This is a genomic window from Ruegeria sp. B11, assembly GCF_056539785.1.
Genome location: NZ_JBQFVO010000004.1, coordinates 1 through 55,887 on the forward strand (window position 1 = coordinate 1; position 55,887 = coordinate 55,887).

Below are 55,887 nucleotides of genomic sequence, written 5' to 3' on the forward strand. Positions count from 1 at the left end.
CTTGAAGACATTCTGCGTGTAGACGAAGCAACTGGTTACCGACTTCAGGAAGGGTTGGTCGACGCTCTTTTGGATCGGTACTTGCCAAAAATTTGAAGCAGATTTCATCCTTAAACTGCTAGCAAAAAGACGCCAGTTTAACGTCCGCTTAGTGCTGTGAACGGTCTTAGAAGCGAAGAAGGCGAAGGGTTGTGGTGCCGATCTTATTCAGCACTGCTGGACGTCAAAACTTGATGCCACCGGGGATTGCTATCGCCTCGGTTACTACAACGGGATATGCAGGCATACTTATGGGGCCAGCATTGATTGGTTTCATATCTGGGGCATCACACTGGCGACGGCATTCTTGATTCTTGCGCTGCTTTTGGTATCAGTTCCGATTTTCGCGAGACTGGTGGCAAAAGTCTGAACCCAGCATAGGCAACAGCCGCGATATGTTTCGTCAGTATCTACTTAACGTCTCCAGTATCATATTCCGCGTATTGATGTCGTTGTGGAAAATCCTATCGGCGAGAAACTCGGACGGAAACTCAGGCCATGTCCTGCGCATTTCAGCAACGAGCCGTCTTGCTTCTTCTGAATTTCCCAACTGATCGTGCGCAACGGCTTGGAACAAGAGCGAAGGAGCACTTACTGGCGCTCCAGCAGCTGGCGCTCCCTGAAAAGCTTCAACAACATTTTCGTAGTTCCCGAGCATAAGTTGCGAGACGCCCCAGATGTTTCTCGCACCAAACCTCCCGGATCCTGATTTGGGTCTATCCGGGTTGCTAACCTCGGCGGCAAATTCCGGGGCGTTAGCCAAGATGGCGGTGATACCTGCAAGGTCGAGAATATGGCCATCATTCGGCGTCAGTTCGACCGACATCCTTGCGTATTTCAATGCCTCGTTTGGCTGGTCTTTGACAGCCAGCACCCAACCGTTTGCGCTGTTTGCCCAGGCGTCGGCCGGGGACAATTGAAGCGCTTTTTCAGACATTTCTGAAGCTTGATTGGAGAAATCATCCCTTTGTGATTCATCCGGCGACAACACCGCCAGGATCGCCAGGACCTGCGCTGATCCGGCATAGCCGTCGGACAGAGCCGGGTCGAGTTCCATCGCGTGCTGGAACATTCCCAGTGCTATCTGCTGACGTTTGACATCAAAAACGGGAAAAAACATGCCTCGGGCTTGGTCTGCAATGTTGGCCGCCTGGAGTCTCGTCAATGATTGTTCACCAAGCGCCACACGTTCTGCTTTCTCGATGGATCGAGTTGTCGGCACAACCTCCCTGTTATCCTGGCTCATCCAGATGCCAAACACAGCGACTAATGCAACAACACCTAGTCCAGCAGGCAGCAGTTGCCGCGAACGCCAACGGCCAACTGGATTGTCGCTCTTCAGTTCACTTGATGTACGGTCTTCGATTGTAGATTCGTATGAAAACCGCGGCTTGTATCCGCCGGGATCAACAAAAATGCGAACCCCGTTGCCGTCCCAGTGATCTTCGTAGAACTGATGTAAAAGGCGACGCAGTCGCCTAGCCTCAACGCGAACCAGGTTTTGACCACCAGTACCATCTATGCGCCGCCCATAGACCTCAACAGCGATAGCTTTGCCTCTAATCTGAGCGCTTCGACCAGATAGAGTTTCCTCGACTATATAGGTGAGAAACTGCGTGAGTCGGGGTGAAGCTTGAAACCCGTCGCTTGATACAATTCGACTCAGAGCTTCCCGGATGAGTTCCGAAGAAGGTTGGCCAACTTGTTGATTTATTGGCAAATCATTTGATTTGTTCAATGTCAACTCACCCCCAACTCACGGTGACTCACTTGGCCTTTATGGTCAACCGCACTCATCTTGATTTGAGAATAGATAGTGGGCGTCGGGATTTTTCCAGTGACGGTGAACCTGATTGAAGAAATTCCGGAACTTTCCGATGTGCTGTCGGGGCGCATCGAAACGGATGCACTACTCGGCGAGGTCATCAAGGACCTGAAGAAAGCATCTGCGTTTTCGAAAGACGCATCGATCACGGCCTCAGAGCGCGCCGAATGGGCCCACATCAAATCTGAACTCATCAACGAGCTTCGCCGGATGTTGAAGCGCAACCTGTGAGATACTCTAACTGAGGACCAATCCATGACCAAGGAAGACAATAGAAAAGACCAGGACGACAAACAGGTTCAGGCGTCAGATCAAATTGAAGACCCGTCGCGGCGGAGTGTTCTAAAGGGCTTGGCCACTGGAGCGGCTGCCACAGGGGCGGCTGGGTTTGCGGCAGGAACTGCCGAGGCCCACGAAGGAGACGGCCCTCTAGGAGAAACACTCAAGAACCCATATGGTGGTCGACCCGCAGGTGGCATATCATTGCCGGAGTACTTCCGTCCGACGAAGTACATGACGGGTTCAAATGCGAACTATTTCCCACTGAGTGAGGAATTAGGGCCAGATGAGATGCGCATCTCATTCTGCGGCTCAACACCATATCCGCCGCGCGAAGATCAGGCGGGTACTTGTATCATGGTGGAGTTGGGGAATGGAAAACGGTTCTTCTTCGACTTTGGGTCCGGTTGTGTCCGCAACATCATTGCGATGCAAGTGCCTGGGCAGTTGATCAACGACATCTTCATCTCTCACCTGCATGTCGACCATTATGCCGACATTCCGTATATTTACCCCTTCCGTGCCTGGTCGGGTGGCTACACGCCACTACGCATCCATGGGCCGTCAGGTCGAACGCCCGAGCTTGGCACAGCCGGAATGGTCAAAGGCATGCAACAGATGCTCAAATGGCATCTGGAGGCCTTTGATGTTTTCCCGATTGGAGACGGCTACGAGATCGAAGTCAATGAATTCGATTTCCGCCAAGAAGGTGGTATTGTTTATGACGAAGACGGTGTGACTGTTCGGTCTTGGCCGCGAAGTCATGCCAAGGACGGTGCGGTTGGTTATCGGCTCGATTGGAATGGTCTGAGCTTTGTATGGACCGGCGATGGTCGCCCGGATGAGCTTTCACGAAAATACGGCGAAGGCGTTGATGTCTTTGTAACCGAAATGTCGGGGCAGGATATTGGTCAGTTGATGACCTACAAATACGGTATCCCACAAGATCTCTTTAACTACACTATCGATACGCATCACACCTCCCACTATGCCGTGGGTAAGCTCTTTGCTGACACAAGACCGCGTTTGGGAATGGTGACACACTATACCCAGGATGAAGACATCGACGCTGAAATGCTGGCTGGTATTCGCGCCCACTACGACGGTCTGTTCCAATGGGGTCTCGATGTAGCCGTTGTGAACGTGACCAAGGATGCAATCTGGTACAGGAAAGCTGCTCTGCCCGGAAAATCCGGTACTGTGCCACCATTTCGTGAACTGGCTGCGGCGGCCGAGGCCGGGCGTATTGAGCTTCCGGATGAAATCACATTACCGAACCCAAGACTCACCCGCGCAGACCAGCAAGACCAGAAGTATCGAGATATGGAGATCGATCCACGCGAATACTACCCAACTGACGTTTTCCGAGCACCCGGCGGAGACTGGCCGCAGGACTTTACCATCAAAGTTTCGGATGTAATCGGCTCGCGTGATGAAGACTGAGAGGAGATCGAACAATGATTGAATTTGGTTCGACTTCTGCGATCCCTGTTACGATCCTTACCGGCTTTCTTGGAGCCGGTAAGACGACACTTTTGAACCGGATCCTTACCGGCAATCACGGATTACGAGTGGCAGTCCTGGTGAATGACTTTGGATCAATAAACGTAGATGCCGACTTGGTGGTTGGCCTCGAAGATGATGTGATGAGTTTGGCTAATGGGTGCGTTTGCTGCTCGATACGAGATGATCTGATTGAAACGGTAGAAGCTGTTCTGGCTCGGCCTGAGAAACCAGAATACATCGTCCTTGAAGCAAGCGGAGTGTCGGACCCATCGTCAATCGCGATGACGTTTACGGATCAACGGTTCCGGGACATGATCCGCTTGGACAGCATTATGTGTCTTGTCGATGCGGAACAGCTATTTGCTGCGCCAGAACAAATGGAATTGAAGCTTCGTCAAATTGCGTTCTCGGACATGGTTATTTTGAACAAGGTTGATCTTGTCGACAGGGCCACAGTTCAGAAGGTGCACGACTGGCTTGGCTCTCGCTTCCGTCGCTATCGTCTTGTCGAAGCTGTAAACGCAGACGTCCCTCTGGACATACTTCTTTCAGTCGGTCGCTTTGCCGCCGAACAGCTCGAAACAGAAATACCCGATCATCACGAACATGGGCCAGATTGTGCTTGCCACCACTCTGATCACTCAGACAGCTTCTCAACAACTATGATGAAAGCTGAACGCCCAATAAGCCTGTCTTCCCTCCGGAGTGCAATTCGGAAGCTTCCGGGCGACGTTTATCGCCTCAAGGGTTTTGTTTTCAGCGAGGAGGATCCAGATCATCGCATTCTTGTTCAGGTGGTTGGAAAACGAATGGACATCGCACGGGATGGTGCTTGGGGTGACCGCAAACCCGAAACAAGGCTTGTCGCAATAGGCGCACCGGGGGCGCTCTCCGAGGATGTGCTTTCGGACACGCTTATGGAGACAGTCTGAAAGCCAGTTTCGACCAAGTATTTTGGCTATAAGTCAACCAGGTTGGATAATTTCATCCAGTTCGGCGGTGGCGGACTGTGAGTGGGCCATTGACGTCATTGCCAATCTGGCGATCTCAAGTGCAAGCCACCCATGAGGAAACGGCCAGTTGAAAGGAGACCGCCTATGAAACTAAGGTTGTTACGCTGCTCCATACTTGCCGGGGTTGGTGTCCTTTCTGGTACTGCGTGGGCAGAGTCCCAGGAAGAAGAACTAGCAAAGCAACTTGCCAACCCCGTGGCCGCTCTGATTAGTGTGCCATTCCAGCTGAACTATGATCAGAATTTGGGTGCCGACAGAAACGGTTCGCGTTGGATATTGAATGTACAGCCGGTTGTACCCTTTAATCTTACGGACGATTGGAACGTCATATCCCGAACAATTCTCCCAATCGCCTCCATAGATGGTGGCATACCGGGTTCTGGATCCGAGACTGGGCTAGGAGATACTGTTCAAAGCTTATTTCTTTCGCCCAAAAAACCAAGTGCGGGCGGTTGGATCTGGGGGGCTGGACCCGTTTTTCTGCTGCCAACGTCGACAGATAACAGCTTAGGTCTCGGAGCGTGGGGTGCAGGAGTTACCGGCGTGGCACTCAAACAGCAGGGTCCGTGGACATATGGTGGCCTGACAAATCACATCTGGGACATTGATGGTGATACCGACATCAGCCAGACGTTCTTACAGCCATTTATTTCCTACACAAATTCGAACGCGTGGACGTTCACTATTAACACTGAGTCCACCTACGATTGGGAAAACAAACAATGGTCTGTGCCAATCAACGGTGTTGTCACCAAAGTTACCCAACTCGGGGATCAACTTATCAGCGTAGGCGGGGGGATACGCTATTCGGCCGACGGCCCCGATATTGGGCCCGAAGGTTGGGGCGCGAGACTTGTGGTTACTTTTTTGTTTCCCAAATAGTTGAGTTTTTCCTCAAAGAATATCTCTTACCGGATGGCGGCATTGCGCCAACGAAAGCGAAGGCGGTTTGGTCCGCGTCTCGGAAGTTTTCATGCTCGGATTTGAATTACCGCTTTGGGCCGCGACTAACCTATCGAAGCGACTTTAGCGAACGCGCCGTCGGCGGATGGTTTTGTCTGACCGAGTCGAAAAATACTGTTTTCAAATAGCGTTGTGAATGTCAGGGATTGGGTGCTACAGATCTGGTCCAATTCCGAATAGATGATCGACGTAATCCGCGGGTGTTGCCTGCCCCGGACCAACCGGGGCAAGGGAGTATCCGTCTAGTGGCTACGCCAGTTCGGGCTAAAATCAAGCTGCCGCGATCTGGCGAGCCTTTTCGACCATGACCTCCGCCTGGCGGATCGAGGCATAGTCGATCAGACGACCATCCAGAGACACCGCACCTTTACCTGCGGTCTCGGCCTCGGCCATAGCAACAAGGATACGCTGCGCCTTGGTGACTTCGGCATCGCTGGGTGACATGACCTCGTTCGCCAGAGCGATCTGGCTGGGATGGATGGCCCATTTGCCTTCGCAGCCCAACACCGCCGCCCTTTTGGCAGCTGCCTTATAGCCTTCAGGATCATGGAAATCACCGAACGGACCATCAATCGGACGCAGACCGTTGGCACGGGCGGCGACAACCATACGGGCGAGCGCGTAGTGCCACATATCGCCCCAATGGGTCGCGCGCGCAGCATCGCCATCCGGGTCGGTCAGAACCGAATAGTCGGGGTTCACACCACCGATGATCGTGGTCCGCGCGCGGGTCGAGGCTGCATAGTCCGCCACACCGAAGTGCAGGCTCTCATTGCGGTTCGAGGCCGCCGCGATTTCGCTGACATTCTGCATGCCCAGAGCGGTCTCGATGATGTGCTCGAACCCGATGCGTTTCTTGTAACCCATCGCGTCTTCGATCTGCGTGACCATCATATCGACGGCATAGACATCTGCTGCTGTGCCGACCTTGGGGATCATGATCAGGTCCAGCCGCGCACCGGCTTGTTCGACTACATCCACAACGTCGCGATACATGTAATGCGTATCCAGCCCGTTGATGCGCACCGACATTGTCTTGCTGCCCCAGTCGATATCGTTCAGGGCTTGAATGATGTTTTTGCGGGCCTGCTCTTTTTCATCCGGGGCTACCGCGTCTTCGAGATCAAGGAAGATCACGTCCACATCCGAGTTCGCGGCTTTTTCGAACATGCCGGGCTGGCTGCCCGGCACGGCGAGTTCGCTGCGGTTCAGGCGCGCGGAGGCCTGTTCGATGGCATAAAAGCTCATGGGTTTTGCTCCTTTGAAGAAGGGTGCGTCAGATCACGCGGTCACGGGGTGGGCGACCAGCGAAGAAGTCGCCCAGATTGTCCAGCACGCGAAAGCCCATGGCTTCGCGTGATTCTTTTGTTGCGCTGCCCAGATGCGGCAGCATCACCAAGTTGTCGCATTGCAACAGGTCAGGGTTGATGCGCGGCTCGCCGTCGAAAACATCCAGCGCAGCGCCTCCGATCGTGTCGAACATCAGCGACTGTGCCAAAGCGCGCTCGTCCACCACCTCACCGCGCGCGGTGTTGATCAGGAAGGCGTCGGGTTTCATCAGGTCCAGCCTGCGCCCGTTGATCAGGTGCCGGTTCGCGGCCCCGCCGGGGCAGTGCAGCGAGACAAAGTCGCAATGCGGCAGCAGATCATCCACCGTTTCGACTTGGGTCGCATCGAACTGCTTCAGCACGTCGGGCGACACGGCGCTGCGGTTCTGGACAAGAATTTTCATGCCAAACCCGTGATGGGCGCGACGGGCCATTTCCTGACCGATGCGGCCAAAGCCGATGATGCCCAGCGTCTTGCCGCTGACCTTGGTGCCGACCAAATGGGTCGGACGCCAGCCGGTCCAGCCGCCTGCGCGCAGCTCGCGCTCGCCCTCACCGGCGCGACGGGCGACCATCAGAAGCAGGGTCATGCCCAGATCGGCGGTGCATTCAGACAGAACATCGGGCGTGTTGGTGACCGTCATACCCAGATCACGGGCCGCCGGTTCACAGATATGACTGTACCCGACGCCGTAATTGGCCAAAATCTTGGTCTGAGCTGCGGTCACGTCCAGCGCCTCGGCGCTAAGCGTGTCGGTGACGGTGGGCAGAACCGCGTCGTATGTCTTCAACGCGTCGCGGAGTTCAGCCGGGGACATCGGATTGTCCCCGGTATTCAGCACGGCGTTGTAGTTTTCGGCCAGTTGCGCCTCGACGGCGGCAGGCCAGCGACGGGTGACAAGGACCGAAGGTTTGACCATCACGCAGCCTTTCCCATGACACGGGCGATAGTCTCGCCGATCACCGCGGGGTTTTCAGCAACCGTCACACCAGCCGCTGACAGGATTTCCACCTTCTCGCTGGCGCTTTCGCCAAAGGCCGAGATGATTGCACCAGCATGGCCCATGGTCCGGCCCTTGGGCGCGGTCAGACCTGCGACATAGGCCACAACAGGCTTGGTGACGTGGTCACGGATGTATTCTGCCGCCTCGGCTTCCTGAGGGCCGCCGATCTCGCCGATCATGGCGATGACCTCGGTGTCTTCGTCCTGTTCGAACCGCTCAAGGATATCGCGGAAGGACGAGCCGTTGATCGGATCACCGCCGATGCCGACGCTGGTCGAGACACCGATGCCGCGCTCTTTCAACTGCGCTGCGGCCTCGTAACCCAGCGTGCCCGAGCGTCCGATGATCCCCACAGTGCCCGGCAGATAGATATGGCCCGGCATGATGCCCAGCAGCGCCTTACCGGGGCTGATGGTACCGGCACAGTTCGGACCGGTCAGCACCATGCGCTTGTCCTTAGGATAGCGGTACATGTAGCGTTTTACGCGGATCATGTCCTGCGCGGGGATACCGTCGGTGATGCAGACGCAATAGCGAATACCGGCATCTGCGGCCTCCATGATCGAATCCGCCGCGAACGGAGGGGGCACGAAGACAAGGCTAGCCTCGGCGCCAGTGACCTCAACCGCCTGTTTGACGGTGTCGAATACGGGTACGCCTTCGACGGCCTCTCCGCCTTTGCCGGGAACAACGCCGCCAACGACGTTGGTGCCATATTGCACCATATCCTTGGTATGCAGGCGCGCCATGCGTCCGGTGATGCCCTGAACGATAACGCGGGTGTCGCGGTCCAGAAGAATGCTCATTACACAGCCCTCATCTTGGTGTTTTGGGACAGATCGTTGCGCCATGCACCCACAGCGCGTTCAGCGGCTTCCATAAGGGTTGTCGCGCGGATGATTGGCAGGCCCGATTTGGCCAGGATTTTCTGACCTTCCTCGACATTGGTGCCCGCCAGACGCACGATGACCGGCAGGTCGATTTCCAACTCGCGCAGCGCCTGTACTACGCCCTCGGCCACCCAGTCACAGCGGTTGATGCCTGCGAAGATATTAACCAGCACCGCCTGAACGTTGTCATCGGACAGTACCAGTCGGAACGCCTTGGCCACCCGCTCGGGCGAGGCACCGCCACCGATGTCCAGAAAGTTCGCAGGTTCACCCCCAGCCAGCTTGATGGTGTCCATCGTGGCCATGGCCAAACCGGCACCGTTCACGATACAGCCGATATTGCCGTCCAGTCCGACATAAGACAGTCCGCGATCCGCCGCGCGGCTTTCGCGCGGGTCTTCCTGACTTTTGTCGCGCAATTCAGCAACCTGCGGATGGCGAAACAGGGCATTGTCGTCAAAGCTCATCTTCGCGTCCAATGCCAGCACTCGGTCGTCACCAGTGATGACCAGCGGGTTGATCTCGACCATAGTCGCGTCCAGCTCGCTGAACGCAGCATAGCAACCCTGCAGGGTACGGACCATGTGCTGAGTTAGGCGAGGTTCCAGCCCCAGATTAAATGCTATTTCGCGGGCCTGAAACTCCTGCAGTCCAACGGCAGGTTCAACGATTGAGCGGACGATACTGTCGGGGCGCTCAGCTGAGATTTCTTCGATCTCCATCCCACCTTCCGAAGAGGCCACGATCATCACCCGCTGACTGGACCGATCCAGCACAAAGCCCAGATAAATCTCGCGATCAATCGGTACGGCGGCCTCCACATAGACGCGGTAGATGCCTTTGCCCTCGGGGCCGGTCTGGTGCGTCACCAGCTTGCGGCCAAACATCTCGTCACAAGCCTCGTATATTTCGCTTTCCGAGTTGCACAGCTTTACACCACCGGCCTTTCCACGCCCGCCGGCATGGACTTGCGCCTTAATGACCCACTTGTCACCACCCAACTCACGCGCGCGATATGCCGCTTGCTCGGGGCTGTAGGCCAAAGCCCCCGAAGGGACCTCGACGCCGAAATTCGAAAGAAGTTCTTTCGCCTGATATTCATGGATATCCATCTGCATTCCCTCCCGTTATGCAGCGATAGATGTGCCGTAGCGACTTTCCAAAAGTGCTTCGATGGCTTCGAAATCAACCGAGCCGCCCATCTCGCGGATGGCCTGGGCGAACAGCCTGACGATGCGACTGACCGATTGGTGGGTTAGCTGGTTCAGGATGCCGATACGGACTTGAACCGGGGCGCTGAGCGTCGGCCAGATGCCAAAGCCACGGGCGCGGCAGTTCTGTACCAACTCCATCTCACGACCCGCCAGCTCTGCGGGCAGGTTCAGCACCACAAGGCTGGGCATGTCCGATGTGACCTGGCAACCCATCGCGGTGACGGCGTCGCGCAGGACGGCCTCATGCGTGCGATAGGAATGCGCACGTTTGGCCAATCCCTCCTGCAGAGTCAGGCGTAGCGATTCATGGAAGGCGGCGATCGCATAGCCCGAGTGGGTACGGTGATAGGTGCCCTTTTCCACGTCTTGCCCGTCAACGATGCCCCAGTGGCGTGCTTCGAAAATCGGGTTGTGGACGTATGTATAGGCGCCGGAGGCCTTCAGCGCGTCGATATAGGCGTCGGTGAAGCTGACCGGCGCATAGGTCAGCGGTAGGCAGCACAGCCCTTTTTGCGGGCACGAGGCCCATCCCGCGACACCCGGATAGTCATCGATGCGGAAATCCGCAATACCCAACGACGATACGGCATCGATCAAACCCATCACATCGTGGCGTTCACAGGCATCCGAGAAGCCACGCAGGTCGTTGACCCGACCCGACCCGGTTTCCCAATGCGCCATGAAGGCCCACTTCGGTTTGTGCGTGGCCAACACCTCTTCGACCATCTCGCCTGTGACGGGCTGGCCGTGGGGAATTTCAATAACGGCGACACTCGCGGCTTGTGGGTCCAGAGGGTTGGTCGCGTGCTCTTCCGGTGTTGCAGCCTTGATCCGCAGAGTCATCGCATCGATGCCCGAGAAGGTGCCATTGGTGAAGGCCACAACCTTGTCACCCGGCATCACCGCCGAGAACATGGTGTCCAGCCCACTCCATCCGGTGCCAGCAACCGCGAAGGTATGGGTGTTGGCGGTGCCCCAGATCAGACGCAGCATGTGCTTGCATTCGATCATGCCACGCAGCACGTCGCTCTGCATGTGGTCGGCAACGCCGGCGCTGGCAAACGCCTGCAAAACACGTGCGTCGGTGTTTCCCGGTCCTGGGCCAGCGGCCAGCGTCTCGGGGATGTCGAGCGTTGGATAAATCTGAAACGTCATGTGCTCCTCCTGTGCGTCGGGCGTGTTCGATACCGCCGATCGCCTTGACCCAGAGGAAAACTGAAACTTGCGCCGGGGCACAACGTAACTTACTACAGCTTTAGCATATCTTGTTAGGTGGGTATTAACCTACCCATTTTGGTAAATATGCCAATGTATACTGAAAGCATTCCCACCAAAATGGGTAGGTTTAGATAAAATCAGACGGGAAAACAATGTCCGACACATCTCAACGCCCCATTGATGTCATGCTGGCCAACAACAACCCTTTGGTGCTGTCGGCCATGTCCGAGATCTTCGAGCGCGACCCGCGATTCTCTCTGGTGGCCACTTCAGCGACCGCCGAGGGATTTCTGGGCACAGTGATGCGGGTGCCGGTTCAGGTGGGGATTGTGTCCTGGGAACTTCCTGCTTTGGGCGCGGCAAAACTGATTGAGGTTCTGCGCGAACAGACCAACGCGCCACGCTTTGTGGTCTATGGGGACGAGGCTGGGGACGTACCGCGTCAGGCTATGCAGGCCGGGGCCGCAGGGTTCGCGCCGCGTTCGGGCGAGGTCGAAGGCTTGCTGGAAACCTGTGTCGATGTCGCTAAGGGCAAAATGGTATTTCCCTATATCGACGTGCGCAAAATGCATCAAAACCCTTTGCAGACTCTGTCGCGCAAGGAACTCGCTATCCTTGAGGCACTGGCGCAGGGCATGTCCAACAAGGAATTGTCGAAAGAGCTGCAGATTTCGACCAACACGGTAAAGTTCCATCTGTCGAACATATACGACAAGCTGTCGATCAAGAACCGCGCGCAGGCGATTGCCTTCTATTACGCTTCAAAACTGGACAACGGAAACTCGTGAGCTTCGAAGCTCAGATAATCGGAGATTTCTAGAAAGAGGCGTCCGCAGGTATTGTGATACTGGCGACATTCTCGCGCGTTAGGGCTGCAGCCTGCAGAAATACCAAATAGCCATTGCAATACCCGTTGAAACCAAGATAACCCGCGAAACAGATTCCCGTCTGCAGCCCCGTCTTGATTGTGATACCCCGCACCTTCGGCTCTTAGGATTAGAGCAGTCAGGATGTGAAGCTGAGTCACGGCTGAGAGATGTGCATATTCGTTGGTGCTAGCGGGATATCACCACGCTTGATAGCTCTCCTAATCGCAGCAAAAAGTCAGCTTTTTACTTTAGTCTCGCTAAGTGATGCAGATGTAGTGAGCTTCTGCTTTTTGCCCTGCCTTCAGGTTAGGTATGTCCGGTTTGGGCTGAAAGCTATCTTAGTCGATACTGTGCCTGATCCGATTTTTCGATTTACGTTTCAAGCCGCTACGCAATTTCGTGGCAACCAAAGCAATCTTCGATTTCCACAACCCAATATAATACTGCGGCGCTACACTGGTAGACCGGCCTTTAGCATAGCATCCGCCCAGAATTTGCGCAGGGCTTCAGTTTTGTAGACCATGTGCCCGGTATAGGTTTGCACCGAAAATTGAGGTTCGATTGAAAGAACTGCGTCTACTGCTTTCCTAGCATTTTCGGTGTCATCAAGATCAGCGTGGATCGCTGCCAAACGGATTTGGCACAACAAGGTGCCAGGCAAGCGGGTTTCCAAGTGCCGGTAAACTGTTCTTGCTTGCTCCAGCTGACCTAACCCACGATAGGCATCCCCCAAATGGCTGAAATACCAGTCCGGGCTGTAGGGCGACAGCCGAATGGCCTTTCGCATGCTATTCAGGCTTTCCTCAAATTCACCGCAACTATTGTACGCAATTGCCAGCATGGCATGAGAAAGCGAGACACTGGGTTGCCGTTCGATAGCTTCATTGCAGAAGGCTTTGGCTTCATCAAAACGAGATTGGTTGGTGAAAATATACCCTTGCAGTGCGTAGACATCAGCCGGGACATTTTTCATCGCCAACAATGCGTCGCAAATAGACTGGGCCTCGTCAGTTGACGCCTTCGGATCTTGATGAAACCCAAGGCGGGCACCGGCTTGCAACGCCCAGCCGAGGCCCGTTCTGAATGACGAGTTCTCGGGGTCAAGTTCAACCGCTTTCCGGTAGAGCTGAATCGCGGAGAGATTCCCTTCTTTTGTAAATTTATATTGTTCACTGATGCCACGCATCATCAAGTCCCACGCCTCAAAGTTAGGCGCTTGATCAGCCCAAAGCCTGAGCTCTTGTCCGTGTGTAAGGTTGACCGCCAATGAGATGGAAATTTCGCGTGTGATTTCATCTTGAACGGTAAAAATGTCTTCAATCTGACGGTCATACCGGTCGGCCCACAAATGCGACCCGGTTTGACACTCAATAAGCTGCCCGGTGATGCGAACCCGCTGCCCCGCCTTTCGAACACTCCCTTCAAGGACGAAACGAACACCTAACTCCCGTCCGACCTGTCTTACATCGACAGACCTTCCTTTGTAGGCAAACGTCGAATTGCGGGCCATCACGATGAGGCCATTTATATGCGACAGCGCGGTTATGATGTCTTCTGTAATTCCGTCCGCGAAGTATTCCTGCTCTGGGTCGCCTGACATGTTTTGAAATGGCAGGACAGCGATTGACGGTTGGTCCGGCAACTCCAACTGCTCACCCGTTAGAACTTCGTAGAACTCGGGTGACAGGCGCGCCGGGTCGAGATCGATGCTGTAGGCACCAATCTTATGCTCGATGTTTTTTAGATCTTGTTCACCCAGATCCTTGAAGCTGCCGGAGACCTTTCCTTTGATCTGACGGTATACATCCTCAGAAATGCAGACGCTTCCGGGTTCTGCGATTGCTTCCAATCTTGCGGCTACGTTGACACCTTCGCCAAAAACATCTGAACCTTCAGAAATCACATCTCCCAGATGAATGCCGATCCGCAATTGAATGCGTTGCACGCGGGGCACGTCAGGTTCTCGGTCCTGCATTGCTCGTTGAATGGCAATAGCGCACTCTGCCGCGTCGACCACACTGGTGAATTCGGCCAACAAACCATCGCCCATCAACTTGACAATTCGCCCTCTGGACTCGCGTATTTGGGGTTGAACCAATTCAGAAAGCAAAAGGTTTAGTCGCAGAATCGTGTTTTCTTCATCACGCCCCATGAGGCGTGAGAAGCCAACAACATCGGCTGCCAAAATCGCTGCAAGTTTCCGCTTCACTTTCTGCCCCCCCCCGAAAGTTACGTTAGAGGCAACGACCCGCAAGGTCTACATTCGTGCCCCCTTGAACGCTTGCTGTTCCATCGCGAAGACCATGTTGAAGCTAAAAGATATGGCCACGAAGGCTCCGAACCGCCTGAATTCCGCTTTGTCGATTTGAAACCAACGACCGCTTTGGGCTGCTAATGCCGAATACAAGTGCAGCGCTCCGTTGAATTTGCGTAGGAGGTCTGGGCTCAGGGTTACCGTTCTCTGCAGTTTGCTGGTCTGGCTGCTCACAGCCCCGAAGCAAACAATCACCACTGAGCTTTGAAACTCCAAAAGGCGCAAAAATGGCAAGCCTTCAAAGGCGCTTTATGGCGTTGTTAGATTGCGACCGTTCCTCAAATTCATTTGGCTTCGCGCAATCGTTGAGCGAACAACCCGACAACCTGTTACCCCGAAGATGTTGTAAGAACTTGATCCGCTATCCAGTCGAAAACGAGTTTGGGACCTCGGCCCGAGTTGGCATGAGTTAGCGACATCACGTATCCAGCCTCGCTGGAGACCAGATCGTCCGTAACGGTCACCAAAGAACCTTTGTCGAGCAGATCATCGATCAATCCAATCCAGCCCAACGCCACGCCATCGCCAGACAATGCGGCCTGGGTGACCATGTCATAGTTATTAAAACTGATGTAATTTTTTTTTCTCTCGCCCGCTATACCCAAACTATCAAACCACCCTTGCCAGGTTTGCCAAGCAGCGGTTGCGGGTTTTGATAGACTCAACAGTTGAATTTCCAGTAAATCCGAGGATGATTGGATAGGCCTAATTTTTTCTAATAGCTGTGGGCTGCAAACGGCTGCTACGACCTCTTCCAGAAGAAGTATTTCATCGGGTTTTATTTGGTCTTTTGGTGCCACATGGATTTGTATATCGCAATCGGTGTCATCTAGATCGGGTGGAACAGTCGAGGCCAAAATCTGAATTTCGATTTCTTCCCCGATTTCCTCTCGAAGGTATCCCAAACGCGGTAACAACCAGAACGTTGAGAACGCAAAATCGGCAGAAATTCGAACCCTGGGTTTAGTTTTGCGTTCAAGCAAAGAACTTACTGCATAGTTCATCTGCGCCATCGCGGGTCTTACCACATTCAAAAGCCTCAGGCCCTCGTATGTGAGTGAAACACCACGGTGTTCTCTTTTGAAGAGGACGACTCCTAGATCAACCTCGAGACCTTTTATTCGCTGCGAGATCGATGACTGGGTTAGCCCGAGTGCTTCTCCCGCACTCGTAAAATTCCCATGTCTCGCGACCATTTCGAATGCATATAGCGCGACTAGGTTGCGACTCAGATTGGTATTAATTCTGTTAATGTCATCCATAATTACTCAGCTACTGCAAAACAGCGAAAATATATACCAAAAACTGTATCAATGGGCGTGTAAGGCGCCCCAAGAGTGTACACGGGAGCCAATGATGACCAAGCAATGTCGTAACCAGACAGTCCATCCAGCGATCGCCATGCATATCGGTGAAGTAGCCGACGGAACGCTAAGCCGCCGTGAGTTCCTGACGCGTGCGACAGCACTTGGGCTGTCTGCATCGGCTGCTTATTCGATGATTGGTCTAACTCAGCCAGCACAGGCGTCGTCGAATATCCAGCCCGGCGGTACAATTCGTATTCAGCAGGTGGTGCGTGCGCAGCTTGATCCACCGCTTTACAACTGGCCTCAGCTTGGAAATGTGGTCCGAGGATTCTTAGAATATCTTGTTCAGTACAACGCGGACGGTACGTTCGAACCTCGCTTGCTTGAAGGCTGGGAAGTGAACGACGACGCCACGGAGTATGTTCTGCGTGTGCGGCCCGGAGTGAACTGGAATGACGGGCGTGGAACGCTGACGGCCAAGGATGTTGCTTACAACTTTAGTCGATGGTGTGACGGCAGTTGGGAGGGTAACTCTATGGCCGCGCGCATGGGATCCTTACAGAACGAAGCTGGAGATGGCCCGGCCGCAGGCGCATTGGAAGTAGTCGACGATCTGACACTGAAGCTGAAGCTGACGCGACCTGACATCACTATTATCCCCGCAGTCACAGAATACCCGGCAGCAATCGTGCCCGATGGTTGGTCCGGCGATCCGGCGAATGACCCGGTCGGTACAGGACCATACAAACTGGTTGAGTATCTGGTTGGTGAAAAGGTCGTACTAGAGAAGAACACAGATCACGATTGGTGGGGCGAAGGCGCCTATTTGGATCGGATCGAGTTTATCGACTACGGCACGGATGGCGCAGCACATTTGGCAGCTGCAGAAGCAGAAGAAATCGATATGACCTATGAAACGGTCGGTGAATTTGTCGACATTTACGAAAGCATCGGTTGGAATCAGAGCGAGTCCGTTTCAGCCAATACCATGGTATTGCGAACAAACCGCGATGCCGAAGTGGATGGCATAAAGCCTTATGCGGACGCGCGTGTTCGCCGCGCTCTTGCGATGGCTTGCGACAATGCCATTTTGCTGGAATTGGGATACGCCAATCGTGGGACGCTAGGCGAAAACCATCACGTTTGCCCTATTCATCCGGAATACGCGGACATTGGAGCGCCGGAAAAGGATGTCGAAGGCGCACGCGCATTGTTGGAAGAAGCTGGAATGCTCGACTACGAGCACGAAATCTTCTCGATTGACGATGACTGGCGCCGAAACACAACCGACGCATTAGCGGCACAACTGCGCGATGCTGGGCTCAAGGTAACGCGCACAGTATTGCCGGGTAACACATTTTGGAACGATTGGAATAAATACCCATTCAGCTCAACAGATTGGGGACATCGACCGTTAGGTGTTCAGGTGCTGACCTTGGCATACAAGTCGGGTGTGGCTTGGAATGAAACCGGTCTGGCTAGCGCCGAGTTTGACACGATGCTGGAAGAGGCCTCAGCAATCGCCGATGCAGATACGCGCCGGGTCCGCATGGAAAAGATCGAACAGTATATGCGGGATGACGGCACGATAATCCAACCTTATTGGCGATCTCTGTACCGCCACTCTCGTCCCGGCGTGATAGGCGCGGAAAGCCACCCGATTAATGAAATTCACGTGCATAAGCTGGCTCTGGAAAGCTGAGAACTCCAGCAAATTTTAACTCCCCGGACCCGATGAGACTGGCGACGCAGATTATCTGCATCGTTGTCTCATTGGTTTCTTGGGGGAATGGGTAATCGAGTCAGAACAAGCAAATCTATCCACTCTAAAATCAAAAAATAGGGAGAATTTGACTATGGCGATAAAGCCACCTCTTTCGGAACTTCCGATTAAGATCGCTGACAACGGTTTTATTCGGGGTTCAGCGTAAACGTGACGGTCATCAATATAGTCATCATCAATCTGTTGGTTATCTGGTGCATCATGTGGCCAACCTAAGCTGGCAGGATTCTCGGTGGCTGGAATGCAGCGATCCTAGCTCAGTTTGCCGCGTGTTACACTTGGGTTGTCACCGGATTTGTTTTGTCTGCATCGGTTCGGCCAACTGGCCAGCAGCCGGACGCCTGAACCTGATTGTACAAGGCGAAAAGCCTGAGTTCTCGACTTCTGCTGGTTCTTAATAATGTTCGGTGCTGGTATCGGTGTCTGGACGTTGACATGGGCCGTTGCGGAATCCGTCGCGCATTCTAAGAACAACCCCTCGGTTACTCCTTTCCGGGCGCTTATCGGTGGGTTCGAGGAAACCTCCTACATTCAAGTGCCGAAAGCTAATGGCTTCGGTGCAAAAAGCGACATCAACAGCGAAATGCGGAGAAGACTGGAACAAAGCTTCTTTTTTTGACCATACCTACAACGCATGAAAACAGAGGTATCGTGCAAGTCGTTTAATTCAAACGGGATTTACGGGTAAATGATCATCCAGCAACAGCGCAAGCGTCTGTGTTCGGGTCAGTTCTGCCACTCTATGTGGTTGAACCTGAGCTTTGGCTGCAACCCGTCGCGTCAACACGGCTGTATTTGCTCGCACTGTGGCAATTTCGACGTCCAACTCTTTTTTAATCCCAACACATAAGGTGAACGCGTTGATCATGGGGCCAGCGGGTTATCGGGTGGTCGGTTTTGTTCGCTCGGGTGGAATCATGACCCTACTTTTCTTGGTTGTCTCAATGACCGGGCTTGCGATTTTCTTCTGAGCCGCTTCTCGGCGGTCCGTACAGATGTACTCTGCTTCAGCTCAGAAGAACTCATAAGGCACTCGGTCGCTTTTTGGGACTGGAGATATGAATCGTCAAAGCAAAATCCTGAATCAGGTCGCCGCGTTGATAGACGATGGAAAGATAAGATCCACAGCGACCGATACACTTGGTAGGATCAATGCTACAAACTTAAAGAAAGCGCATGCTATCCTTGAAAGCGGCAAGGCCAAAGGAAAGCTCGTGCTTGAGGGTTTTTAATGAGAATTGAACGGCTGGATCATGTGAATATCGTGACGACTAGGTTGCCTGAGATGGTTACTTGGTATGAAAATGTCCTGGGTTTGAAACCCGGGGCCCGCCCCGATTTTCCGTTTCCCGGAGCATGGTTGTATACGGGTGATGACGCCGTGGTTCATCTTGTGGGTCACGAAGGAACACCTAACGTTGGCTCTGAAGTGAGGCTCAAGCTCGAGCATTTTGCGCTCTCAGCCACGGGGTTGAGCGCATTCGAAGAAAAACTGATCTCGAGTCAGATCCAGTATCGCAAAACTGATGTCCCGGGGGCTGGAATGGTGCAAATCCATGTGGCCGATCCTGATGGAAATCACATTCACATAGACTTTGAAGAAACCGAATAAGTGGCTAACTCGCGAAATAATCGCAACGCAAAATCAAGCCGGTAACTTCTTGCCGATTAGGGATTGAGGTCCTTGCCGGGTTGCTTCCAAGACTTGCGTGGGACAACATTTTTTGGGCGGTGCAAACGTCGATTTGGAGATCAGCATGCCGGACCTCGAAACAAACAAGAAAAACGTCATCGCTTTCTACGAAATGATGTTCAACGAGTGTCGACCTGCGGAGGCCATAGCAACCTTTGTTGGTGATACCTATACGCAGCACAACCCGCATGTTGGCGACGGAAAGCAAGCCTTTGTTGAGTACTTCGAGCGCATGGCCGCCGAATACCCGGGAAAGCGTGTGGACATCAAACGTGCGTTTGCTGAAGGCGATCACGTTGTTCTGCATTGCCATCAAATCTGGCCCGATGGTCTCGAGTACGCAGGGATCGATATTTTTCGCCTGGATGCTGATGGCAAGGTTGTCGAACACTGGGACGTTCTTCAGGAAGTTCCAGCAAACAGCGAGAATGACAATGGTATGTTTTGACTTCGTCGTTCTGACAGCGGTGCATGGAACTTCGAAAGGGCCTGTCAGCTAAACCACCATAGTCAAAGGGCATAAGTCTGATCCAAGAGATCCGCCGAAGCGTATCTATCAAGAACCAATAAGGAAGGAGATAAATATGCTCCCGAAGAGTATTCTTGCGGCGACCCTTGGACTATTTGCAGCCACTTCGCTTCAAGCCGGAGTTCAAATTCGCTTCATAGAAGGCGCACCCAAAGACCGTTTTGTTCTGACAAATGTAGGAACGTGCGAAGTAGAAACCTCGACCGTCAAAATTGACTTGTCGCAATCTGCTGGACGTCTGATTTTCGACGTTACCGAAAAAGGCGCGGGTGTAGAGGTATTCCAACCGCTCGAATTCGTTGAGGGTGCGGATGCACTGCGTCAATTTCCTTCGGTCGTGGACGGGCAGAATACAATTGAACTTGAGATCGTTTCCCTCGCAGCCGGGGACAAATTAGCCTTTACCATCGATGTGGACGACACGATCGGGCAACGCGAAATCACCGTAACGGAGTCGGAGATCGAAGGCGCCACGGTGTCATATACCGACGCGGATGAGACCAGTACTGCGACCTTCTCTTCCGAAGCGCTTGTCAACGTAACGACCAAGGGCTGCTGAAAGCTATCCCACAATGTCGAATTGGATGGTCCGCATAGCATTTCTTGCGCTCGTGTTGGGAGGCGGCATCCTGATCGGGATATTGACCGCGCCTGGCGATTGGTATGCGCAGCTTTCTAAACCTGCTTTCAATCCACCAAATTGGATATTTGGCCCGGTCTGGACGGTGCTTTATGTTTTGATAGCCATGGCGGGTTGGCGTCAGTTTGAAACAGACCAAAGCTCGACGCCCATGAAGCTGTGGTGGGTGCAGATGGGTCTGAACTTTTTGTGGTCCCCAACCTTTTTCGTAATGCAACTACCGTGGATTGCCTTTGTGATCATTGTCGCGTTGCTGATTGTGATCGTCATGTTCATCGCTCTGGTCAGGAGCTCGGATCAGGTTTCCGCACTAGCCTTCCTGCCGTACTTTGCATGGGTCGCATTTGCCACTGTCTTGAACCTTTCTATTGCAATACTGAACTGAGAAAAAACGATATGCGTGGAAACTTCGCTGGGCTTGTTTCAGGTCTTGTTATCATCGGATCTATAATGGCACAGGCTGATGAAAATCTTGCAGAAGACTTCTCCAAGTCTCCGGAGACGAGTTGGGACTACGTTGCCGACACCGTCATGGGAGGAGTTTCTTCAGGACAGGTGCAGTTTCGTTCGGAACGTGATGTTGCGTTCGCCCGGTTGACCGGAACCGTCAGCACAAAAAACAACGGCGGCTTTATCCAGTTCCGACGCAAGTTGTCTGATCGACCAGATGAGGGAGTATCGGGCGTCAGGCTGTTGGTACGGGGGAATGGCGAGCAATACTTCGTCCACCTCAGGACACGTGGCACGGTGCTTCCATGGCAATACTATCAGGCCGCGTTCGCAACTTCTGACAACTGGACCGAAGTCTGGTTACCTCTCTCAGGCTTCAAGGCTTCAGGTGCCATGTTGCGCGCTATTCCCGTTGCTGACGAAATCACCTCAGTTGGAGTTGTAGCCTACGGTAGAGATCACGAGGCCCGCGTAGATGTCAGCGAGATTGGTTTCTATTGAAGGTTTCCCAAGAAAGGGTTGCAATCTTCAAATAGGTCTGTTTGGAACCGCGCGGGATCTAAATTTACAAACCATCTTCCCGATGGAATACATTCCGTCGATGCCCGAGCATCAATTTGGACAGGTCTGATCAGGCTGCTCAACAACAGCAACCGACATTGCCAATCCAATTGTCTTTGCTCATCGTTTCCAAGCGACTAAATTGGGTCCATGGAAGAAGTCACTCGACTGACCGAATGGATGATTACAGAAGGTCGTCGCTCCGGTGATCCTGTAAAGGTGGTGTCACAGTTTTGTTCCTCCTTGATCGAGGCCGGAGTGCCGCTATGGCGGGCAAACATTGGCCAGCGCTTTGCCAACCCATTGCTTATTGCCTGGGGGGTAGTTTGGACGCCTGAAGGCACCGACAGCTACGACGTCACGCATGAGACGATGTTGACAGATGGTTATGTCGGGAGTTCATTCGAGTATATTCTTGCGAACAGAAAGCCACTTCACAAAAGTCTACGGCGACTGGACTTGGAAACAGAGCATTCATCCTATCTTGAATTTGCAGAGCAGGGTGGCACCGACTACTACGCTACTTTGCTCTATTACGGCGATGGATCGCTGCATGGATGTACGTTCGTTACTCAGGCAAAGGATGGATTCTCGCCCGAACATCTTATGCTGATTGAAGCGGCCTTACCGGCCCTTTCTTCCGCCTTGGAACCTGTCACGATGCGAAAATCGTCTAAAGGTCTGCTTCGAACTTATTTAGGAGATGGACCTTCCGAGGCCGTCTGGAGCGGCAATATAAAGCGCGGAGAGCGAACAACTTTGGATGCCGTGGTGATGTTCTCTGATCTGCGAGGCTTTACAGCACTTTCCGAGACCTCTCCGGAAGAAGATATCTTCGACACGCTTAGCGACTATTTTGATCTGGTGGTTAAAGCCGTAGAGGACAACGGTGGAGACGTCCTCAAGTTCATGGGCGATGGCATCCTGTCGATCTTTACTATTGAAGCTCAAAAAGACCATGCCGACCGCTGCAGAATGGCGGCTCTTGCAGCGCAGAGTGTGTTGAGTGGTTTGAACGCTCTCAACACCAGACGAGACGGGCTTCAAAAACCGCCTTTGGATGTTGGTATTGGAATTAACGTCGGGCAGGTCAGCTATGGTAATATCGGCAGCCCCGGCAGGCTTGATTTCACAGTTCTGGGCGGGGCGGTGAACGTTGCAAGCCGAATTGAAGGTTTAACAAAATCAACTGGTCGGAGAGTGTTGGCGACGTCAGCCGTTGCAAGTGCTGCTCCGAACATGTTCGTTAGCTGTGGGGATCACGAAATACGTGGCCTTGCGCAGCCCATTGAATTGTTCTTACTCACTGAAGATGCACAATAGTCAGCTATAGTTATTCAAAACAATCTACCTTCGGCATCTTACGAAATTAGATGATCGCTAGAAATGAAACACAAAGCGCAAAAATCCACTAAGGCACGGCAAGCTGAACGTAACTGTTAGAGTAACCGGAAAACGGGACTTGCCCGTTGTCGTTCAGCTTCCCTGGAATGATGAACATGGCCATTGACTTTGGTAGCAGGCATTTTCCCGCCAGCAGTTGATAAAATGAATATCTAGTCTGAATTAAGAATTAGATATTGGGAAATATCTGCGACTGATGTCCTATTTCTTTTTTGCTGCCATCTTCGCAGGCGCCGGTGACGGCCAAGCGATCAAGTAGTTTGCAGAAACCTAAAGCTGGGACCCAATTGGTAAAATACTTAATAGCCCGGCAACTATGTGATCCCAGGCCGATCCTGTCGGCTCGAATTGGTATTCAAGAATGGTGCCATCATTGGCTCTTGTCGTCCATCTAAGCTGGCCAGCTTGCTCGAGCGTCACGTTATATGTGTATGCGGGTAGTGCGTCGTCCAAGGCTCCCATCGTCTGCGCAGTCAATGCTGGAGAGTCAATCAGAATTCCCATCTCGGTGTTGATGTTGACAGATCGCGGATCCCAGTTGAATGAACCCACGAATAAGTACTGGTCATCAATTGCAAATGCCTTGGAGTGCAGGCCTGACCTGGATTGAGCCCAGTTAATACCGCGGCGTTGGACTTGATAAGCGTCGGGTCGCAGCTCGTAGAGTTCTACTCCACCGCGTAGTAGTGCTCGGCGTTTCTTGGCGTAGTGTGCGTAAACGGGTGCGACGTCGTTAGATGCAAGTGAATTGGTTACAACCTTTACGTCGACCCCACGGTTCTCGAGTTCGGTCAGCCATTTCACACCGTTGTTGCGCGGCACGAAGTAGGCGGACACGATGTTCACTTCACTGCTGGCATTCTCAAAGTACGGAAGCAATTGAGATGCAAGAACGGGACCTGAGTTCTCGAGGCCCGCGGCCTTTGAAGGCGGATCAGCATAAAGTTTCGCTGGCAGCCAATCCAGTAACAGGGCGCCATCCGCGAAGTTCTCTTTTGCCGACTTTCTGAGCGCTGCGCCGTACTGCGTTTGTTTCGCTTCCTCGACGAGTTCATTCAACCTGCTGCGTGCATCGCTCAGGTCAAATTCTTCGGGTTCTCCGACAACCACGCGAGCCGGAACAGCGAATTCGCTGTTCCAGTAAGCGTCAAAGCTACGTGACACTTCGCGTACAACTGGGCCTGCGGCCAGCACATCCAGATCAGCATAGTTCATTTCTTCCCGCGCCAAAAAATACTCGGCACCGATGTTTCTCCCACCCACAATCGTGAACACGTTGTCTGCTGTCATGGACTTGTTGTGCATTCTGCGATTGATGCGTTTGAAATCAGTCAGACCCGCGATCAAAAGGCTCTGATCTCGCCAGAACGGGTTGAATAGCCTTATTTCAATGTTTTTGTGATTGTCCAACGCGGCGGTCATCGCGTCGTAGCCCGACGTATCCATATCATCCAACAACAGCCTGACACGAACACCCCGATCCGCCGCTTGCAAGAGACTGGCAGCGAACAGGTGACCGGTTGGGTCGTCGTGCAGAAGATAGTATTGCGCGTCTATCGTTCGCTCGGCCGCAGTGGCCAACAACAGCCGTGATACGAGCGCTTCTTCTCCATCACTGATCAGCTTGATGCCTGACCGACCGTCTTTAGGATCCCCAAGGCGATTGGCCGCCTGACCCAGAGCAGTGCTGGAATTTGCCGGTAGCGCAGCAGATACAGTCTTTTCATACGTGCGGGTTTTCGGAGCGCAAGCGACAAGAAACAGCGCGCAATAAACACTAATCACGAACTTCCACAGCGCCATTGGCTTTCTCCAACCCTATGCCCTAGGTGACTACGCCCGAGCACGCGATTGCAAGTTTGTTCTATGAAGCCTGAGGTTGTTTCGTTCGCTAGTGTTGATTTCGTAACTCTCACATGCGCCATGTTGTTGGTTTGCGATTTCGACACACCCCTAGTTCCAACGGACTATGGCAGAACCCAGATGCGTCGAACCACACCGCTCGTAACCAGTTTCCGTGTTATAAGTCTTTGATCAGGTAAAATGATGCTCTCTGATTTTGGAAGTTTAGGTGCTCTTAGCATTGACGTGTTACGATTCCGCCCCACAGTTTTGATGCAGATTTTCGGAGCATCCTGAGTGTTTGTGAGGACCACCGCCTTAGTGATTTTTGCTGTGTCGACCCCGGCCACGGCATTGCAGCTTCGCGAAACAGGGCGTTATGAACTTAATCAGCCCGCAAGTCTTGACTACGATCCGACCTTTTGTGGGTTGTGGATTGCGAACGAGGGGCCCGAGGCAATTCTCGTTACATTGCAAGGTGATGAATTGCGCCGTATATCCAGCGATCTCTTTCGGATCAAAGCAATTGCTGTTGAAGGGGATCACTTGTTGCTGGGCGATGGTCTCGGCAGTCTTCAACGTGTCACCAAGGACGGATCACGCCTGGGAGCACCCTTCGAATTGGAAGGTGGTTTCGCGGATACGGAAGGAATTGCGATCAACGCCAAGGGACAGATCGTGACCGTAGAGGATGACCCCGAACGGTTGTCGTGGTTCACTTCAGAGGGTGCTTTGACGGCGAGGTTGGATACCATGAAGCTCTCTCCTCCCTTGAGTGAGGCGCAGGGGATCGCGATTGATCCGCGTACCGGCCACATGTTGATTGTTGATGACTGGGAAGGGTCAAACAGCCTGTATGAGTTCACGGCAGATGGCCAACTTCTCGCCCAGCAAAGTTTGTTGGAATTCGGAACCGATCCAGAAGGCATCGCCATTAGGCCGGGGTCCAATCAACTGTTCGTTGCATTCGACGGCGGCGCGAAGATTGTGACATTTGACTACACGCCCACTTTGCCTGAAGGATCGCTGCCGCTCCCGCCGGGCGCGGATTGCATGATGTTCTGAAAATTTAGTTGCTTGCTTCGGCTGGCGCAGGTTTCGGCTAGTCGCGCTCGCTGTCCAAAGTTTCGCGTATGAGCGTCAGATTAGGCAATGATTCCTGGAACGGTTCAGGCCCGAGTTCGGACAAAACTGGAGCCAGGGATTCCGACATCCGCTCCATACAAGCTTTCAAAAACTCAGCGCCTTGCGGTGTAGGCCGAGCAATTTTCGAACGTTTGTCATTGGGGTTGGCTTCAAGAGTAACCAGGTCATGATTTTCAAGACTGGAGAGCATGTGCGTCATCGAAGTTTTAGGCACTTGAAACGCGTTCGAAAGTTGCTGTGGAGTTTCACCCTCGGGACGCCGTACCAGATGGCCCAAAATTCCGAATTGAGTCGCCGTCATTCTACCAGGCAAGAACGCTTCCAGCTTGGTCGAGATCAACTGATTGATGATCCCGACCTCGGTAAAGAATCGGTAAACTTCGGTGGTCTCATCTTCAGGCTTCATTCAGAATTCGTGTCTCCAGCGGCCAGCGGGGTGTGGCAATTGGTTCAGGTCCATACCCCAAACGCAGCAACATTTGCACCGTGTGGTCCGGTGACGCAAGAAGCTCATGCGCCAGAGCGTATTCATCGGCCATCTCAGGATATTCCTGAAGGGCCTGGCTGACAGGATGAACGCCTAGGCCCATTTCGGTTGTCTTCAGGTAGAAACGCATCAACTGACGTCCAGCATCAAGTTGATCGCTTCGCGTATTTGTGGCTGTCGCGAGGACTGCGTATTGCGGTGTCGCGTCTAGCATAGCGAAGTAGTCTTGCATGTGCGCCTGAGTGCCTGGGTGATCAACGTTCATCAGGGTCTCGTTGTCCAATAGGCCAGTAAGTCGCAGCGTTTCCAGCATGGGATCACGCAGTTCAATCCCGTCTGGGTTTGCGTTGATTTCTGCTTTGCCGATCCGCATCAGGTCGACGGATTCTCTAAGGGTCTGTGGAGTTCGCATTTCGATTTCAAAAGCGCGTTTTGTGAGGTCTCGAATACGGGCCACTAGATCCTCATCGGAAATCAGAGTGGCATAGTTTTCAAGGACCGATATTTCCGCCTCAGAGAGCCGCTGTTCAGTGTACGGTTCTTTATTTGAATGTCGGTTGAGGATTTGATCTGAGAGTGGATCGGATGCCGCGCCAGATACAAACATCGCTTCTGCGATAGGTCCGTCATTCCCATCTGGCAGTAACTCGACCTCTGTATCAAACCCCTGTGCACCTGCTGCCAGAACCATCGTCTCAACAAATGCGCCGAGGCCAATATAGAGCTGGCGGTGGTAAGGGTCGGTTTCAGGAAGCTCACGTTCAGGATCACGGTGGATGCGCACTTTGTCTTGCCCAACCAACTCGATCAGCCAAGGTTGCAAATTGTGTGGATTGGGGGCGAGAATTGCGTAGGACAAAGCAGCCTTGCGTGGGTCATCATACGGTTTTGGCGTCCACGGAGCTAAAGCTTCATGGGGCGTACGTGTCGTGAGAAACCCAGCCGCGCCCGTTGCCGCCAGTATTGTGCCTCCGCCTAGAATCTTGAGAAAACGTCTTCGGTTTGGCATCTTGACTCTCCAATAGTACGATATCGAACTAAATTAATACGAAATCGTACTATTTCAACCCCAATCGATGCAGTGATTGTTTGAGCGACTAGAAAAAAGAATATCAGAGCAGCCGGAGGCAACTGCGGGTTGCCGTTATCGACAAGTATTCGGAGCGCCTTTAGTACCGAAAATAAGCAGATATTTTAGATGATTAATGGCCGGATACGAGAAGATCAGAGGCTGTTGAGCCGATGCTTTTCGAGTATCTCGCAAAGCATAGCCTTGGCTTGCAGCCTGTGTTCTCGATGACGTTCACGGGCGACATCCGGACGACCTTCACTAATCGCTTGGAAAACAACCCGATGATCTTCATTGGATTTGACGGGCAGGGGTCTGATGAACAAGGTCGTTGCGCGCGCGCGGCGCACCTGGTCGCTCATCATGGCGACAATCGCTTCGACCCGTTTGTTGCCGCCCAACCGAACGAGCTCTTGATGAAATAACTCATCGGCCTCGGCCCAGGCTTCAAGATCTTCGGCTTCGATGGCTCGGTCCATCTTCGCAATTGATCCAGCAAGTACCGAAAGTTCATCTTCTGAATAACCCGCTTCGGCAGCGCGTTGTGCAGCGAGGCTCTCGAGCTCCGTCAGGATGTCGTAGATTTCACGCATATCGTCTGATGAAACCGGCAGTATCCGCACGCCTTTGCGGGGCCGCATTTCCAGCAACCCCTTGCTTTCCAACATGAGCGCAGCTTCCCGTATCGGGGTGCGGGACATACCAAGGGTTTCGGCGAGTTCCGACTCTAGGTGGTCCGTTCCGGCTGCAAGTTCGCCGGACAGGATCATCTGCCGCAAATCCCTAACGGCGCGTTGCGTATTGGAAAGAGTTTTTGCGTCCTGATCCTTCACGGTGTCTCCAGGTTGATCTTTCGCCCTTCCGCAGCCGAGAGATAGATGTTCTCTTCGATGCGGATCACGTCCAAATAGTCTCGAGCCGTGTTTTCCAACGGCGTGCCTCTTAGAAGGCCTGAAACGACGTGACTTTGCAAGGCGTGGACGCAGTCGCCTCCAAACCCATCATGATCGCTTGGAGGTAGAATCTGCTGTCGCTCATGTTCTCCAAAAACGCGGAGTTCTACTGAACCGTCGCCGTTAAGAACCAGTGATCCTTCGGTTCCTTCGATGAGCGCTTCGCCCATGGTTTGACGCAGGTTTTCGGCACTGTGGTCAAGGCATCTGTTGCCATCGAACAGAGCTTTCAAACCGTTGGGGTGGTCAAATAGGATGTAACCTGCGTCCTCGCCCGCGATAACCGGGTTAACTTGGCGCAAGTCCGCGTAAACTGCGCTGGGCGCATCGAACAAAAATCGGAATGTGTCTACCCAGTGAACCGCTGTTTCATGAACTAGGAAACGTGGCATTTCCTGAAAGTACGGCTGCCGGTCAAGGTAGGCTTGCGGTCCCTTTCCGTCGCCGGGCCGAAGCCGGAAAGTCGCTTGGAGAGGTGTGCCAATTCGACCCTCGGTCATCGCCACCTTGATTGCACGATACCAAGGCTGAAAGCGAAAGTTCTCGTGTACAACAATAGTTGCACCAACCGCTTCAGCCTCTGAAACGATCTTCTCCGCTTCATCCAAAGACTTGCAAAAAGGTTTTTGGCAGATCAGCCATTTTATGCTCGAATGCAGCGCAGTTCGAATAGCGTCGGCTTGCGCCACAGGTGGAAGGATGATGTCCACGAGATCTGGTTTTTCCGCCTCCAGCATTGTTGACAGATCATCGTAAGCGGCCAGTCCTGTTTCCTTCGCTTTGTTGATATCACGGTTGCAGGATGCAATCGGAACCGCTCCGGGCATTCGGGACCAGCTTTCGTAGTGGAACCTGCTGAAATACCCCGCACCCACACACGCGACCCTGATGGTATGTTGAGTATTCATGCCCGCAATTCTTCCAATACCGATGAGGCAGCGTCCTGCGTTCCGGCGGTGCCACCAAGGTCACGAGTCAGGTTCTGTCCGTTTGCAGTCACCTTTTCCACGGCTTCACGCAATCGTTCGCCGTCATTTGACAGGCCTGGGTGATCACGGGTCAAACCCAACCATTCAAGCATCATTGCTGCGGACAGGATCATCGCAAAAGGGTTGGCAATACCCTGTCCTGCAATGTCTGGAGCGGAACCATGGCAGGGTTGGAATACAGCGTGATTCAACCCGATATCCGCTGATGGAGCCAGTCCAAGACCGCCCATAAGACCTGCACCAAGGTCGGAGAGGATGTCTCCGAACATGTTCTCGGTCACCAAGACATCGAACTCCCAAGGTTTTTGGACCATCCACAGTGCGGTGGCATCAACATAGGCATGGTCTGCCTGCAATTCGGGATGGTTTGCAGCTTCTGCATCAAACATCGATCTGAAGAACGCAAAGGCGCGGAACACATTGGCTTTGTCGACACATGTAACTCGACCCCGACCGCGCCCGGTTCTTTTGCGGTTCTGGGCGAGTTCAAACGCGAAACGGAACAGTTTTTCGGACACCTCACGAGTGATCAGCAAAGTTTCACGTGCTTCGTGTTCAGTAACTTCGCCAGCGCCTTGGGTGAAGAACAGTCCTTCTGTGCTTTCGCGTATCAAGACAAAGTCGATCTCTTTTCCGGGAGGCAACGCCAATGGGGTCATTTGTCTACTGCTTACCTTTACTGGCCGCACCCCAGCGAAAAGTCCCAGCTGCTTTCGCAGATCAATCTGTGGTGAAATCTCGGTTCCGTCAGGGTAACGAACATCCGGCAAACCCATTGCAGATAGCAGAATCGCGTCGGCGTTGCGTGCAGTTTCGAGTGACCTAGCCGGAAACGATTCTCCAGTTTTGGCGTAGTGGCCTGCGCCCGCCGGAGCGTCTGTAAACACCAGTTCGTAGGAAGGACTGCCGCGCGAGAGCTGACGCAGAATTTCAAGCGTAGGGGCCATAATTTCCGGGCCGATCCCGTCCCCATGGAACACCGCGACATCGTAAGTCTTTTTCATCTTGGCCCGCTTCCTTCCAGTTTCGCATTCATAGCGCGATAGCAGCTTTCGCTACAGTCCGTTGACAACGCATTCTTTAATGTATACGCAAATAAATGCAATAATAAACGCAAAGATGTTTGGGAGGACTTGGAAATGAAACTGAAGCTAGGGCAGTTGGCGGCCGCAGCCGTGATTGCAACCGGGATTTCAGGGGCTGCTACCGCGCAGGATTACCCTTACCGTGATATCACCACAGCTGTGGTCTGGGGGGCCGGTGGCGGCACGGACACGATCAACCGAATGATCATGGCCGAAATGGAAAAACACCTTCCAGTCTCGATCAATGTGATCAACCAAACCGGTGGGGTCGCAGGCTCCAACGGCATGGTCTACGTCATGAACCAACCAGACGATGGCTATACACTGGTTGGTCTGTCTGAATCGAACGTCACCGCTGCTGTGCAGGGTGGTTGGGATAAGAAATTTGACTTTTGGTATCCGTTTATTGTTGGCGGATCACCCGATCTGATCTCGGTTCCAGCGGACAGCCCTTACAACACTCTGGAAGAACTGGTCGACGCTGCCAAAGCCGCTCCTGGCACTATTCCCGCTGCCGCGTCCGGCGCGGGTTCGATCCACCACTTGAATCTTCTCGCCATCGAGAAAGGGTCCGGTGCAGAGTTCAAGTTTGTTCCATACAAAGGCTCAGCGCCCGGGCAGGAAGCGGCGATAGCAGGTGAGGTTGCGTTGGTTGTGACTTCGCTGGCTGAACAAGCTCCTTTGATCGAAGGCGGACAGTTGAAGCCACTTGCGATGTTGACACCGGAAGATGCGCAGATTGCCGGAGCTACAGTGCCATCTGCCTTTGGCATCTATGACGGTCTCGACAAGTATCTGCCACTAAAACAAGCCATCGGATTTGCCGTTCACAGCTCGGCTGGAGATGATGTGAAGGCGGCCCTCGGCGATGCGTTCGAGCAGGCGATTGCATCCGATACCGTCGCTGAATGGGCTGAGGCAAACAATTATGATGTCGGTGGTCAACACGGCGAAGAAGCTCAAGAATTGTTTGCGAACCTTGAGGCTACTTTTGCCTATACCTTGCAAGATTTGGGCGCTGCCACGGTCGATCCAGCCTCGCTGGGTATCGAGAAGCCCTAATCCGATCAATTTTGGAAGGGCGCGTTTGATCGCGCCCTTTCCTCTAGGAGGCAGGCATGGACAAAATCGACGAAACACTGGTCATGCGGACCCGCGATTTCTGGGCTGCGATTGTTCTAATAACAGTGTCCGTCTTTTTCCTTTGGAAGACGTTGGATATCCCACTTTGGGGTGAAAACCGCGCAGGTGTAAGTGGGTCGGACTGGTACAACTCGGCTGCAATTGTACCGTTGTTCATCTTCTGTGGATTGCTTGTGTTGTCCTTCGTCTTGTTGGCTACTTCGATCCGCTCAGGTGGAGCCCAGAACGCGCTCACGGCTTTGGGGATCGGTTGGGATAAGTCGGAAGCCTATCGAGCATCAACAATAGGCCTGATCCTTCTTGCATACGTCGTCGGACTGGTTCCCAGAGTGGACTTCATTTTGTGCTCGGGGTTACTGATTACAGCTTTGACTTACGGTTACTACGGCGGTCACGCGCGGCGTGCTTTGGTGGCCTGTGTCGCAGTTGTCTCTGCCGGGCTTTTTGCGTTCGCTGTATTTCCCGCGCAGGCGGAATGGAATGCACACAGTGATGATTGGTTTACACTGGCCCTATGGGTCTCGCTATCACTTGTGGTGTTGACCAAAGCGGCTTCCGAACGCGTTTTGCGTATTGTGCCAGTCGTCGCAATATTGGCCCCGCTGATCCTCGTTTGCGCGATGGCCTTTATTTTCCGACAGAACGTGCCCGCGCGCGGGGGGCTGATCTTCAAGCAAATCGAATACCACTACTACGTGACGCTTCGTCCGTTATGGAAAGACTGACCGGATGGACTTTATCCTTTCGCAACTGGCTGGGTTTGGGACCGCATTCGTTGGCCTGGCAGTGGACCCGCTGACCTATCTGTATTTGATTGCATCCGTGTTCCTAGGCATAACGTTCGGCGCATTGCCCGGCCTGACCGCAACGCTGGCAGTGACGATCCTGACGGGATTTTTCGGCAACAAGATTCCATTGGACTATTCGCTTATCGCTTTGCTCGGGGCCTATGTCGGCGCGATTTACGGCGGCTCTTACCCGTCTATTCTGCTGAACATTCCCGGCACAGCAGCCAGCGCGGCGACGGCCATGGATGGCTACCCTCTGGCCAAAGCAGGTCGAGGGGGCGAAGCACTTGGTCTGACCACAACGGCCAGCTTTATCGGTACGGTTATCGGGACGATCACGCTTTTGATTTTTGTCTGGGCGCTGCTTTTGGTTTCGAAGAACATCGCGAGTCCGGAAAAAGCACTCTTGGCTTTGTTTGGCATCCTTCTATCTGGCACGCTTATGAGCGAGGATCTGGTGATCAAGGGATGGATCGCCGGTCTGATCGGGCTTGCAATGTCTATGGTGGGGCTCGATCCGCTTCTGTCTGAGCCGCGCTATACATTCGGCTGGTCTTACCTGTTGAGCGGGTTTCAGGTTGTGCCCGTTTTGATGGGGGCCTTCGCCATCCCCCAAATCATCGACGGCTTGAGGCATGTTGAGGCCGGGAAAGTTCTGGCCCTGAAAGGTCGCATCCTTCCGAACCTACGCTCCATCCGACGCTACCTGCCCACCATTGGTCGGTCAGGAGTGATTGGGACCGGGGTAGGAGCGCTTCCTGGCGTCGGCGAAGATGTCGCCGGTTGGGTCAGCTACGGTGTCGGCAAGACCGTATCTGCCGAGGGCGACAAGTTCGGAAAAGGGTCATTGGAAGGTCTGCTATGCTCTGAAACAGCAAACAACGCCTGCATTGGGGGCGCGCTAATCCCGCTTTTGGTTTTGGGCATTCCCGGTTCACCACCCGCCGCGGCTTTGATGGGGGCTTTCAAGATCAACAACGTGATCCCGGGCCCCACGATAGACCCCGAGATCATTCTGCGCGTAGTCGCAATCCTGGTGTTGGCATCCCTGACTATGTTCTTGATGGGCCTGTTCACTGCTCGGGTCTTTATCAAAATACTCGCCATACCGCAGACCATCTTCTTGCCGGTTGTGATGGTTCTGACAACAATCGGGTCCTTCAGCGTCGGTGGTGGCATCAATGATCTCTACCTGATGCTTGGTGTCGGAGCCGTCGCCTATTTTATGAACCTGATGAAGTACCCAATCGCTCCATTGGTCATTGGGGTTATACTGGGAAGCCTGTTTGACGAAACTTTCCGCCGATCGCTGTTCTTGTCGGACGGGGATCTTTCGGTCTTCTTTTCGCGACCCGGTGCGGCCATTCTACTTGTGCTCAACGTTGGTCTGATCCTCAGCCAACTGCCCATGGCAAAGCGCGCTTTCTTACGTTTGAAAGGACTTTCCGTCTGATGTTTGTGGTTACCGTCACCTTCACTCTCAAGCCCGGTACGAGAGAAACCTTTTTGCCGCTAATGGTCGAAAACGCTTCAACCTCTTTGCGTGAAGAACCCGGATGCCAGCAGTTTGACGTTTGCCTCGGCGACGATCCCGAGACAGTTTTTCTCTATGAGGTTTATGATGACAGCGTGGCGTTCTCCGCCCACCTAGAAAGCGCGCATTTCCAGTCCTTCGATACGGCTGTGGCTGATATGATCGCCACCAAGACTGTTCAACAGTATTCCGGGGTCATCCGATGAACGATTGGGAAATTCACGCCGTGAAATACGCGGATCGCAATGCCCGCACTCGACGCGACAGCTTCATATTGGATGACAATCACGATGCACCTCACGCGATGGACTATTTCGTTTGGGTGCTCAAGCGTGGCAACAAAGTTATACTGGTCGATACCGGATACGACAGCGACGAGGCAGCCGCCCGTGGACGTCCCATTGTGATGGACCCACGCGAGGCTTTGCGCCCATTGGACATCATGCCCGAAGCGGTGACCGAGGTTATCGTGACCCATCTCCATTATGACCACGCTGGGGGGCTGCATATGTTCCCAAATGCGAAGTTGCACATGCAATCGGCGGAAATGGCCTTCGCTACAGGTCCCTGCATGTGCCACGACCACTTACGCGCGCCTTTCTCGGCGGGCCATATCTGCGAGGTCGTAAAGCGCCTCTATTCAGGCAAGGTCGTGTTCTACGACGGAGAGGCCGAGATAGCAGATGGGGTGACCGTACACTGTATCGGCGGGCATTCGCGGGGGTTGCAATGTGTTCGTGTAAGAACAGCAGCCGGGTGGATGGTTCTGGCCTCGGATGCCTCGCATTACTACGAGAATTTCATGGCGCGAAAAGCTTTTCCCATCGTCGTCGACCTGCAGGACATGATGGATGGTTTCGAGACACTCGAGAAGTTAGTCTCGCATCCTCGACTTATCGTGCCCGGCCATGATCCACTTGTGCGCGAGATTTTTCCCATCGGAGCAGCACCGCACATCCATAGGCTGGATCCAGGGCCGACGAAGGACATTAGAATATGCTAATCGGCGTCATAGCGGACGATTTCACTGGTGCGAGCGACATTGCGAACACCTTGGCAAAGGGCGTCGAGCCGGAAGGTGGATTAAGAACCGCGCAGTTTCCAGGTATTCCGGATACCCCGGCCGACAAAGAGATCGAAGCGGGTGTCGTCTCACTCAAGAGCCGCACTGCACCTGTCGAAGAAGCTGTTGCGGACAGCCTGCGAGCCCTGCGATGGCTTAAAGATCAAGGATGCCGCCAGTTCATCTTCAAGTATTGCTCGACTTTTGATTCCACTAGGCAGGGAAATATCGGCCCGGTTGCGGAAGCGTTGGCCAACGAACTGGGCGCGCAAAAGGTGGTTTTCTGTCCAGCCTTTCCGACAACGGGGCGCACCATCTATCACGGCCATCTATTTGTGTTCGGCAAGCTGTTGAACGAGTCCGGGATGGAAAATCACCCTCTTACTCCGATGACGGATGCCGACATCAAGCGTTGGTTGCAATATCAGACCCAAGAAGCGGTTGGGTTGGTTTCAATTGACGCCGTGACGCAAGGACCAGAGGCGATTGCTACTGCTTTGCGGAACGTCGACGAACGCTTTGTGATCGGTGATGCGATTTCGGACGAGGATTTGCTGGCCTGGGGCGAGGCTCTGAAGGATGCCCAGCTCATTACTGGGGGATCTGGGATAGCGCTGGGGCTACCCAAGAACTTCGTCAGAAAAGCTTCGTCCAAAAGAGGTGGCAGTGTATTCACAGGTATCGCTGGGCCCGCCGCTATCCTTGCAGGGTCTTGCTCAGGTGCGACCCGTGGTCAGATCGATGTTCATGCGAAATCCCATCCGACCTTCGCCATTGACGTTCCGGGTGTTATGTCCGGGGATGTGACTATGCAAACGCTTCTGGATTTCTTTGAAACGCATTTAGGTCAGGCACCGCTAGCGTATTCATCGGGAAGCCCGGAGGATGTGCGGGCGATCCAAGACCAATTCGGTCGGGAAGCGGTTGCAGAAAAACTGGATAGTCTCTTTGCAGTTACCGCCCGAGAACTTGTCCAAAAGGGCTACAAGCGATTGGTGGTGGCAGGGGGGGAGACGTCGGGAGCTGTCGCAAAGGCTGTTTCTGAGGCACTGGGATCACCGGCCATGCCACTAGGGCCAGAGATCGACCCGGGCGTACCAGTCTTGAGCGTTGGAAAAACTGAACCCATTGCGCTGGCTCTAAAGTCTGGAAACTTCGGCGCTCCGGACTTTTTCGCTAGGGCGCTCAAAATGATGGAGGCAGGCAAATGAGTTCTGAAGAACAGGTACTGCGACAACAGATGTCCGAGCTGTGCGCCTCGCTGTTTGCGCGTGGATTCTCCGTCGGCACTGCTGGAAACGTCTCTGCACGTCTGCACGACGGCATCCTCATGACACCAACCAATTCCACCTTGGGCGATATCGACCCCGAGCGCATCGCTAAGATTGATTTGGATGGCAACCACGTCTCCGGTGACAAGCCGACCAAGGAGGTCTTTCTGCACCAAGCCTTCTATGAGACGCGGCCAGAAGCTGGCGCCGTGGTCCATCTGCATTCGACCTGGGCCACCGCACTGTCCTGTCTGGAAGACACCGATCCCAATGACTGTATTCCACCACTTACACCTTACGTGGTCATGCGCGTCGGCACAGTCAAACTGGTTCCATACGTCAAGCCGGGCGATCCGAAATCTGGTGATTTGATCCGCGATCTGGATGGCAAATATAGTGCGGTTCTGTTGGCCAATCACGGTCCCGTCGTATCGGGAGAGGATCTGTTTTCAACGGTCTCTGCAACAGAAGAGCTGGAAGAAACAGCCAAGTTACTCCTGGCGCTACGGGGGATGCCAACCCGAATGTTGGATACAGAACAAGTCGCAGAACTCAAAGAGACTTTCGGAGGCACTTGAGCGGACACCGAATAGAGTTGTGTGCCAACCTTTGGACATATCGTGTAAAACTATGCGCAAATGCCACGTAAACTTATGGGCAAACTTCCAATATCTTCACTAATGAAATCAATATCGGAAATGGAGCGTTACGAGAGCACCTTCATCGTTTGGAACTATGACCATATGCAAATTCGGGAAATATGGGCGAGTAAATGTCATTCACTATCTGTGCGAGCAGTTGTTAAGAAAGCTTAAGAAGAGAGCATTGAAAGCCATTACGATTAAAAGCTGCCTACTCGTTCAATTAGCCAGTACATCGACACCGAACCGATGCTATAGGCTGTAACAAGCGTTGTCTTTTGGCTGACAGGAAGCGCAATAAATCGCCAGACTATAAGCAGGATAGCCAAAGCTCCGACAAAACTCAGTTGTCCGGCCTCGACACCAAGGTTAAATGCAAGCAAGGCTGCGGGAATATCGTTAGAGGGAAGTCCTATCTCGGCTAAAGCGCCAGCAAAACCAAGACCGTGCAAAAGCCCAAATCCGAAACAAACGATCCAGGGGCTCTGTTCTGAAAGCCGGAGCCGACCTTCGCTACCCTTTACAATCTCCATCGCCAAAAAAATGATGGAGAGCGCAATAACCGCCTCGACCGGTGGGCCGGGAACATTCAAAACGCCGAGTGTTGCCAGTGCTAGTGTTATCGAATGCGCAAGCGTGAAAGCTGTAACGGCTCCCACCAGTCTCCAGGGATCACGGACCAAAACAAACAGTGCAAAGACAAACAGCAGGTGATCCCAGCCTTCTAGTATGTGTTCATAACCCAACTGAAAATAGGCTATGAAAACAGACCATGTTGTCTGTTCAAAAGGTATGTTTTGGATGGCAGCATCCGGGGTGAAACGAAGCGTGGCAGGCTCGGCGTGCAGAGGATGCACACGGACCAAAACGTCGTTCTTTTGTGCCGCCAGTCCGTCGATCTCGATGGATTGGCCCGCGATCTCAGCACGGCATTCGACAACCCAGGAAGAAACCCACGCTCGCCCATCGGAGATTGGGTCAGGGCCGTGTGAGGGTGTACAGCCATCCGGTAACACCGCATCAATCGCCATTGGTTGACCATACACATCTGGTTTTCGCCAATGGACACTCCAAGTGTCCGTAGTGATTTGTCGAATTTCCAAGTATCCCGGATCAAGCGCATGCGCGTTGGCGTACCCCGTGGGCCACGCGAACAGCAGAGCAAACATCAAGCTGAAGAAGAAGTTCATTTGACCTGACCTGTGAGATCGGGTGCTGTGATCTCATAATTGTCGGCAAGAGCTTCGTATTGCGCCTGCGCCAAATCTTCGCTCATGGCGCGACGCCAATCACGAAGCACCACACTGTGGATCTCTTGCAAGCGAGGTATCCGGCTTGGTTCAATGGCAAGCACTTTCACCAGATGGATGCCGTAACCTGATTGGACCGGCCCCATCCACTGACCTTTTTCGAGATAGGCGAGACCATTGGAAAATCCGGTTCCAAAGACCGAGTCGATTACCCGTGTCGCGGTTAGGGGCATTGATGCAGGCAGCAGTGTCGCGCTTTCCAAGCCGGAAGTCCCTTGCTCCGCACGCAAGGCGGCCAGTGCCCTTTCAATCTCGGTCTCACTTGGTTCTTCACCAAGAAAAACTTGAGTGAACGCGACCTTATTGGGTGTCGCGTAGCGGTCCGTGTTTTGTTGGAGGAAAGCCTCTAGATCTTCGTCTTCTGGAATAACTGAAGCGGCGATGGCTTCGGTCAGAAAATCCATCTTTTGGCTCAGCCGCGATCTAATCACGCTATCTCCGCGTTCCAAGCCAAGCTTTCTTGCTTCCCTAACTAAAACTTCTTCGCGAATTGAAGCGTCGACCAACGCTTGTAGCTCAGAACCGCTTGGCTGGCGTTTCCACCTCGCTTCGAACTGTGAAGCTAACAGCGCGGCATCACTTTCGCTTATCGCTATCGTCTCCGGATCTGCAGCGGCGTCGTTATCTGGTGATATTATGTGGAACCAAATGAATATGGCAGCTCCGATCAAGAAGAAATGGAACAGAGGTTCTTTCACTATTCGCATGAAGGCTCCTGCGTGAAACGCGATACGGCATTATGTTTTATGCTGGCATCAGGCAGTTGAGTAACACAAGGAATTGCAACTCAAGGCGCGCCGCTTATCATAAGAGCGTCCCGAGTTAGTGATTGCGACCTGGGTCCCCAAATCTGCACGAAGTAAGGTCACTCTGCCGGCGTGTACCAAATCGGCGAGGAATACGCGCGCTCCTGATGCGTAAGTACCGCATCTTCTGGCAGCTCCGCACCAAACCTCAGTTTGTCGTACAACACCCAGCGTGGGGTTGGGATTTCGAGCGCACGTACGTAATAGAATGCCCGCGCATTTGGATCGAAATCAGGATCAGACCAAACAGTTACCAGTTCGGCGGTTCCAATTGTATTGGTCCAGCTGGCGGTTTCCAGATCCACGGTATTCCCAACCGCAGGGATCTTGCCGTTTTGATCGGCAACACGGTTGTCCGACCATGCCACGTCATAGACGTTTTCCTGCAAAGCACCTTCGGAATCGAGCCATCCCTTTATCACCTGCACGCGATCCAGGTTGGCCCCGACCGGGTCGCGCAGAGCAGCGATCAGGAATGTGGGCGGACCTTCACCCTCGCGAGGTCGCAGATCCGAACCCATTGGAACACCTTTTGTGTAGCCCACATCCGCAAGGAAGCGAGTTTCAACATCAGCGTCATCGAAATCCCATCCGCCAAAGAACCGCAGACCAATCCGCGGTCCAGTGCTCGCGTAGGTTTCGCGCCGCTTGAACGCATCGAAGATCGCTGCGCGAGTATTGTCGGTCGCCCAAACGGCCGTGTACCCGGAAGCTACAAGGAGGTCGCCAGGAATTTCGCCAAGATCGTTGGCGATGAAAGGATGCTTTATTCTCGTGGCCGAAGGTTCAACGCTGACGGATTTTCCGAAGAAGTTGTCTTCCTCAGCAGTTGCCAGAGACGTATGGCTGTCCGTCGCGCCGCCCATGCCGAACTTATATGGGTTCACGCCGAACTTCTCTTCCAACAATAAACCGCGCTTCAAAGCTTCTCGGGCGTACTCGCCGGCCAGCATGTCATCGGTTTTCAGCTCGGTTATGTCGAGATTGCCAACGTCCCAGTTTTCGTAATCCGCGAATTCGTCGTCGGGGCTCAGATAGGGGTGCGCTTCGCCGTCGCCCTTGATCTGAGTGACTTCGTAATGGGGCTCCCATTTTGCGCGGGCAGCCACATATTCCTCGTCGACCTTGCCACCGTGATAGGTGTCTTCGGTCGGGAACATCCATCCGTTCGACAGGTTGCCATTATGGGCGAAAGCTACCGCGCGACCGCCAGTATTCTCCTGATACTCTTCAAGCCAGGCATAAAGCGCCTTTGGATCAGTATCACCGTAGGGAGGTTGCGTAACCGGAGGCACCATTTGAAGCGCTCTGATGGGCCCATCACGCAGCATGACGTTCCGGTGCAGGTTGAATCCTTTTGGTACGGAGGTCCACTCAAAGCCAATGAAAGCAGTAAAATTACCGGGATCGTTATGTCGATCTGCTGCAAGGACAATGTTCTCCCAAGTAAAGGCAAAAGCATCGGCACCTGGGCTGTAAGAATTAAGAAGAACTTCCGGCAGAGTCATTTGCGAGAAGTTGGTGATAATGTCGAACGCGGCCTTTCCGGCCGCTTCGCCGCCAGCCATGTACCCTTCGTACCACTCCAGACCTTTTGGATCGGCAAGAACGCCCGGTTTGCCAGCTTGCAGATCAGGGGCAAACCCCATCAAGTCTGTGTGGTCTGTTAGGACCATCCAGTCCAAAGGCCGGGCTAGCCGAACAGGCAGTCCAGTCGAAGAAATGACCTGTTCGCCCTTGGCGAAACGCCAGGCGTCATCCGGTAGCAGGGTGTTCCCAAAAGCACCGGCGTCAAGCGAAAGCCCGGTGTGAAGGTGGGTGTCCCCCCAAAGCGGGCGTTCAGGGAAGCTGCGATTTGCGTAGGGAGAGTAAGGTTGCTCTGAGAACAAGCCTTCGGCTGCTTCTTCACTGGGCACAGCGTCGGCAAAGACACTCGTTGGTGCCAATCCCAGAGCGAAAAAGCTTAGCAACATACGAAGCATTGTGACCTCCCAAATCAACTTTTACCCGGTTGTTTCGATAGACTATATCACAACAACTTCATATTCGCATTTCCTTATGTCACAACGAGTTTTCTCTTAGGGAAATTTTTAGTTGATAGCGTCATTGCGGCGATGCAAGAATTAAGTGAGGCCTAGTAGACCTATCCTATAGTGTCCCGATGGGCGTGTAGCCTGAAAAGATACCTTCAGACAACTTTCCGGTCTGAGGATGAGGAAATGAGATATGAAAAAGGAAATCAAATGTCTCATATCCGCACGGCGCGCATCGCACGAAACAAACAAGCACGCGCTCGCAAATTCCTGAACTATTGCGGTGAACTGCCGTGTGAATTCCCTGCTAAGACAAAAGTCCCGGCGAATTATTCGTGGTGTTCACCGGACCTTAATCGTCGGAGTGACCTCGACGCCGAACAAGAATGTTTAGAGAAAAACACGACTTTCGCCGTCCACTGGCTTTTGGCAGCAATATCTTCCACAGTTACAACGTTTTACGGCGCGCCAATCTTGGCAACGGCCATTGAGGAGTTCATAAATTGCGTTGACTTCACCGGGACCGAAGGGATGAGGTCTGGAACAAGTGCATCTGGCAACGGGGGCGTAGTCATTTTGTCACTTTCAGGGGTGCCCAGAAGTAGATCCGCTAGGCTTGCCAACAGCTAGTTCCTTTCCGCCACCGGCAGACATCGCCGTACTCAGCACAGTTCTATTTCTGGCGATCTTTACGAAGAACGATTGTATTTACCAAAATCGACCCACTACGGGGAAGCTTACAAAGACCCCATTTCAACTCAGCGACTGAAGCGGTATCCTGTGTAAGTCGAAATACATACAAGCACGACTGCTGCGAACGCTGGATCAATGAGTTCCAAGCTCATTTCGCCCAGCATCATTGCCTCTAGGGGCCGAGTTCATCCCTAAATGCGTTTGTCTTCTTTGGTACTTCCGTGAAGTGCTCATGCACCTTTGTGCGCAGTTCGCCGTGGTTTATGCCTTATGTTTCTATGTGCTTTGTTTTTATGTCGCCGCGCACTGCAAGACGCCGTGCCAGAGTACCAGCCTCTTTAGGGCATCGTTTACGCAAAAACATCCGAAGGGTCCTTCGTTTGGTGTTTGGTCTATTGTGGGGTTTTGGTCTTGTGTCGGGCAATGGCCAACGAAAGTAGTAGATGTCATGTCTGGACATTGAGAGATACGCATGCAGCTTCATTTTGTGTCACACCTGTGTGTCACACCGCTCTAATGCTTGCTATCCAGTTGTATTGTTAGGTTTTGGTGGAGCCTAGGGGAGTCGAACCCCTGACCTCTTGCATGCCATGCAAGCGCTCTCCCAACTGAGCTAAGGCCCCATACAGGTACCGTCGTAACGGTGGACGGACGTTTATGAGACGCCGTCGATGAGTGCAAGTCCTAAAATCGGAATCCGCAAAAAATTCAGACCGACTTCGCAGGCCGGGTCGAGGCGGCGGGGCCGCCTCGGGATCCATCAGTTTTCGTCTTCTGACGACATGTCCTTTATATCGTCTAGTGAAACGTTGTCGCCGTCGTCATCGTCGTCCAGCAGATCGTCATCCAATTCGACATCGACATTATCGTCATCATCCAAAACGATGTCTTCGTCCGACGACGCTTCGCGCGCCTTGACCGATGCGGCATCTTCAGCATCCGCGGCGATCATCCGGCTTTTTCCGGTATCCAGCTCCACGACCTCGCCCGTATAGGGGCTGACGATCGGGTCCTTGTTCAGGTCGTAAAACCGTTTGCCGGTTGTCGGGCAGACACGCTTTACGCCCCATTCTTCCTTGGGCATATCAAATCCCCTTGATATCAGGTGAATCTCATCAATGATTCAGGTCACCTGCCACATGCGGCAGGCACTGTCAAAGCCTTTGCGCAAAGGAGGCCCACCCATGGGGCGACACGCATTGCCCGGAACACCTCCGGTGCCGCTGACACTGCGCAGATCGGCGCGCGCACGGCGGATCAGTTTGCGAATTTCCCAATTGGATGGACGGGTTACGCTGACCTACCCGACAGGGGTGGCTGAAGCCGAAGCGCTGAATTTCGCACAGCAGAAAGAGGGCTGGATCCGCGGGCACCTGCAGGATCGACCCAGCATTGAAGCAGTTGGCGTAGGGCAGTTCATTCCGATCGAGGGTACGGCGAGGCGAATCGTTCCTGCATCGGGGCGGAGGGTCTTGCTGAGTGGCGATGCGATCGGGGTTCCGCCCGTTGCCGAAGCACGGCGACTAGCGCGGTTTCTAAAAGAGCTTGCCCGCGATCGTCTGACCGGTGCGTGCGATGATTACGCGGCGATGCTGGGGCGGTCGTACAGTAGCCTTACTTTGCGCGATACGCGTTCGCGCTGGGGGTCGTGCAGTTCTGCGGGCGGGTTGATGTTCTCGTGGCGGTTGATCCTCGCCCCACCAGAGGTTCTCCATTATGTGGCCGCGCATGAAGTGGCGCATCTTGCCGAAATGAACCACTCACCTGCGTTCTGGGCACAGGTCGAGCGTATTTTTGGCCCTTACAAAGAACCACGCCGCTGGCTGCGAGACAACGGGGCAGAACTGCACAGATATCGCTTCGACTCCGTCGCTTGACCTTGGCGCGATTTGTGATCACATAAACTCATGTTAACCTCACGCCCCGCCGAGTCTCATACGGCAACCCATGATCGCGTTTATCGCGCCCTCAGATCCCGCATCATGCATGGAGAGATTGCCCCGGGGCAGGCGTTGACACTGCGCGGGATTGGCAAGGAATTCGGTGTGTCGATGACTCCGGCGCGCGAGGCGGTGCGGCGTCTGGCGGCAGAAGGTGCTTTGTTCCTGTCCACGTCCGGTCGGGTATCAACGCCGGAACTCACGCGCGATCGGATCGAAGAGCTGGCGGCGCTGCGCGCGCTGCTTGAGGTTGAACTGGCCAGCCGGGCCCTGCCGCGCGCGCATATGGCGCTGATTGACCGGTTGCAAAGCATCAACATGGCAGTGGCCGAGATGGTCACGAAACGCGATGCGGTGGGATATATCCGTGCAAATCTGGAATTTCACCGCACGCTGTATCTACGCGCACAGGCCCCCGCGATGCTTGCCATGGCCGAAACCGTCTGGCTGCAGCTGGGTCCCACCATGCGTGCCCTATACGGTCGGTTGCGGAGGACCGAGCCACCGCACTACCATCGCCTGATCATCGCAGCACTCAAGGCCGGGGATGAGCCTGGGTTGCGACTAGCAGTGCGTTCGGATGTGACACAGGGCTTGCGCCTGCTTGTTACCTGAGCGGCTTGTTGCCCATCTCTCAACTCAGTTGATTTCGGATGTCGCTTTGCTGGCTTGAGCGACCGGGCTGCGCTATTCTGAACGCAAATCACAACAAGAGCAGATTTAACCATGATTAATCGAAGAGTGTTTTCCTTAGGGCTTGGTTCAACCCTGTTGGCGGCCTGTTCCACAGGCACCGCACCCAACAGTGCTCCGGCTTCGCGGATGCGTGCGGTTCCGAACGCAGGATGGGATGCCTGGGTGGCCAGTTTCAAAAACCGGGCAGCGTCACAGGGCATTTCACAGACTACCCTTAACCGAGCGTTTCAAGGCGCCGGATATCTACCCGACGTGATCGAACGCGATCGCAATCAGGTCGAATTCAAACGCTCGCTTGAGGATTATCTGGCGATTGCTGCCTCGGATGAACGGATCAGCACTGGCAAGCAAATGCTTGTGCGGCATGCAGGAACCCTGTCGCAGATCGAAGCCCAATATGGTGTCGACAAGGAGGTCGTCGTGGCTGTTTGGGGCCTGGAAAGCCGTTATGGTGCACGGCGCGGCGATGTGCCGGTGATCTCGGCAACGTCGACTCTGGCCTATGACGGGCGGCGCGGAGCGTTTTTTGAGAAGCAACTGGTGGCGGCGCTGAAGATCATTCAAGAGGGCGATACGACCCCGGCTAACATGACCGGCAGCTGGGCCGGAGCGATGGGCCACACACAGTTCATTCCGACGTCTTACCTTGCTTATGCGGTCGATTTCACCGGCGACGGGCGGCGCGATATCTGGTCCGATGACCCAGCAGATTCACTTGCGTCAACGGCGGCTTATCTGGCACGTGCCGGTTGGGTGCGAGGGCAGCCTTGGGGCGGTGAAGTGGGCACGGTTTCGGGCACGCCGGCGGCAGTGCTGCAACCGCAGACGCCCGGCCCACGTATTGCTGTGTTCCGCAATTTTCAGGTGATCAAGCGCTACAACAATTCGGACAGCTACGCGATCGGCGTGGGTCATCTTTCTGATCGCATTGCTGGCGGCGCGCCGTTCCAAGCGTCATTCGGGCCGGATGCGACCGGTTTGACGCTGGAGGATCGTAAAGAACTGCAGCGCCGCCTGACATCCGCGGGCTATGACACACTAGGCGCAGATGGTGTTATCGGCAGGAATACTGAGGCGGCAATTAGCGCCTACCAGCGCGCCAACGGGTTGTCCGTGACTGGCCAGCCTTCGGTAGCTCTGTTGCAGCGGTTGGGTGGCTGACGGGTTAAGCCGCCAGCCCTTTCGAACCGATATCCAGGAACTTCTGACGGCGGTCCTTGATCAGGGCTGCCGCGTCTTTCCCATCAAGCTCTTCCAGCATCGAGGCAATTGCAGACCGCACGGCTTCGACCGCCGCCGGGCGGTTGCGATGTGCACCGCCCTTGGGCTCGGTGATGATGTGGTCACAAACGCCCAGCTTGTGCAGGTCCTGAGCGGTAAGGCGCAACGCTTCGGCGGCCTCGCGCATTTTTTCGGCATCTTTCCAAAGAATCGACGCGCAGCCTTCGGGCGAAATCACCGAGTAGACCGAATGCTCCAACATCGCTACGCGGTTCGCAGTCGCAAAGGCGACCGCGCCACCCGAACCACCTTCGCCGATGATTACGGACACCAAAGGAACGCCAATCTTTAGGCACATCTCGGTTGAGCGCGCGATCGCCTCGGACTGGCCACGTTCTTCCGCCCCCTTGCCGGGATAGGCCCCAGCTGTATCGATCAAGGTGATTACCGGCAGGCCAAAGCGGCCTGCCATTTCCATCAGGCGTACAGCCTTGCGATAGCCCTCGGGGCGGGCCATGCCGAAATTGCGTTCAATCCGCGATTTGGTATCGCTGCCTTTTTCGTGGCCAATCACCATGACGGGTTGATCGTTGAACCGCGCCAGACCGCCAATTACCGCCAGATCGTCGGCAAAGTTCCGGTCACCTGCCAGTGGGGTGAATTCGGTAAACAGCGCATCCACGTAATCGTTGCAGTGTGGACGTTCAGGATGACGCGCCACCTGACATTTCCGCCATGGGGTCAGATCGGCATACAGCTCGTCCAGAAGCTTGGCGGCCTTGGCATCCAGCGCGGCGGCCTCTTCCGTCACATCCATTTCTTCATTGGCACGGGCCAGCGCGCGCAGCTCTTCAGCTTTGCCTTCGATCTCGGCCAGCGGTTTTTCGAAATCCAGATACTGGGTCATGACGCCTCTCAACGCGGAAGTTCCCTGCTATATGACTAATGCTTGTCCGGGATGCAACTCAGCAAGATTTGTGGTTGTGGAATATGCGATCACCGATGGGCAAAGTGAAGGAAGGATACTGATGGCTGCCAGCTATGAAGATCGCGTGCTGCGTGTGTTGACCTACATTCATGACAACCCCGCCAGAGACTTGTCTCTGGACGCCCTGGCCGAGGTTGCGGCCATGTCGCGGTTTCACTGGCATCGCGTGTTTCGCGCCATTACTGGCGAGACCTGCGCGCAGGCCACCCGTCGGATACGCCTGCACCGTGCCGCCTGCTGGCTGGTGCAAACAGACAGACCGGTTACGCGGATCGCAACCGACATTGGCTATCCGAACCAAAAATCATTTGCGCGGGCCTTTTCCGAGGCCTACGGCAGCAGCCCCACCGCGTTTCGACGTGCGGGGCAAATACTGCCGGCCCATCCAGTGTTCAAAACCGGAGGATATCCGATGCATCCCGTAACAACCCGAACCGAACCGTCCCGCCGTGTTATAGCGCTGCCGCATAAAGGGGCTTATGCCGAGATTGGCCGCAGCTTTGAGGCCTTTGGTGCCCTGTGCGAATCCCGCAAGCTGTGGCCGCAAGTCGGCCCGATGATCGGGCTGTATCTCGACAGTCCGGACGATGTGCCCGAGGATGATTTACGCAGTTTTGCAGGTGCTGAATTCTGCGGTGATGATACGCCCGAGGGGATGGAAGACCTTGAAATACTGGGTGGCAAAACAGCGGTGCTGACCTTCAAGGGCCCTTATTCCGGCCTTCACGGCGCGTATCAGACATTATTTGGCAATTGGTTGCCCGAGTCTGGCGAAGAACCTGCGGACCATCCGTGTTATGAGATCTATCTCAACGATCCACGAGAAACGGCCCCCGAGGATCTGTTGACCGAAATTTGCCTGCCGCTCAGGTAACCTAATTCGGCCACAGCACCGGATAGAGCGAGGCCACAAGCAGGGCCGCCATCGTCCAGTTGAATGCCAGCAATCGGTGCGGGTTCGTCAGGATTCGCGCCATTTGCTGTCCAAGAACCGTCCAGGTGCTGACCGAGGGCAGGTTGATGGCTCCGAACACCAGCGCGACCAGCAGAATCGCATTGATCGTTTGGTCGGGCGCATAGGCGGCTGTCGCGGTCAGCGCCATCGCCCAGGCTTTTGGGTTGACCCATTGGAAGGCTGCAGCTTGCAGAAACGTCATCGGGGTGCCCGCAGCATCGACACCTTTAGCGGGCGCTGCATGGGCGATTTTCCACGCCAGATACAGCAGATACAGAACCGAAAGAACTTTCAACACGGTATGACTAATCGGATACCGGTCAAAGACTTGAACCAGACCCGCCCCTACCAGAAGCACCATAAAGGTGAAGCCCAAACCGATACCCAGCATATGCGGGATCGTGCGGCGAAAGCCGAAATTCGCACCCGATGCCATAAGCATAAGATTGTTGGGTCCCGGCGTGATTGACGAGACAAAGGCAAATGCGATCAGGGCCATCAGGATATCGTAGGTCATGGCTGCATTTTCTCGCTGAATCCGGCAAATGAAATTGCGTATTCGTGCGCTCTAAGGTTAATGTTGCAATAAATGGCGAAGATTGATCAGATCAACCAACATATATTGCAAGAGCTTTCGCGGGACGGTCGCATCAGCAACCTCGATCTTGCCGAGCGGGTGGGCCTGTCGCCCTCCGCTTGCTTGCGCCGGGTGCAGGAGCTTGAGCGGGCAGGGATCATTTCCGGCTACCGAGCAGTGCTGAACCCGGCGGCGCTGGGGGTGGGTTTCGTTGCCTATATCGGCGTTGGTCTGGGCGAGCACACAAAAGCGGCGCAGGAAGGGTTCGAAAGGGCCTTGCAACAAGCGCCCGAAGTGGTGGAATGTCACAATATCACCGGCACGATCGAATACCTGCTACGGGTCGAATGTGCCGATTTGCCCTCCTACAAAACCTTCCACACCGAGGTGCTGGGTACACTGCCGCATGTGACCTCGATCACCTCATATGTTGTGATGGGATCGCCCAAGGATATGCGCGCGTGACCATCAAAAAGTGATTTTTAACCATCTTGCGAGGTCAAAGTTCAGCGCCTAGTGTCATCTCAACAGGATCGTCGGCAGGGATTAACCCCGAAGCAGGCGCAAATTCAGGGAGTAGACCATGACATTTTTTCGCACCGGAGCGCTGGTGGCTGCCTTGGCAATGTTTGCCGGCGCTGCGACAGCAGCACCTTTGAAGTTACAGCCAGCTAGCCCTCAGCCCAGCCCAAAAGCCGGCTTGAACGTAAAATACAGTTGGGAAGGTAACCCGCCTCGCAAAATCCAGAACCTCTCGAAGGTCAATCATCTGCTGAAAAAGGCAAAGCCGGGTCAGCCCCTCCGAGGTTTGGACTACAGAGACACGAACGAAGGTGATCCTGTCCTGACCTACAATCAGGCGTTCAATGTTGCCGCGGAAATCAGCGGATATATCCGCTTTGATTCACCCGGAGTTTATGAGCTTGAGACCTGGTCGAACGATGGGATTGACGCCTGGGTCGGCGGTCAGCAGATCGGCTATGTCAACGGCCGTCAGGGCTGCGAAGCCAACCAACGCACCGAGGTCGAGGTGCCGCAGGCGGGTTGGTATCCAATCAAAATCAAGTATTTTCAGAAATACGGTACATCCTGCCTGATGATGAAATCAGGAAAGAAGGGTGAGCGTTTCACATGGACACCAAACAATGTATTTGGACGCTGATCAGATCGATTGGGGCGCTCAGCTGAGCGCCCTTTTTTCTTAGCTACCCGCCGCGATTAATTCCGCCTGCGCCACAATAACCTCGGCTTGTTTGATCGAAGCGATATCGACCAAACGCCCTTTGTAGACCGTCGCGCCTTCGCCGTTGGCTTTTGCTTGTTCCATGGCGGCCAGAATCTCGCGCGCTTCGGACACTGCTTCATTCGACGGTGTGAAGACCTGATTGGCCAATGCGATTTGTTTGGGGTGGATGGCCCATTTGCCGACCATCCCCAGCGTAGCAGACCGTTTGGCCTGCGCGATATAGCCCTCATCGTCTGAGAAATCGCCGAACGGACCATCCACCGGCAGCACGCCATGGGTGCGGCAGGCGGCGACAATTGCGGCCTGCGCCCAGTGCCACGGATCGGACCAGTGCTTTTTGCCTTCGCGCAGCATATAGTAGTTTTCCTGCGTACCCCCGATGCCGGTTGTCTGCATGCCCATTGAGGCTGCAAAATCTGCGGCGCCAAGGCTCATGGCCTGCAGGCGCGGGGATGAGGCGGCGATTTCTTCGACATGCGCCAGTCCGGCGGCAGATTCGATGATCACTTCGAATGAAATTGGCTTGGTTCGGCCCTTGGCGCGCTCGATCGCGGTGACCAGCGCGTCAACTGCATAGACATCCGCCGCGCAGCCTACCTTGGGGATCATGATCTGATCCAGACGGTCGCCTGCCTGTTCCAGCACATCAACCACGTCACGGTACCAATAGGGTGTATCCAGCCCATTGATCCGAACCGACATGTATTTATTGCCCCAATCAACTGTGTTCAGCGCCTCGATTACGTTAGCGCGAGCGGTATCCTTGTCGGAAGGAGCCACCGAATCTTCTAGATCCAGATTAATGACGTCTGCAGCTGATGCTGCCATCTTGGGAAATAGCTTGGTGTTCGAGCCCGGGCCAAACAGTTGGCAGCGATTGGGCCGGGCCGGAGCGGCAGGTTGGATGCGGAAGCTCATTTGGACCTCATGCGAGTAAGGAAATTGCGTTTAGGGTTGGTCATGGGATATTAAATTGCGCAATGCTGCGCAAGCGTGATTGTGCATATGCGGCAATGCGTATGCAGCATGATTGAAGATACTGGCAAAATGGGGTGCTTAAAGTTTGATCAGTTTAAAAACTTCGAACAATCTTGTGCAAGAAAGCCAAAATACGCAAAAACTTCCCGCTGTGGGCGGGCAGGCGAGAAGAATTTGAGAAACCCTCGTCAAAACGGTTCTCTAGCTTAAGCCAGAATCAAAGGAGTGCACCGCAATGATCGAGACACCGTACCTGTTGTTTTTGGGCGATGCGCCCGACTTGTTGGCGGCCAAAGTGGCCATTGGTATCCGCGACTGGCGTCCTGAGAATGCCGTGGGTCAAATAAGGCTGGATGGTTGCAAGACTGATTTGGGTCTTACCGAAATGACACTTGCCGAAGGTAAAGCTGCTGGTGCCAAGACTCTTGTCATTGGTGTTGCCAACCGAGGTGGGGTCATCAGTGAGGCCTGGAAAGAGGTTCTGATCGCAGCACTGGAGATGGGTTATGATCTGGCGTCGGGCCTGCACAACCTGCTGCGCGACGAAGGCGATCTGGTTGCTGCGGCACAGACTCACGGCTGCACATTGCACGACGTCCGTGTACCGACCGTAGGATATCCCATCGCAAACGGCCGCAAGCGTACTGGTAAGCGGTGCCTGGCCGTTGGAACCGACTGCTCTGCCGGCAAGATGTACACTGCGATGTCCATGGACGCTGAAATGCGCAAACGCGGCATGAAATCCACCTTCCGGGCCACCGGTCAGACCGGAATTCTGGTCACGGGTCAGGGCGTCCCGCTGGATGCGGTTATCGCCGATTTCATGGCGGGATCCGTTGAGTATTTGACACCGGACAATGATCCGGATCACTGGGATCACATCGAAGGGCAGGGCTCTTTGTTCCATGTGTCCTATTCTGGCGTGACCATGGCGCTGATCCATGGCGGTCAGCCCGACGCGCTGATCCTGTGCCACGAGCCGACCCGGACCCATATGCGAGGATTGCCTGAGTATTCACTGCCGACGCTGGAGCAGTTGCGCGACACAGCACTGCCGCTGGCGCGCGTGGCAAACCCAGAGTGTCAGGTTGCAGGAGTGTCGATCAACACCCAGCATCTGAGCGAAGACGACGCACACGCATACATCGCCAAGGTTGAGACCGAGATGGGTATCCCAGCAACCGATCCTTACCGTTTTGGTGCTGGTAAACTGGTGGATGCGCTGGCCGCACTGTGATCTAAGCAGGTTGCCGATCGCCCCTTGCTGTCGGCAACAGACACCACTTTCGATGAAAGGTTGAACGCGTGCAGATTGACGTTTCCCGCGATGTATTTCGGCTGGCGCAGGTATTCACTATCTCGCGCGGCTCACGGACCGAGGCAAAGGTCCTGACGGTTCGGATCTCGGATGGTGTGCATCATGGTTGGGGCGAATGCGTGCCCTATGCGCGCTATGACGAAACGCTGGATTCAGTCGAGGCCGAGATTGCCGGCCTGCCCGACGTATTCTCTCGCTATTCCCTGATGGATCTGCTGCCTGCCGGCGCGGCTCGGAATGCAGTGGATTGCGCGCTTTGGGACCTTGAGGCGAAACGCTCCGGCAAACGGGCGTGGGAGCTGGCGGAACTTGCCGCACCGGGGCCTGAAGTTACGGCCTATACTCTTTCCCTGGACACTCCCGAGGCAATGCAGGCACAGGCGGCAGAAAATGCGTTCCGACCCTTGTTGAAGATCAAACTTGGTACACCGGACGACATGCCCCGGCTTGAGGCCGTGCGGGCTGGTGCGCCGGAGTCCAAAATCATTATCGACGCCAATGAGGGTTGGTCTGCTGAAGTGTACGCCGATCTTGCACCGCATCTTGTGCGACTGGGCGTTGCTCTGGTTGAACAACCTCTGCCAGCCGGTGAGGATGATGCACTGATCGGCATGGATCGTCCGGTGCCGGTATGTGCCGACGAATCCTGTCACGATCGGGCCAGCTTGCCTGCGCTAAAAGGCAAATATGATGTGGTCAACATCAAACTCGACAAGACCGGCGGTCTGACCGAGGCGCTCGAACTGCGCAAGGCCGCGCTGGCCGAGGGCTATGGCATCATGGTCGGATGCATGGTTGGAAGTTCGCTGGCCATGGCACCTGCAACGCTGGTCGCGCAGGGTGCGATGGTGACGGACCTTGACGGACCGCTTTTGTTGGCAGAAGACCGCGACACACCCCTGATTTTTGATGACGCCGGAGTGCATCCGCCCAATGCGGCACTTTGGGGCTGAGGAGAAGAACATGACCCGCACCGTTTATGTGAATGGCGAGTACCTGCCTGAAACCGAGGCAAGCGTCTCGATCTTTGATCGAGGTTTCCTGTTTGCAGACGCCGTCTATGAAGTCACCAGTGTGCTGGATGGTAAGCTGATCGATTTCGAAGGCCACGCGGTGCGCCTGAAACGCTCGCTGGACGAGTTACAGATGGCTGAACCCTGCAGCAAAGAAGAACTTCTGGAAATCCATCGCAAACTGGTCGAGCTGAACGACATCGAAGAAGGTCTGATCTATCTACAGGTTTCGCGCGGCAGTGACGGCGACCGGGACTTTGTGTTCCCGTCAGCGGATACCAAGCCGACGCTGGTTTTGTTCACGCAGAATAAGCCGGGTCTGGCCGACAGCCCTGCGTCGAAGAAAGGGGCCAAGGTTATCTCGATCGATGACATCCGTTGGGGCCGCCGCGATATTAAAACCGTGCAGCTGCTGTATCCGTCCATGGGCAAGATGATGGCGAAAGCGGCTGGCTGTGACGATGCCTGGCTGGTTGAAGATGGCTATGTCACCGAAGGCACCAGCAACAACGCCTATTTCGTCAAGAACGGCAAGATCGTCACCCGCCCGCTGTCCAACGACATTCTGCACGGCATCACCCGCAAGGCGGTTCTGCGCATGGCAGCCGAGGCGCAGATGGAGATTGAGGAGCGCCTGTTCACCATCGACGAGGCGAAAGAGGCGGATGAGGCCTTCACCACTTCGGCCAGCGCTTTTGTCATGCCGGTGGTTGAGATTGATGGCGTGGCACTGGGTGATGGCACGCCGGGCCCGATTGCCAAACGCCTTCGCGAGATCTATCTGGACGAAAGTCGAAAGGCCGCAATCTAAAGCAAAGGCCCGCCAAAACGGCGGGCTTTTTCGTTTTCGGGGCGTCAGCCTTTTTTCGTGACGTTCTCTTCAAACGCGACCTTGAAGGCGGCTTGTTTCTCTGCGTTCGCTTCGGTCTGGTAGTTGGCCTTCCACTCATCCATGGTCATGCCATAGAAAATCTCGCGCGCTTCGTTTTTGTCCATGTCGATGCCCTTGGCATTGGCGGCTTCCTGATACCAGCGCGACAGGCAATTGCGGCAGAAGCCGGTCAGATTCATCATATCGATGTTCTGTACGTCGGTGCGATCCTGCATCAGATGCTGCTGCAAACGGCGAAACGCTGCGGCCTGAAGTTCGATTTCAGTTTGCTTGTCCATTGTCGGGCTCCGAATGATTGTCTTGCGTTCTGAACCTGACCTAGCAATCCGTGGGCCATGTTACAACGAACAGAAGGGGCCTTAAGGCCCCTTGGAACGTCAGGTTTGGATGCTTTATGCCAGTTTGAGGGCCAGCCACGGCACAAGGCAAAAAATGATTGTCAGGATTTTGTAGTTCGCAAGATACCTGAAATAGGCCCTCTTTATGTCAGCCCGCTCCATTTGGAACATTCTGCCATGTACGCCTGCGATCCAGTCCTGCATGATGATGATCATCAGCGTGCTGAACAACAAAACCGCAATGTTAAGGGCGGTCATCCAGCCGAAGACAGTTGTCAGGAATTCCTGAGTCATGGTCGTCTCCTTTCCCTTAATATATGGGTGTCAGTATATTGGCTCACAATATTTCGAGGATCGGAAGCGGCATGAAGTGACCTTACGTTATAGTCCGCTATCGTTCAGTGCATCCTGCAGAATAACGGCCAATTGTTCGGCCCAGCTGCGTTGCCCATCATGATCCGCAATCAGATCATTACGCAGCTCGATCAGTGCATTAGGACGGCCGAAACTGCTGCAATGCTTGTCGATCGCATCGCCGGGTAGCACACCTGTATAGGGTTCATTTACGCCAACGCACAGATCATCCTCGGCGTTCAACCGGTTGATCAGCGGGCGCGAGAACCGCTCATCCGGTGTGTGCAAGACGCCGATGTGCCACGGCCGAGGATCGCGGCCACGGAGCTGGCGCGTAAAGGAATGCATCGAGATGATGACCGCATGCGGCAGGGCCGCAAGCTGCGCCAGCGCATCGTGATAGGGCCGGTAACACATATTTAGACGACGCTCACGCTCGGTCGCATCTGCGTGGCGGTTACCGGGGATGATCGAGCCGTCATAGAGCTTCATCAGCAGCGTCGGATCGTCCTCGCCCCGGTTGGGGTCAATTACGAGGCGCGAGAAGTTGGCTGCGATTACGGGGGCGTTCAGGACCTCACCCAGATGCTTTGAGACCTCGTAGGCGCCCACGTCATAAGCGATATGGCGTTCCATATCTTCGCGCGGCAGGCCCAGGTCTCCGCCGTTGATATCGGGCGGCACCATGTTGGTGGCGTGGTCGCAAGTAATCAGCCAACGCGACGGGCGATCCGCGCCGTGAACAAAAAACGGAGAGTATGTCATGAGCCTGTCATCTTGTTTGTCGCAGGTGTAGGACAGTTGCGTTGGAAAGGGAATTGCGCAATAAGCAGCCTGAGCAATGTTTGCGGTAACATTTACGCGTTTGAGGAGAGCCTGATCAATGCGACGCCTGAGAAATGTGAAAATCGTGGCGACGCTGGGACCGGCGTCCAATGACTATGACACCATCCGTGCGCTGCATGAGGCCGGGGCCGATGTATTCCGGCTGAACATGAGCCATGGCAGCCACGATGAGATTCGCGAGAGGCACCGTATAATCCGGCAGATCGAAAAGGATCTGGAAAGCCCGATCGCGATTCTGGCTGATCTGCAGGGGCCAAAGCTGCGCGTTGGCGTGTTTGCAAATGATGCGGAAGAACTGGAGGAGGGCGCCGCATTCCGTCTGGATCTTGATCCGGCAGCCGGGGATATCACCCGGGTCTGCCTGCCACATCCCGAAATTTTTGCCGCATTGGAGCCAGGTGCGCGCCTACTGGTCAATGACGGAAAGATTCGTCTGATCGTGCAGGATTGCGGTCAGGATTTTGCACATTGCACGGTCGAAGTCGGTGGCACGATTTCGAACCGCAAGGGTGTGAACGTGCCTGACGTGGTGCTGCCATTGGCAGCGCTGTCGGCCAAGGATCGCGACGATCTGGAATTTGTCTGCCAACTGGGTGTGGACTGGTTGGCGCTGAGCTTCGTTCAGCGTGCCAAGGATGTGTTCGAGGCGCGCGCACTGGCGGATGGCCGAGCATCGATCTTGTCCAAGATCGAAAAACCTGCTGCGGTCGAAGCTTTTGACGATATCCTTGACGCCTCAGACGGGATCATGGTTGCGCGGGGTGATCTGGGCGTCGAACTGCCTGTTTCGGCAGTCCCCCCGATCCAAAAACGTCTGGTGCGTAAATGCCGTACAGCCGCGAA

General features: G+C 54.3%; 56 protein-coding genes, 1 tRNA gene and 2 pseudogenes (1 of these 59 only partly in view). 33 read left to right on the forward strand and 26 right to left on the reverse strand.

All coding sequences use genetic code 11. From position 1 onward, the window contains the following. Positions 1-442: 442 nt before the first annotated feature. A complete protein-coding gene (locus ACR0I1_RS14450) occupies positions 443-1,783 on the reverse strand; it encodes a tetratricopeptide repeat protein (protein ID WP_480706991.1) in 1,341 nt (446 codons plus the stop codon). Positions 1,784-1,876: 93 nt separating this feature from the next. On the opposite strand from ACR0I1_RS14450, the gene ACR0I1_RS14455 reads away from it, so the two are divergent. The 4 genes from ACR0I1_RS14455 to ACR0I1_RS14470 all read left to right on the forward strand — a co-directional run bounded on the left by ACR0I1_RS14455 (position 1,877) and on the right by ACR0I1_RS14470 (position 5,544). Beyond that, positions 1,877-2,095 carry a hypothetical protein gene (locus tag ACR0I1_RS14455; RefSeq protein WP_170402049.1) on the forward strand — a complete coding sequence of 73 codons (219 nt, stop codon included), beginning with the start codon at positions 1,877-1,879 and terminating at the stop codon, positions 2,093-2,095. Between the two features lie 24 nt (positions 2,096-2,119). After that, positions 2,120-3,586: a guanitoxin biosynthesis MBL fold metallo-hydrolase GntH gene (gene gntH, locus ACR0I1_RS14460; RefSeq protein WP_480454213.1), complete on the forward strand. Its 1,467-nt coding sequence runs from the start codon at positions 2,120-2,122 to the stop codon at positions 3,584-3,586. A 14-nt stretch (positions 3,587-3,600) separates the two neighbouring features. Then, positions 3,601-4,581 carry a CobW family GTP-binding protein gene (locus ACR0I1_RS14465; RefSeq protein ID WP_480706992.1) on the forward strand — a complete coding sequence of 327 codons (981 nt, stop codon included), beginning with the start codon at positions 3,601-3,603 and terminating at the stop codon, positions 4,579-4,581. A gap of 165 nt (positions 4,582-4,746) precedes the next feature. Beyond that, the gene (locus ACR0I1_RS14470) at positions 4,747-5,544 is read left to right on the forward strand and encodes a transporter family protein (protein WP_480706993.1); all 798 of its coding nucleotides are present in this window, start codon (positions 4,747-4,749) and stop codon (positions 5,542-5,544) included. Between the two features lie 351 nt (positions 5,545-5,895). Here the strand turns inward: ACR0I1_RS14470 and ACR0I1_RS14475 are convergent, their stop codons facing one another. The 5 genes from ACR0I1_RS14475 to ACR0I1_RS14495 are packed head-to-tail and all read right to left on the reverse strand — an operon-like array spanning position 5,896 to position 11,216. After that, a complete protein-coding gene (locus ACR0I1_RS14475) occupies positions 5,896-6,873 on the reverse strand; it encodes an HpcH/HpaI aldolase/citrate lyase family protein (protein ID WP_170424788.1) in 978 nt (325 codons plus the stop codon). A gap of 28 nt (positions 6,874-6,901) precedes the next feature. Then, complete coding sequence (locus tag ACR0I1_RS14480; RefSeq protein ID WP_480706994.1) at positions 6,902-7,873, reverse strand: 2-hydroxyacid dehydrogenase; 972 nt, start codon at positions 7,871-7,873, stop codon at positions 6,902-6,904. Beyond that, positions 7,873-8,763 (reverse strand): succinate--CoA ligase subunit alpha, encoded by an 891-nt coding sequence (gene sucD / locus ACR0I1_RS14485; protein WP_170647205.1) that lies wholly within the window; start codon positions 8,761-8,763, stop codon positions 7,873-7,875. Before sucD ends, ACR0I1_RS14480 begins: the two co-directional genes overlap by 1 nt. Then, positions 8,763-9,959, reverse strand: coding sequence for a malate--CoA ligase subunit beta (locus ACR0I1_RS14490; RefSeq protein WP_480613297.1), 1,197 nt, complete (start codon positions 9,957-9,959; stop codon positions 8,763-8,765). The genes sucD and ACR0I1_RS14490 overlap by 1 nt, the downstream gene beginning before the upstream one ends. Positions 9,960-9,974: 15 nt before the next feature. Beyond that, entirely contained in the window at positions 9,975-11,216 is a 1,242-nt protein-coding gene (locus ACR0I1_RS14495) for a pyridoxal-phosphate-dependent aminotransferase family protein (RefSeq protein ID WP_480706995.1), read from the reverse strand. Between the two features lie 215 nt (positions 11,217-11,431). Here ACR0I1_RS14495 and ACR0I1_RS14500 point away from each other — a divergent pair, with 215 nt between their 5' ends. Continuing rightward, complete coding sequence (locus tag ACR0I1_RS14500) at positions 11,432-12,067, forward strand: response regulator transcription factor (protein ID WP_255612072.1); 636 nt, start codon at positions 11,432-11,434, stop codon at positions 12,065-12,067. A gap of 532 nt (positions 12,068-12,599) precedes the next feature. Here ACR0I1_RS14500 and ACR0I1_RS14505 read toward each other — a convergent pair. From ACR0I1_RS14505 to ACR0I1_RS14515, 3 genes and pseudogenes are all read right to left on the reverse strand, one after another. Then, on the reverse strand, positions 12,600-14,357 hold the full coding sequence (locus ACR0I1_RS14505) for an adenylate/guanylate cyclase domain-containing protein (RefSeq protein ID WP_480706996.1): 1,758 nt from the start codon (positions 14,355-14,357) through the stop codon (positions 12,600-12,602). A gap of 434 nt (positions 14,358-14,791) precedes the next feature. Continuing rightward, complete coding sequence (locus tag ACR0I1_RS14510; protein ID WP_480707222.1) at positions 14,792-15,475, reverse strand: LysR substrate-binding domain-containing protein; 684 nt, start codon at positions 15,473-15,475, stop codon at positions 14,792-14,794. A gap of 42 nt (positions 15,476-15,517) precedes the next feature. Then, a pseudogene (locus tag ACR0I1_RS14515) lies at positions 15,518-15,724 on the reverse strand (helix-turn-helix domain-containing protein); the annotation flags it as partial. A gap of 94 nt (positions 15,725-15,818) precedes the next feature. On the opposite strand from ACR0I1_RS14515, the gene ACR0I1_RS14520 reads away from it, so the two are divergent. The 10 genes and pseudogenes from ACR0I1_RS14520 (at position 15,819) to ACR0I1_RS14565 (ending at position 22,748) form a co-directional block, all read left to right on the forward strand. Further along, positions 15,819-17,471, forward strand: coding sequence for an ABC transporter substrate-binding protein (locus ACR0I1_RS14520; protein WP_480706997.1), 1,653 nt, complete (start codon positions 15,819-15,821; stop codon positions 17,469-17,471). 481 nt (positions 17,472-17,952) lie between these two features. Further along, positions 17,953-18,171: a hypothetical protein gene (locus ACR0I1_RS14525; RefSeq protein ID WP_480706998.1), complete on the forward strand. Its 219-nt coding sequence runs from the start codon at positions 17,953-17,955 to the stop codon at positions 18,169-18,171. 169 nt (positions 18,172-18,340) lie between these two features. Further along, positions 18,341-18,523: pseudogene (locus ACR0I1_RS14530) on the forward strand (hypothetical protein); the annotation flags it as partial. Positions 18,524-18,610: 87 nt separating this feature from the next. Continuing rightward, positions 18,611-18,784 carry a zinc-binding dehydrogenase gene (locus ACR0I1_RS14535; protein ID WP_480706999.1) on the forward strand — a complete coding sequence of 58 codons (174 nt, stop codon included), beginning with the start codon at positions 18,611-18,613 and terminating at the stop codon, positions 18,782-18,784. After that, on the forward strand, positions 18,784-19,164 hold the full coding sequence (locus ACR0I1_RS14540; protein WP_480707000.1) for a VOC family protein: 381 nt from the start codon (positions 18,784-18,786) through the stop codon (positions 19,162-19,164). Before ACR0I1_RS14535 ends, ACR0I1_RS14540 begins: the two co-directional genes overlap by 1 nt. A 145-nt stretch (positions 19,165-19,309) precedes the next feature. Then, positions 19,310-19,693, forward strand: coding sequence for a nuclear transport factor 2 family protein (locus tag ACR0I1_RS14545; RefSeq protein ID WP_170626249.1), 384 nt, complete (start codon positions 19,310-19,312; stop codon positions 19,691-19,693). Between the two features lie 136 nt (positions 19,694-19,829). Continuing rightward, entirely contained in the window at positions 19,830-20,333 is a 504-nt protein-coding gene (locus tag ACR0I1_RS14550; protein ID WP_170408449.1) for an aggregation factor core, read from the forward strand. Positions 20,334-20,346: 13 nt separating this feature from the next. Continuing rightward, complete coding sequence (locus ACR0I1_RS14555; RefSeq protein WP_170567645.1) at positions 20,347-20,799, forward strand: TspO/MBR family protein; 453 nt, start codon at positions 20,347-20,349, stop codon at positions 20,797-20,799. A gap of 65 nt (positions 20,800-20,864) precedes the next feature. Beyond that, positions 20,865-21,365 (forward strand): CIA30 family protein, encoded by a 501-nt coding sequence (locus ACR0I1_RS14560; protein WP_170626246.1) that lies wholly within the window; start codon positions 20,865-20,867, stop codon positions 21,363-21,365. Positions 21,366-21,575: 210 nt separating this feature from the next. Next, on the forward strand, positions 21,576-22,748 hold the full coding sequence (locus tag ACR0I1_RS14565; RefSeq protein WP_480707001.1) for an adenylate/guanylate cyclase domain-containing protein: 1,173 nt from the start codon (positions 21,576-21,578) through the stop codon (positions 22,746-22,748). A gap of 351 nt (positions 22,749-23,099) precedes the next feature. Here the strand turns inward: ACR0I1_RS14565 and ACR0I1_RS14570 are convergent, their stop codons facing one another. Further along, positions 23,100-24,632, reverse strand: a complete 1,533-nt coding sequence (locus tag ACR0I1_RS14570) for a phospholipase D family protein (protein ID WP_170395466.1) — start codon at positions 24,630-24,632, stop codon at positions 23,100-23,102. Positions 24,633-24,968: 336 nt separating this feature from the next. Here ACR0I1_RS14570 and ACR0I1_RS14575 point away from each other — a divergent pair, with 336 nt between their 5' ends. After that, a complete protein-coding gene (locus ACR0I1_RS14575; protein WP_480707002.1) occupies positions 24,969-25,736 on the forward strand; it encodes a hypothetical protein in 768 nt (255 codons plus the stop codon). Between the two features lie 37 nt (positions 25,737-25,773). Here the strand turns inward: ACR0I1_RS14575 and ACR0I1_RS14580 are convergent, their stop codons facing one another. From ACR0I1_RS14580 to ACR0I1_RS14600, 5 genes are all read right to left on the reverse strand, one after another. After that, positions 25,774-26,223: a MarR family winged helix-turn-helix transcriptional regulator gene (locus tag ACR0I1_RS14580; RefSeq protein WP_480562747.1), complete on the reverse strand. Its 450-nt coding sequence runs from the start codon at positions 26,221-26,223 to the stop codon at positions 25,774-25,776. Then, complete coding sequence (locus ACR0I1_RS14585; RefSeq protein WP_480707003.1) at positions 26,213-27,313, reverse strand: Acg family FMN-binding oxidoreductase; 1,101 nt, start codon at positions 27,311-27,313, stop codon at positions 26,213-26,215. The genes ACR0I1_RS14580 and ACR0I1_RS14585 overlap by 11 nt, the downstream gene beginning before the upstream one ends. A gap of 215 nt (positions 27,314-27,528) precedes the next feature. Continuing rightward, on the reverse strand, positions 27,529-28,206 hold the full coding sequence (locus ACR0I1_RS14590; RefSeq protein ID WP_480707005.1) for a GntR family transcriptional regulator: 678 nt from the start codon (positions 28,204-28,206) through the stop codon (positions 27,529-27,531). Next, positions 28,203-29,234: a Gfo/Idh/MocA family protein gene (locus tag ACR0I1_RS14595; protein ID WP_480707007.1), complete on the reverse strand. Its 1,032-nt coding sequence runs from the start codon at positions 29,232-29,234 to the stop codon at positions 28,203-28,205. The genes ACR0I1_RS14590 and ACR0I1_RS14595 overlap by 4 nt, the downstream gene beginning before the upstream one ends. Then, positions 29,231-30,319: an isocitrate/isopropylmalate dehydrogenase family protein gene (locus tag ACR0I1_RS14600; RefSeq protein WP_480707009.1), complete on the reverse strand. Its 1,089-nt coding sequence runs from the start codon at positions 30,317-30,319 to the stop codon at positions 29,231-29,233. The genes ACR0I1_RS14595 and ACR0I1_RS14600 overlap by 4 nt, the downstream gene beginning before the upstream one ends. Positions 30,320-30,454: 135 nt before the next feature. Between ACR0I1_RS14600 and ACR0I1_RS14605 the strand changes: the two genes are divergently transcribed. From ACR0I1_RS14605 to otnC, 7 genes are read left to right on the forward strand one after another with little or no spacing between them, the layout of a single operon-like run. Further along, on the forward strand, positions 30,455-31,462 hold the full coding sequence (locus ACR0I1_RS14605) for a Bug family tripartite tricarboxylate transporter substrate binding protein (protein WP_170513339.1): 1,008 nt from the start codon (positions 30,455-30,457) through the stop codon (positions 31,460-31,462). Positions 31,463-31,518: 56 nt separating this feature from the next. Next, positions 31,519-32,268: a hypothetical protein gene (locus ACR0I1_RS14610; protein ID WP_480562753.1), complete on the forward strand. Its 750-nt coding sequence runs from the start codon at positions 31,519-31,521 to the stop codon at positions 32,266-32,268. A gap of 4 nt (positions 32,269-32,272) precedes the next feature. Beyond that, the gene (locus ACR0I1_RS14615) at positions 32,273-33,784 is read left to right on the forward strand and encodes a tripartite tricarboxylate transporter permease (RefSeq protein ID WP_170408439.1); all 1,512 of its coding nucleotides are present in this window, start codon (positions 32,273-32,275) and stop codon (positions 33,782-33,784) included. Continuing rightward, positions 33,784-34,071 carry a putative quinol monooxygenase gene (locus tag ACR0I1_RS14620; RefSeq protein ID WP_480707011.1) on the forward strand — a complete coding sequence of 96 codons (288 nt, stop codon included), beginning with the start codon at positions 33,784-33,786 and terminating at the stop codon, positions 34,069-34,071. Before ACR0I1_RS14615 ends, ACR0I1_RS14620 begins: the two co-directional genes overlap by 1 nt. After that, entirely contained in the window at positions 34,068-34,868 is an 801-nt protein-coding gene (locus ACR0I1_RS14625) for an N-acyl homoserine lactonase family protein (protein ID WP_170408437.1), read from the forward strand. Before ACR0I1_RS14620 ends, ACR0I1_RS14625 begins: the two co-directional genes overlap by 4 nt. Further along, positions 34,862-36,139, forward strand: coding sequence for a 3-oxo-tetronate kinase (gene otnK, locus ACR0I1_RS14630; RefSeq protein ID WP_480707013.1), 1,278 nt, complete (start codon positions 34,862-34,864; stop codon positions 36,137-36,139). Before ACR0I1_RS14625 ends, otnK begins: the two co-directional genes overlap by 7 nt. Next, positions 36,136-36,777, forward strand: a complete 642-nt coding sequence (gene otnC / locus ACR0I1_RS14635; RefSeq protein ID WP_480707015.1) for a 3-oxo-tetronate 4-phosphate decarboxylase — start codon at positions 36,136-36,138, stop codon at positions 36,775-36,777. Before otnK ends, otnC begins: the two co-directional genes overlap by 4 nt. A gap of 263 nt (positions 36,778-37,040) precedes the next feature. On the opposite strand, the gene ACR0I1_RS14640 is transcribed toward otnC, so the two are convergent. The 5 genes from ACR0I1_RS14640 to ACR0I1_RS14660 form a co-directional block, all read right to left on the reverse strand. Further along, a complete protein-coding gene (locus tag ACR0I1_RS14640) occupies positions 37,041-38,030 on the reverse strand; it encodes a HupE/UreJ family protein (RefSeq protein WP_480707017.1) in 990 nt (329 codons plus the stop codon). Next, positions 38,027-38,857, reverse strand: a complete 831-nt coding sequence (locus tag ACR0I1_RS14645; RefSeq protein ID WP_480707019.1) for a peptidyl-prolyl cis-trans isomerase — start codon at positions 38,855-38,857, stop codon at positions 38,027-38,029. The genes ACR0I1_RS14640 and ACR0I1_RS14645 overlap by 4 nt, the downstream gene beginning before the upstream one ends. 158 nt (positions 38,858-39,015) lie before the next feature. Then, complete coding sequence (locus tag ACR0I1_RS14650; RefSeq protein ID WP_480707021.1) at positions 39,016-40,938, reverse strand: DUF3604 domain-containing protein; 1,923 nt, start codon at positions 40,936-40,938, stop codon at positions 39,016-39,018. A 1,291-nt stretch (positions 40,939-42,229) separates the two neighbouring features. Beyond that, positions 42,230-42,305: transfer RNA gene (locus tag ACR0I1_RS14655), tRNA-Ala, on the reverse strand. A 137-nt stretch (positions 42,306-42,442) separates the two neighbouring features. Continuing rightward, a complete protein-coding gene (locus tag ACR0I1_RS14660; protein WP_170402007.1) occupies positions 42,443-42,766 on the reverse strand; it encodes a TIGR02300 family protein in 324 nt (107 codons plus the stop codon). Positions 42,767-42,866: 100 nt separating this feature from the next. Here ACR0I1_RS14660 and ACR0I1_RS14665 point away from each other — a divergent pair, with 100 nt between their 5' ends. The 3 genes from ACR0I1_RS14665 to ACR0I1_RS14675 all read left to right on the forward strand — a co-directional run bounded on the left by ACR0I1_RS14665 (position 42,867) and on the right by ACR0I1_RS14675 (position 45,479). After that, positions 42,867-43,559: a M48 family metallopeptidase gene (locus ACR0I1_RS14665; protein ID WP_480707023.1), complete on the forward strand. Its 693-nt coding sequence runs from the start codon at positions 42,867-42,869 to the stop codon at positions 43,557-43,559. Positions 43,560-43,589: 30 nt separating this feature from the next. After that, complete coding sequence (locus ACR0I1_RS14670; RefSeq protein ID WP_170395556.1) at positions 43,590-44,237, forward strand: GntR family transcriptional regulator; 648 nt, start codon at positions 43,590-43,592, stop codon at positions 44,235-44,237. A 111-nt stretch (positions 44,238-44,348) separates the two neighbouring features. Next, positions 44,349-45,479 carry a lytic murein transglycosylase gene (locus tag ACR0I1_RS14675; protein WP_480707025.1) on the forward strand — a complete coding sequence of 377 codons (1,131 nt, stop codon included), beginning with the start codon at positions 44,349-44,351 and terminating at the stop codon, positions 45,477-45,479. 4 nt (positions 45,480-45,483) lie between these two features. Here the strand turns inward: ACR0I1_RS14675 and ACR0I1_RS14680 are convergent, their stop codons facing one another. Then, the gene (locus ACR0I1_RS14680) at positions 45,484-46,446 is read right to left on the reverse strand and encodes an acetyl-CoA carboxylase carboxyltransferase subunit alpha (protein WP_170395560.1); all 963 of its coding nucleotides are present in this window, start codon (positions 46,444-46,446) and stop codon (positions 45,484-45,486) included. Between the two features lie 121 nt (positions 46,447-46,567). Here ACR0I1_RS14680 and ACR0I1_RS14685 point away from each other — a divergent pair, with 121 nt between their 5' ends. Next, positions 46,568-47,401: an AraC family transcriptional regulator gene (locus tag ACR0I1_RS14685; protein ID WP_480707027.1), complete on the forward strand. Its 834-nt coding sequence runs from the start codon at positions 46,568-46,570 to the stop codon at positions 47,399-47,401. Position 47,402: 1 nt separating this feature from the next. Here the strand turns inward: ACR0I1_RS14685 and ACR0I1_RS14690 are convergent, their stop codons facing one another. Then, positions 47,403-47,999: a LysE family translocator gene (locus ACR0I1_RS14690; RefSeq protein ID WP_170626224.1), complete on the reverse strand. Its 597-nt coding sequence runs from the start codon at positions 47,997-47,999 to the stop codon at positions 47,403-47,405. 72 nt (positions 48,000-48,071) lie between these two features. Here ACR0I1_RS14690 and ACR0I1_RS14695 point away from each other — a divergent pair, with 72 nt between their 5' ends. Both ACR0I1_RS14695 and ACR0I1_RS14700 read left to right on the forward strand, forming a co-directional pair. Continuing rightward, the gene (locus tag ACR0I1_RS14695) at positions 48,072-48,524 is read left to right on the forward strand and encodes an Lrp/AsnC family transcriptional regulator (RefSeq protein ID WP_170513733.1); all 453 of its coding nucleotides are present in this window, start codon (positions 48,072-48,074) and stop codon (positions 48,522-48,524) included. A 118-nt stretch (positions 48,525-48,642) separates the two neighbouring features. After that, a complete protein-coding gene (locus ACR0I1_RS14700; RefSeq protein ID WP_170395568.1) occupies positions 48,643-49,221 on the forward strand; it encodes a PA14 domain-containing protein in 579 nt (192 codons plus the stop codon). A 39-nt stretch (positions 49,222-49,260) separates the two neighbouring features. Here the strand turns inward: ACR0I1_RS14700 and ACR0I1_RS14705 are convergent, their stop codons facing one another. Then, positions 49,261-50,223, reverse strand: a complete 963-nt coding sequence (locus tag ACR0I1_RS14705; protein WP_480707029.1) for an L-malyl-CoA/beta-methylmalyl-CoA lyase — start codon at positions 50,221-50,223, stop codon at positions 49,261-49,263. A 295-nt stretch (positions 50,224-50,518) separates the two neighbouring features. Between ACR0I1_RS14705 and dgcN the strand changes: the two genes are divergently transcribed. From dgcN to ACR0I1_RS14720, 3 genes are all read left to right on the forward strand, one after another. Further along, complete coding sequence (gene dgcN, locus ACR0I1_RS14710) at positions 50,519-51,520, forward strand: N-acetyltransferase DgcN (protein ID WP_170395572.1); 1,002 nt, start codon at positions 50,519-50,521, stop codon at positions 51,518-51,520. A 68-nt stretch (positions 51,521-51,588) separates the two neighbouring features. Continuing rightward, a complete protein-coding gene (dgcA, locus tag ACR0I1_RS14715) occupies positions 51,589-52,554 on the forward strand; it encodes an N-acetyl-D-Glu racemase DgcA (RefSeq protein ID WP_480707031.1) in 966 nt (321 codons plus the stop codon). A 10-nt stretch (positions 52,555-52,564) separates the two neighbouring features. Beyond that, positions 52,565-53,425 (forward strand): D-amino-acid transaminase, encoded by an 861-nt coding sequence (locus tag ACR0I1_RS14720; RefSeq protein ID WP_480707033.1) that lies wholly within the window; start codon positions 52,565-52,567, stop codon positions 53,423-53,425. 44 nt (positions 53,426-53,469) lie between these two features. On the opposite strand, the gene ACR0I1_RS14725 is transcribed toward ACR0I1_RS14720, so the two are convergent. The 3 genes from ACR0I1_RS14725 to ACR0I1_RS14735 all read right to left on the reverse strand — a co-directional run bounded on the left by ACR0I1_RS14725 (position 53,470) and on the right by ACR0I1_RS14735 (position 54,963). After that, positions 53,470-53,784, reverse strand: a complete 315-nt coding sequence (locus ACR0I1_RS14725) for a DUF1244 domain-containing protein (protein WP_170395578.1) — start codon at positions 53,782-53,784, stop codon at positions 53,470-53,472. A gap of 114 nt (positions 53,785-53,898) precedes the next feature. Further along, complete coding sequence (locus tag ACR0I1_RS14730) at positions 53,899-54,138, reverse strand: DUF6868 family protein (protein WP_170663988.1); 240 nt, start codon at positions 54,136-54,138, stop codon at positions 53,899-53,901. An 87-nt stretch (positions 54,139-54,225) separates the two neighbouring features. Next, positions 54,226-54,963, reverse strand: coding sequence for an N-formylglutamate amidohydrolase (locus ACR0I1_RS14735; RefSeq protein ID WP_480707035.1), 738 nt, complete (start codon positions 54,961-54,963; stop codon positions 54,226-54,228). Between the two features lie 118 nt (positions 54,964-55,081). On the opposite strand from ACR0I1_RS14735, the gene pyk reads away from it, so the two are divergent. Further along, positions 55,082-55,887, forward strand: the 5' portion of a protein-coding gene (gene pyk, locus ACR0I1_RS14740; protein ID WP_170395584.1) for a pyruvate kinase. Its footprint extends 640 nt past the window's final position; only the first 806 of its 1,446 coding nucleotides appear in the window; its start codon is at positions 55,082-55,084; the stop codon falls past the right edge of the window.

Coding starts and splice junctions, on each gene's coding strand:
- gntH (WP_480454213.1), top strand. CDS start 2,120: ATGACCAAGGAAGACAATAGAAAAGACCAGGACGACAAACAGGTTCAG.
- ACR0I1_RS14720 (WP_480707033.1), top strand. CDS start 52,565: ATGACCCGCACCGTTTATGTGAATGGCGAGTACCTGCCTGAAACCGAG.
- ACR0I1_RS14510 (WP_480707222.1), bottom strand. CDS start 15,475: ATGGCGCAGATGAACTATGCAGTAAGTTCTTTGCTTGAACGCAAAACT.
- ACR0I1_RS14730 (WP_170663988.1), bottom strand. CDS start 54,138: ATGACTCAGGAATTCCTGACAACTGTCTTCGGCTGGATGACCGCCCTT.
- ACR0I1_RS14520 (WP_480706997.1), top strand. CDS start 15,819: ATGACCAAGCAATGTCGTAACCAGACAGTCCATCCAGCGATCGCCATG.
- ACR0I1_RS14470 (WP_480706993.1), top strand. CDS start 4,747: ATGAAACTAAGGTTGTTACGCTGCTCCATACTTGCCGGGGTTGGTGTC.
- ACR0I1_RS14725 (WP_170395578.1), bottom strand. CDS start 53,784: ATGGACAAGCAAACTGAAATCGAACTTCAGGCCGCAGCGTTTCGCCGT.
- ACR0I1_RS14680 (WP_170395560.1), bottom strand. CDS start 46,446: ATGACCCAGTATCTGGATTTCGAAAAACCGCTGGCCGAGATCGAAGGC.
- ACR0I1_RS14670 (WP_170395556.1), top strand. CDS start 43,590: ATGTTAACCTCACGCCCCGCCGAGTCTCATACGGCAACCCATGATCGC.
- ACR0I1_RS14700 (WP_170395568.1), top strand. CDS start 48,643: ATGACATTTTTTCGCACCGGAGCGCTGGTGGCTGCCTTGGCAATGTTT.
- ACR0I1_RS14675 (WP_480707025.1), top strand. CDS start 44,349: ATGATTAATCGAAGAGTGTTTTCCTTAGGGCTTGGTTCAACCCTGTTG.
- ACR0I1_RS14640 (WP_480707017.1), bottom strand. CDS start 38,030: ATGAACTTCTTCTTCAGCTTGATGTTTGCTCTGCTGTTCGCGTGGCCC.
- dgcN (WP_170395572.1), top strand. CDS start 50,519: ATGATCGAGACACCGTACCTGTTGTTTTTGGGCGATGCGCCCGACTTG.
- ACR0I1_RS14660 (WP_170402007.1), bottom strand. CDS start 42,766: ATGCCCAAGGAAGAATGGGGCGTAAAGCGTGTCTGCCCGACAACCGGC.
- ACR0I1_RS14545 (WP_170626249.1), top strand. CDS start 19,310: ATGCCGGACCTCGAAACAAACAAGAAAAACGTCATCGCTTTCTACGAA.
- ACR0I1_RS14705 (WP_480707029.1), bottom strand. CDS start 50,223: ATGAGCTTCCGCATCCAACCTGCCGCTCCGGCCCGGCCCAATCGCTGC.
- ACR0I1_RS14495 (WP_480706995.1), bottom strand. CDS start 11,216: ATGACGTTTCAGATTTATCCAACGCTCGACATCCCCGAGACGCTGGCC.
- ACR0I1_RS14570 (WP_170395466.1), bottom strand. CDS start 24,632: ATGGCGCTGTGGAAGTTCGTGATTAGTGTTTATTGCGCGCTGTTTCTT.
- ACR0I1_RS14610 (WP_480562753.1), top strand. CDS start 31,519: ATGGACAAAATCGACGAAACACTGGTCATGCGGACCCGCGATTTCTGG.
- sucD (WP_170647205.1), bottom strand. CDS start 8,763: ATGAGCATTCTTCTGGACCGCGACACCCGCGTTATCGTTCAGGGCATC.
- ACR0I1_RS14500 (WP_255612072.1), top strand. CDS start 11,432: ATGTCCGACACATCTCAACGCCCCATTGATGTCATGCTGGCCAACAAC.
- ACR0I1_RS14625 (WP_170408437.1), top strand. CDS start 34,068: ATGAACGATTGGGAAATTCACGCCGTGAAATACGCGGATCGCAATGCC.
- ACR0I1_RS14665 (WP_480707023.1), top strand. CDS start 42,867: ATGGGGCGACACGCATTGCCCGGAACACCTCCGGTGCCGCTGACACTG.
- ACR0I1_RS14620 (WP_480707011.1), top strand. CDS start 33,784: ATGTTTGTGGTTACCGTCACCTTCACTCTCAAGCCCGGTACGAGAGAA.
- ACR0I1_RS14465 (WP_480706992.1), top strand. CDS start 3,601: ATGATTGAATTTGGTTCGACTTCTGCGATCCCTGTTACGATCCTTACC.
- ACR0I1_RS14525 (WP_480706998.1), top strand. CDS start 17,953: ATGTTCGGTGCTGGTATCGGTGTCTGGACGTTGACATGGGCCGTTGCG.
- ACR0I1_RS14480 (WP_480706994.1), bottom strand. CDS start 7,873: ATGGTCAAACCTTCGGTCCTTGTCACCCGTCGCTGGCCTGCCGCCGTC.
- ACR0I1_RS14605 (WP_170513339.1), top strand. CDS start 30,455: ATGAAACTGAAGCTAGGGCAGTTGGCGGCCGCAGCCGTGATTGCAACC.
- ACR0I1_RS14600 (WP_480707009.1), bottom strand. CDS start 30,319: ATGAAAAAGACTTACGATGTCGCGGTGTTCCATGGGGACGGGATCGGC.
- ACR0I1_RS14685 (WP_480707027.1), top strand. CDS start 46,568: ATGGCTGCCAGCTATGAAGATCGCGTGCTGCGTGTGTTGACCTACATT.
- ACR0I1_RS14490 (WP_480613297.1), bottom strand. CDS start 9,959: ATGGATATCCATGAATATCAGGCGAAAGAACTTCTTTCGAATTTCGGC.
- ACR0I1_RS14695 (WP_170513733.1), top strand. CDS start 48,072: ATGGCGAAGATTGATCAGATCAACCAACATATATTGCAAGAGCTTTCG.
- ACR0I1_RS14565 (WP_480707001.1), top strand. CDS start 21,576: ATGGAAGAAGTCACTCGACTGACCGAATGGATGATTACAGAAGGTCGT.
- ACR0I1_RS14690 (WP_170626224.1), bottom strand. CDS start 47,999: ATGACCTACGATATCCTGATGGCCCTGATCGCATTTGCCTTTGTCTCG.
- otnC (WP_480707015.1), top strand. CDS start 36,136: ATGAGTTCTGAAGAACAGGTACTGCGACAACAGATGTCCGAGCTGTGC.
- otnK (WP_480707013.1), top strand. CDS start 34,862: ATGCTAATCGGCGTCATAGCGGACGATTTCACTGGTGCGAGCGACATT.
- ACR0I1_RS14555 (WP_170567645.1), top strand. CDS start 20,347: ATGTCGAATTGGATGGTCCGCATAGCATTTCTTGCGCTCGTGTTGGGA.
- ACR0I1_RS14735 (WP_480707035.1), bottom strand. CDS start 54,963: ATGACATACTCTCCGTTTTTTGTTCACGGCGCGGATCGCCCGTCGCGT.
- ACR0I1_RS14585 (WP_480707003.1), bottom strand. CDS start 27,313: ATGCCAAACCGAAGACGTTTTCTCAAGATTCTAGGCGGAGGCACAATA.
- ACR0I1_RS14550 (WP_170408449.1), top strand. CDS start 19,830: ATGCTCCCGAAGAGTATTCTTGCGGCGACCCTTGGACTATTTGCAGCC.
- ACR0I1_RS14615 (WP_170408439.1), top strand. CDS start 32,273: ATGGACTTTATCCTTTCGCAACTGGCTGGGTTTGGGACCGCATTCGTT.
- ACR0I1_RS14595 (WP_480707007.1), bottom strand. CDS start 29,234: ATGAATACTCAACATACCATCAGGGTCGCGTGTGTGGGTGCGGGGTAT.
- ACR0I1_RS14645 (WP_480707019.1), bottom strand. CDS start 38,857: ATGCGAATAGTGAAAGAACCTCTGTTCCATTTCTTCTTGATCGGAGCT.
- ACR0I1_RS14650 (WP_480707021.1), bottom strand. CDS start 40,938: ATGCTTCGTATGTTGCTAAGCTTTTTCGCTCTGGGATTGGCACCAACG.
- ACR0I1_RS14475 (WP_170424788.1), bottom strand. CDS start 6,873: ATGAGCTTTTATGCCATCGAACAGGCCTCCGCGCGCCTGAACCGCAGC.
- ACR0I1_RS14535 (WP_480706999.1), top strand. CDS start 18,611: ATGAATCGTCAAAGCAAAATCCTGAATCAGGTCGCCGCGTTGATAGAC.
- ACR0I1_RS14580 (WP_480562747.1), bottom strand. CDS start 26,223: ATGAAGCCTGAAGATGAGACCACCGAAGTTTACCGATTCTTTACCGAG.
- ACR0I1_RS14560 (WP_170626246.1), top strand. CDS start 20,865: ATGGCACAGGCTGATGAAAATCTTGCAGAAGACTTCTCCAAGTCTCCG.
- ACR0I1_RS14540 (WP_480707000.1), top strand. CDS start 18,784: ATGAGAATTGAACGGCTGGATCATGTGAATATCGTGACGACTAGGTTG.